Genomic DNA, 57,671 nt, shown 5'->3' on the forward strand with positions numbered 1-57,671 from the left:
ATCACATGTTGCTTTAATTGATTCGTGGATATACTCACAATCTTCCTCATTTTTATAAGTTGGAGTAAAGTCCATTCCTCCACCAAACCATTGTTTTGAGGTATATATCAGCCTTGTGTTCATATGTGCTGCAGGGATAAGGGGCGATTGCATGTGAGACACTAAAGATATACCGCTTGCCCAAAACTCTCCATTGCTTTCGTTTGCACCAGGAATTTCATTAATGGCTGAGTCTGCAAGTTTTCCATGTACCCTTGAAACGTTTACTCCAACTTTTTCAAAAATATTACCAAAGATAATTGTAGATTCACCACTTCCACCACCTGGCCGGTCCCACTTTCTCTTTTCGATTTTTGATTCTGTGAATGACTGTGCCTCAATTGATAAGAAAGATTCGGTAATCTTGTTTCTCAGTGCGCAGAACCATTCAAATGCTTGTGTTTTTTGTTTTTCCATCATGTCTTCCTACTGGCTTATTAATGTTGTTGTATCTGATATTTACAAGATTTATTTAGATTTGGATGAAAATTACTTATCAAGGATATTAATAAATCTATAATAATTAAATCAATATAGTAGAATATTTTTATATGTGCAAGATGCTAAGTAATAATAATGAGTAAAAGATACATAGATAATGAAAAAGAGAACAGAGTTGACTTCATACTAAGAAATTATGGGATGTCAATTATTGTGATAGCAGCTATTATGCTCTTACCTCCAATAGCAATATCAGTACTCTATTTTTCTAATGTATATAGTCAGCATGTTAACATAGAGATTAATTTGTTAATTAGCACTCTAATGGCTCTCTTTGTGGTATATAATATAAAACGTTACAAGTATCTACTTAATATCATAGAGTTTCAAAATGCAATATTTGCAAATGCGCTAAATCATAATACAGAGTTTTGTCTTATTTTATATAAAGATGAAGGTATTTTTTATGCTGATGCAAGGTTCTACGAAAGGTTTAAAGATCACGTAGACGATGATGTTACGCTAGATAAAATTCTTGAAGCAGGAGATGTTTCAGAAAAAGACAGAAAATCACTCTATCATGCGTTAAAAAATAACACTTCTGTAAAAGTATGCATTTCCTTAAGCAAGAAGAATAGAATATCTAACTTTCTTTTGCTCTCTGAGCCGATACCGGATAATCCACAAATTGCTATAAATAGTAATAAGATTTTAAATTTATCATTATCACCAATAGCAAGACCGGATGGGTATTTTGTATTGAAGGCAACGCAGGTAAACAAGGAACAGGTATATGAAGAGTTAATAGAGAAACACAATATAGCAACTTACGTTGCGAATACAAAAGGAGTGATCTTATCTGTAAATAAAAGATTTTTAGACGTGTTTGAACTAAAAAAATTGGAAAAAGGCAGCTCAATCAATGATTTTATATCTCAATCTAAGTATGACGATACAATAACCGAAAATGAGATTATGTTTTTTACTATAAGTGGTGCTCCATTCAAGGCTTATATGAGTACTACTATATTTTGTGATAAATATAATCATAGCTATATACATGGATTTATAACACCAACTGAATCAAATATTGTTGATTATCAACTACATCCTTGTTTTGCAAATTCATCAATTGCTATTGCACAATGCGACGTAAACGGCAACTTTATAAAGAAAAATATAGCATTAGTAAAACTTGCAGGGCCAAATAATGATTCGATCTTTGCATTGATATTGGATAATTATCATACGAAAGTGCGTGAATATTTTTCGAGCAATAGGGTAAATAATGCGTCCTTTGATGTTCAGCTTAATGCTGGTAATAATATGAAAATATATTTCAATAAGTTTCTTCATAATAAAGTGATGTTCATACTTTGTTATTTTATTGATAATACTGAACGTAAAAAACTAGAGATAAAACTTGAGCATTATCAAAAGGTGCAAGCTATAGGGCAGTTAGCGGGTAGCATTGCACATGATTTTAACAATATATTAACCGGGATAATAGGATTTTGTGATTTACTTTTACTCCAACACTCAGCTAGTGATCCATCTTTTGGAGATATAATACAGATACAACAAAATGCAAAGCGTGGATCAAATTTAGTAAGACAATTGCTTGCTTTTTCAAGAAGACAGACCTTGCAGCCAAAAATTATTGATGTAAATAGTACTATAGCTAATCTTTATGAAATGATAAAAAGATTAATAGGTGAAAATATAAAATTTAATATTTATTATGGTAGAGACTTGGGTGCTGTTAGGGCTGATCAAGGGCAATTAGAGCAAGTTATACTTAACTTAGCAGTCAATGCCAGTGCTGCTATGGAAAAGGGCGGAGAATTAACTATACTAACCTTTAATAAAAAGATTGACTCATTGAATTCTACATCTCAAGATATGTTTTCTCCAGACAAGGAAACGATCGAACATGGAAATTATGTTGTGATTGAAGTAATTGATACTGGATGTGGAATAACAAGTGATACAATTGGAAAGGTATTTGACCCATTTTTTTCTACCAAAGATATTACCTCTGGTACAGGTCTTGGCCTCTCTACTGTATATGGCATTATTAAACAAACTGAAGGATACATCTATGTTGCTAGCAAAGTAAATCATGGAACTAAATTTAGCATATTTTTGCCCATGATTTATATATCAGATGAAAATCTGAGAGAGTCAGATAGTGAAGAAATAGAAAGACCGGTAATAAGTGAAATTAAAGGTAATGGTATAATTTTATTGATTGAAGATGAAGGTTCAGTAAGGGAACCCATTGCTAGAGCACTCAAAAGAAAAGGATTTGATGTAATAGAAGCAAGCATGGGCAGCAAGGCACTAGAAATAATCAGTAAAAAAAGTCAACACATAGATCTTATAATCACTGATGTAATCATGCCAGAGGTGAGCGGACCAGAAATAGTTAAAGAAGCATTGATCCATAGGCCAAATATCAACGTTATTTTTATTTCTGGGTATGCAGAAGATGCTTTTTTAAAGAGTGATGACATCAATATAGAAGATTTTCACTTTTTGCCAAAACCATTCACTCTGAATGAATTAGGAAACAAGGTTCAAAATGTGTTACACAAGATAAAAAAAGGCAGTTTACTTTGAGCATAATTGGCAACAAAAAAAATTTTCTAATGCAAAAGTTTCTCGCATATATACAATAGAATTATTTTATATTAAGATAAAAGGTGTGAGCAAGATCATTGCAATAGTAAATCAAAAGGGTGGAGTTGGCAAAACCACAACTAGTATAAATTTATCGACAGCCTTTGCCGCTGTAGGAAAAAATACTTTATTGGTAGATCTTGATCCTCAAGGGAATGCTAGTACAGGACTCGGGATTTCTTATCGTAGTAGGGAAGAAAAAAATATATACAAAATACTACTGAGCAGCAAAAGTGAATTGGTAAGGTCGGCAATTTTTAATATAAAGGAAATTCCAAATTTATCGCTGATTTCATCAGTGGTTGACTTATCAGCTGCAGAAATTGAGCTATCACAACTTGAGCAGGGAAAATTCGTACTAAAAGACACGCTAGAGAAAGTACGTGATAATTATGAGTACATAATCATCGACTGTCCTCCATCACTTGGACTTCTAACCATAAATGCCTTGGCTGCTGCTAATTCTATTATTGTTCCTCTTCAGTGTGAATTTTTTGCTCTGGAAGGATTAAGCCATTTAGTTAAAACTGTAGAACTGATAAAAAGGAATAACCTAAACCCTTTTTTGGCAATAGAAGGGATAGTGTTAACAATGTATGACAGGCGCAACAAACTCAGTGAACAGATTAAAAACGATATTTGCCAGTATTTAAATGATAAAGTATACAAAACTATCATCCCATTGTATGAGACTGTTATTCCACGTAACGTACGGTTATCAGAAGCGCCTTCTCATGGAAAACCCGCTATTGTGTATGATCTTAAGTGTCCTGGTGCACAAGCATATATAAGTTTGGCAAGGGAAATTTTAAAAAAGCACGCGAGCAGTTGTAAGGAGAAGAAACTAGTGAGTGAGGGCGTGGTATGAAGGATGATAGACGCCTCGGCAGAGGTCTTGCCGGCCTCATAGGCGATAATTATAATAAGGAAGATCGGTTACCTGTTTCATTACTGCACCCGAGCAAATTTCAGCCAAGAAAATATTTTGATGAGGAGTCATTAAAAGAACTTGCAAGTTCGATAGAGAAAAATGGCATTATACAGCCTATTGTGGTGCGCAAAGATCCAAATGATGATGGTTACGAAATAATAGCTGGGGAACGTCGTTGGCGAGCAAGCAAGATCGCAAATCTTGATAGTGCACCCGTTACCATAAAAGATCTGAGCGACAAGGAATGCTTGGAAGTATCCATTATTGAAAACATACAAAGGCAAGATATTAATCCAATAGAAGAAGGTGAAGCGTATAAGAAACTGATAGATGAGTTTTCCTATACACATGAAGAATTAGCCTCAACTATAGGCAAAAGCCGCAGTCACATAACCAATATGATTCGGATGTTGTCACTTTCTGGTGGAGTAAAAACAATGATCAACGAAAAAAAGCTATCTATGGGTCATGCAAGAGCGCTGATTAATATTGAAAATGCAGAAAGTATTGCAAAAAGAATAGTTTCTCAAGGCCTGAGCGTTAGACAAACTGAAAAATTGATAAAAGACTTACAACAAAATAACGATCAAAAAGAGTATAAGTGTACTAAAAATCAAGATATGGCAGCGCTAGAAGGAGCTATATCTTCTCAACTTGGTTTAAAGATCAAAATTAATGATAACAATTCCAAGGGTAAAGTCATGATACGGTATAACAATCCAGATGAATTGGATTTTATATTAAAAATTTTGAATAGAAAACTTGAACCAGCTATTGATGTCGAAAGTAGTTCATAAAAACCCCTTTACAAATCTCGCCAATTCCCTTATCATAATATTGAAGCTGTATTATCTAACTTCCCAATCTGTGCAGATTAAAACGACAAGAAGACTTGTATTTGGCGTACTATTTTTGCACTATGTGCACCTTATGTCTTCACAATATTTCTAGGTTTTTACCTATATAAGCCGAAACGCGCTTACAAAGCGTTTAAGACAGCAAAAAACGCCAAATTGACAAGGGAGAATTTGGATACTAGCCACCCTAGGGTTTCTTTGCCTTTTTTTCCACTTAGTAAATTTCTTAACGTTTATAATTTGAGTTAGTCGCATTTAAAAGCGGCTGAATCGTAGCGTTTAGAATAAAAAACGCCAATATTTTGAAGTACATACAAATAACTAGTTAACCACGGGGATTCTTTTACCTTTTTTCTATTTGGTAAATTTCTTAATATTTGTAGCTAAAGTAATTTTAGCGAGCCAGTGCTTGACACTGATCATCAGAAACGTTGTATTTTAACATTACTTTTATACTCGTAAATTTAACTGGATTCCAGTGGGCTTTGTTGCATCGCTTATCGGATAGTGGGTAAAGCATAATAAATTCATGAAACTACCTCAAACTTAGCCATGCCAATATCAGTAAATTTATTGAGTAAGTAACATTTTATTAGCAACTCTTTTTCTCGATTTACTTCAGATCTATTTCTAAACAAATATTTGCTTGAGAAAAATCCTTCAATATATGACCTTTTTCCATAAACCGCTTCCACTCTTTCACACCGTCTTTACCACATAATCTAATGGCAGCATTCCTTTCAGCCATATAGTCCAATTTTGTATGCTCCGCTGCACGATTTTTCGGTAAAATTTTTGTCTTTATATCATATACAATTTATAAAGCTTGCGCCTATCATAGGCTCTGTCTGCATATAATGCTTTTATAGCGTGCTGAAATCAAGTCAGCAAGTACCGTAATGGTTGACCATTGCTATATTGTGCAGCTATAGCTTTTTTACTATTTATACTCAATATTACGTGTAGCTTTCTTACCTGTTTATAACTGCGATACTTTCTATCTTCGCTATTTTCCTTACTGTGACCAGGGGTATTATTATAAATTTGTGCTGTCTATTGCAATTTCAATATCTTCCATATTGTTTTTATCAACTCTGCAATCATTGATCTTAATATTGAGCTTTTTGTGTGCCGTAGAGACACAAGGAATGTTCAGGAAAGTATAGTGCACCCATTTGTCTAGACCATTTTTTTCAAAGTGATCCGATTTTTAAAATGAATATGTTGATAAATACGTCGACACACATTTAAAGTATTTATCAACATATTCATTTACTGTTTATGATAATAAAGATCAGCAGGAACTTTATAATGTAGAGTCTGATGTCGCCTTCTATAGTTATACCAAGCAACAAAATCATTTATTATAAGATTCAAATCTCTGATACTATTTGGTCTATAATAATATATAGCTTCTTGCTTTAAAGTTCTCCATAAGCGCTCAACAAATATATTGTCGAAGCAACGTCCTTTATGGTCCATACTGATTTTAATATTAGCACGCTCTAATTCCATAATAAAGTTGTAGCTAGTAAACTGCATCCCTTGATCACTATTAAAAATCTCAGGTTTACCTTGTTTTAGAGCTTCTTTGAGAGTATAAAGGCAAAATCCAGCATCGAGATATGGTGATAATGAATGAGCAATAATATAGCGACTATACAAGTCCATTATTGCCACAAAATAGACAAACTTACCTTCTACCATAATATATGTTATATCAGTAGCCCATACCTGATTAACTCTGCAAATAATCAAATCTTTGAGTAAATAAGGATATATTTTATGCTTTTTTTCTTTAATACTTGTATTACATCTTTTTCTACAATACAGCCCACTAATCTTCATTTTTTTCATAATTCTTAAGATTTTTTTGTGATTGACTACTACTCCACTCGCTATGATTTCAGCAGTAATTTTACGATATCCATAACGGCAATCAGAAGCCAATTGAATCAAATTTGCTACTTCACTTTCGTTATTAATTATAGGCCTATAATATAGGCTAGATCTGCAAATCCCCAATAAATCAGCCTGTTTCCTAATTGACAGATCAGAATCTTTTTCTATAAACCTTACTCTATCTTTTTTGCTTATTTCAGTAATTTTTTTTTCAAATAACTATTTTCCACTGTCAATTCTCCTATTACTTTATGTAAACTTTCTATTTCTTGCGCTAAGATTCTTTGTTTTCTCGCACTTTCACTTTCTTCAACAAATAGGTCTTTTAACCTTGCCAATACTCTATCACGCCAATCATATAGATTTGTTGATGGTATTTTATATTCACTACATATCTCAGATGTGCTTTTTTGATTTTTTATTGCTTCCAAAGCTATCTTTGCTTTTAACTCTGGTTCATATTTTTTTGTTGCCATACTTTTACCCCTTTACCTTCCTACTCGGATTAACCATTTTTTTTTGGTCTAGTTTATGGGGTGCATTATTAAAGCCCAGATCAGACTCGCGCTACCTTTATGCCGAACACCACCTACACAGTAATCAGGTTTCTTGTAAGCTCATTAAGAGGAGAACGACTCACTCCCCCTTTCGATGTTCACTTCCCATTTCGACACGTTCATCAGTGGTTCACTTACGTTCGCCTTTCTGATCCTCACCTTCCAGCTCTTACGCTGATTTTTCCTTAACGCTTATGACCCTATCTCTTAAATAGAGCCACTTAAGGTGGTTTGAAACCTGCTCCTGAAAACCGATTTCGAAGGACCTTCCTTCATCTTCAATAAAGCTTCTCACAAACATTATTCTGCTTGTTGCTGCAGCACACGATCGCTTTTGAGATCTAAAAAAAAATTTACTACCTCCGCGTTGTTTACTAATTCAAAAGGTACAAGATCATCATTGTTTTCAGCATACATATTAGCCCCTCTTTTTAAAAGCTCTCTTACTATATTTAAATGACCATGTCTTGCAGCAACATGCAGAGGAGTATCGCCTATACTGTTTTTAGCATTGATCTTAGCCCATTTGTTTAAAAGCTCTTTTATTACATCTAAATAATCATGCCTTGCAGCGACATGCAGAGGAGTATCGCTTTTTTTGTTTTCAGCATTAGTCTTAGCCCCTCTTTTTAAAAACTCTCTTACTATATTCAAATGACCATATCTTGCAGCAACATGCAGAGGAGTATTGCCTACAGTGTTTTTAGCATAAATCTTAGCCTTTTTGTCTAGAAGCTCTCTTACTATATTTAAATGACCATATCTTGCAGCAACATGCAGAGCAGTAGAATTATTATTATTCTTAGCATTAATATCAGCTACATACAGAGGAGTATTGCCTTTTTTGTTTTCAGCATCAATATTAGCCCTTCTGGTTAAAAGCTCTTTTACTACATCTAGCTGACCATACCTTGCAGCGACATGCAGAGCAGTATTGCCTTTTTTGTTTTCAGCATTAGTCTTAGCCTCTCTGGTTAAAAGCTCTTTTACTATATCTAACTGACCATACCTTGCAGCAACATGCAGAGGAGTACTGCCTATACCGTTTTCAGTATTGATCTTAACCTTTTTGTCTAAAAGCTCTTTTACTACATCTAACTGACCATACCTTGCAGCAACATGCAGAGGAGCATTGCCTGCTTTGTTTCCAGTATAAATCTTAGCCTTTTTGTCTAAAAGCTCTTTTACTACATCTAACTGACCATACCTTGCAGCAATATGCAGAGGAGTATTGTTTACATTGTTTCTAGCATCAATATTAGCCCTTCTGCTTAAAAGCCCTTTTACTGCATCTAACCGACCATACCTCGCAGCAACATGCAGAGGAGTATTGCCTTCTTCGTTTATAATATTAATATTAAACTTTAATTCATTTAATAAAAATTTTATCAATTTTGGGTCATTATCAAAAGCAGCATGATGCAGTAACGTACTACCAGAATTGTCTTGGTAATTAAAAAAAACATCTCCAAGTCACTTCCTCTTTTTACTAATCCTAAAGGTGTGAAACCACCTTTATTTCTAGTATAAATCTTAGCCCCTTTATCTAAAAGCTTTCTTACCATATCCAAAAAATCAGACATTTCATCAGTAAACAAATTACTAGTCATTACAGCAACATGCAGGGGAGTATCCCCTTTTTTGTCTTTAACATTAACATCAGCCCTTTTCCCTAATAAAAGATCTATCAATTTTTGGTTTCTATTATTAATAGCATAATGCAGTAACGCTTGCCATAATTGTCTTGGCGATTTAAAAGAAAATTTACTACTTCCAACTTACCTTCGTTGTTTGCTAATTCAAAAGGTGTGAAATAATCTTTATTTTCAGTATAAATCACAGCCCCTCTGCTTAAAAGCTCTTTTACTACATTTAAATGACCATTCATAGCAGCCACATGCAGAGCAGTATTGCTTCTCTCGTCTCTAGCATAAATATTAGCTCCATTTCCAAGAAGTTCTTTAACTTTACTAAGATCACCTATACTTGAAGCATTAATTAATAAATTATTATTACCGAAAATCATTTGTACTCCTAAATGAGGATCAACCTTTTGAGATACTTAATGAAGATAAAACATAATATTTGCAATATTTTTTTATATATGAAAAATCAATAACTTAATAAGATGATTAAAGATAATGCTTTGTTTTGAAAGCCTGCCAATCTCTAGTTTCAATTTTTTTTAAAGTAACTCTATAGTTTTATTAACTTAATACTACTGTGAATTATCTCTATTGTTCTGGCACACAGACTTTTTCTTTGATGGCATTTTTTCTCATATTTTATTATACTTTGGCACTAAATCCTCTCTCATCAAATGAGGGGCTTTGAGTTAAAGTAGAATGATTAGAGACAGAAACATTACAAAGATCTCTCTTAGACTGAGAGTTTTCTTTAGCATGTTTTAGTTTTTTAAATATTTCAGTGTCTGTACCTATATTCTTCTCCGCATAATCATATAAGAGCTGCAATACCTTTCCACTAGCTTTAATAGCAATTTTAATAGTCGTATTTTCATCATTACCATCTGGAGAGTAGTTTAAGCTTGGTTTGAAACTATGTTTGTTTTTTGATTCCAGTAATTTCTCTATCTTTTTGAGTAATTCATCTACCTTATTTTCATCTATTTCTGCTGCTTGTTTTATCAGATTAAACAACTCATTATCTTGAGATAATTTTTGGAGAAATTTTTCTTTGTCTTCTTTCTTTTTAGCAGACGAAGCTTTTGAATAACCAACATTAATATTTGGGTTAGCAAGCAGAAGGTCAACTATCTCGGAATGGCCTTCTTTTAGTGCGTTCAACAAAGGAGTACAATTAAAATTATTCCTAGCATCAATATTAGCTTTATTCCTCAGAAGAATTTCAACTACATTCTTATAACCATTTTCTGCTGCCAAATGTAAAGGAGTACAATTCAAAATATCCCTATCATCAACCTTAGCTCCATTCTCTAGAAAAAGTTTAACTATATCAAAGTAACCATTTTTTGCTGCCATACGTAAAGGAGTACAATTCAAAATATCCCTAGCATCAACCTTAGCTCCATTCTCTAGAAGAAGTTTAACTATTTCATAGTGACCATTCTGTGCTGCAAAATGTAAACAAGTAACACCTTTCTTATTCTTAGCATTGACATCCGCACCATTATCTAGGAGAAGTTTAACTACTTCATAGTGACCATTCTGTGCTGCCAAATATAAAGGAGTATGACTTGAAGTATCTTTGGTATTAACTTCAGCTTTATACTGCAAAAGAAGTTGAGCTGTATCAAAGTAACCATTTTCTGCTGCCACACGTAAAGGAGTACAATTCAAAATATCCCTATCATCAACCTTAGCTCCATTCTCTAGAAAAAGTTTAACTATATCAAAGTAACCATTTTCTGCTGCCAAATGTAAAGGAGTACGATTCAAAATATCCCTATCATCAACCTTAGCTCCATTCTCTAGAAAAAGTTTAACTATATCAAAGTAACCATTTTCTGCTGCCAAATGTAAAGGAGTACTACCTTCCTCATTACTAGCATTAACATTAACTCCTTGCTTAATTAACCGTTTAGCCTTTTGCAAATTACCATTTTTTAAAGCTAAAAATAATTCCTTTTTATTTTTCTCTAATCTTTTTGATTCCTTTTTGTCATTTAGATCCTGTTTATGCTCTTCATTCTGAGGGTTTGTACTCTTATTAGTACTATCCTTCTCATTTAAAGAAAGCTGTGGCTTCACCTCTTGAACTTTATTACATTTCTTAGCTTTCTTCTTTTTGTTTTGATTATGTTTACTCTTTTTATTCTGAGATTTGCTAATATCATCTTCTTTTCCTTCATGTTCTGAGCTTTGTGAGGAAGATTTAGAACTCTCTAACACTGAATTTGTATGCTTGCTCTTATCTGAGTTCTGATCCTGTTTATGACATCCTTTAGCTTTCAACGAATTCATAACCTCTTTAGCATATTCTTTTTCCCCTTTACGTGACAATTTTTCTGCTATATCTTTAGCTTGCTCTATGTTTCCTTTCTCTATTAACTCCAGTGCCATATCTCTCCATTTTTCAAAACTGGATTCTTCTTTCTTAATATTCACATTACCTTCTTCCCCTGGTTCTACTATTTTCAATAAATTACTTTTATCATCTACAATATAGATATTACTAACAGCACGAGTAACTCCAACATACAGAGCGTTCATATAAAATTTATATTTCTCCAAGGACTTATCTTCCTTATCCTTATTTCTTGAAGTATTAACATCCTTTTTGTTATATGAATCACGAATCCTATTAATAGTATTATCTATTTCACCCTCACTTTTATCCGGACATACTATATTCCATATTTCATTATAAGCTTTACACGATGTAAACTTGTAAAGAATCACATTTTCAAACTCCAAGCCTTTGGCTTCATGTATATTAAACACAAGTGGAGTATCAAATAACTGACGTGCACTTTCTTTACTTTCATCATCCAGAGCTAAAACAGCACAATTCATAGATTCATTTACTTTTTTTGCTATTTCTTCTTTTTTATCATCAGTAACAAAGCCAACGTTCCCTTTGTTCTTAGTATCACTCTTCATGAAAAAAGCGTTATCTACTATCATTTTATCTTCTGAAGCAAAACAATAATTTTTAAGATGTAGTATACGATTGGCAAGTTCAATAGCTTGCTCGCTATTACGATAATTTTTCTCAAGGGTATAAAAAACTTCTGACCCTTGGTCCCTTATACATTTATTTTGATAGAGAAAAGATTTTAACTTAAATAAAGAGAAAAAACTAGGATGTATTACTTGATCAACATCACCACATAATAAAAAATTACCCTTTCTTTCATCTTTTAAACTTTTCAAGATTAAACTCAGTGTACTTTCAGTTAAATCTTGAACTTCATCTACAACAATCGCATTATACATTTCTTCTGCAATGCACTCATAAGCAACAAGATTAGGATCATAATACTTTTGATCTCCTTCTATAAATTTCCTATATTCTTCAAAAAAATCATAAACACTGTTCCTTTTATCTATAGGAAATATAGATTGTCTATTTCCTAATTTAGCATATCTATCTTTTCCATCTTCTCCTAATAAACTTCCTCCACCTATCACAGCTGTAAATTCTTCGAATATTTTATCTCCGTCTTTTTTATACCCTTTAAATTTATCTTTCTTGCATATTTCCTTGAACCATGAAAAAAACTTACTTCTATTGATTGGTTTCTTTCCTTCTACTTTTATTATCTTTTTTAAAAATTCATGAAGAGATAAGAAATCAATTTCTTCTGGAGTATGAGTCCTTAGTTCATCAGTAGTCTGATTGTAATTTTCACATTCAAATATTTTTTTTGATTCTTTTATAAGATTTTCGGATTTGGTAATATATAGAATTTTTCCTCCCTCAAACTTCTCTTTTATCCTTTTTAGGCTCTCCAAAGCCACTGATGTCTTTCCACTGCCAGCAGATCCACTAATAACTAAAGGTAATTCAAACTTTTCAACTCTTTCAACTATATCTTCCTGCTTTGCACTAAAAGTAATAAAATTACCTAACCAACGAATTTGTGGAGCATCTTCAATCTCTACTGTATCAGGAACTTTTTCATCTATTATTTTTATGTTTCTTATTTTTTCTCTATTTGTTAAAAATTTAGACTTATGATAATCATGATTCAGAATTACTTCTAAAATAACAAAAGCATCTTTGTCATTATGCTTTCTCCTCGTAAATAGTAATCTGTCACTATCACTTAATTTAGCTCGAAAATATTCAATATTCCCACAACCTTTTATTAACTTTATATTTCCTTGGCTTGTACTGTTGTTTTCCTCTAAATCTTTAATTATTTCATTGAACTTTTTCCTTAAAGGAGTTTTACCATTGTCTAAATCACAGTCATTAAACTCTTCACAATAAAATACAATACTCATAACTTTTCTTAATTATTTAATTATATTAAGAATATAATAATATTATTAATGCGTCAATATCTTTATTACTATATTAACCTTTATTAATACGTAATTCTCATCCCGTGACTAGATAAGCAACGCTGTAGGGTCGTGTAATGAAAGGTGTATGCTTTTAAGTATATATTTGTGGAGTTTGTAAGGAAAATATTATTGAATGTAGACTGACAAAAATGAGCCAACCGTGGAAAAATTGTAAGTTGAAAATGTGATATAAAAGAGATAAGAGGGAAAGATAACCCTACTCACTATAGGAATAGGGCTATTACGGGCGTGTGCGACCGAAGGAAAATTGGTATTACAACCGTATCCATTAAGGTACACTAGCCCTTTTATATTAATTCTAATATTTTACTTTTCGGTTTGACACAGTTTATTTTACCATACGCGTCAAGTTAAGGAAAAGTGGCATAAGAAAGATACCGTCTTGCTAGTCAACAAAAAAATTACTCAAGCTGTATCATAAAATCAAAAAATACTTCTGATTGTGTAACAGTACACAGATTACAGTTAGTGAATATGTTGAATGGATTGGAAGCATTTTTTGATTTTAAACTACAGTCAACATCCTAGTTCTGTAATTCTTGATATGATTTGGATCAAAAGCACTTTTGGATGTCAGGATACCGAAAATGATATGGAGTAGCTTACGCTCCCACAATTGCCATATTATGCTTACCCTTCTTCTTTAGTCTTTGGCAAAAACTCACAATGATAGGATTGTGATTCTTGGCTACTATGGCAGGAAAGAAAAGGGCCTTACGTAATGTTTGTGAACCTGATTTACTTAATCTTGGTTTAGAATGTACAGATGAACCTGATGTTATATTTTTCGGTATAACTCCTGTATATGCTGCCAATTGCCTGGCATCTCTAAAAGCTTTTATGTCAGGGATTTCAGCTAAAATAGCTATTGCTGATTCCTCTCCTATTCCTGGAATAGTCAATAGAAGCTGAAAATTTTCCAACAATTCTTTGTGCTGCTTTAATAGTTTGCGTATGGAGTTTTTTATTATTTCTATTTTTTTAACTATATTCGTTGCAAGATCCTCCCAAGCATTTGCAACTTCTTTAGGCAGTCTCTCTTTTTTTTCTAGGTGGTTATTTACTAATTCTTTTAACGCAACTGAGCAACGATAAAGATGTTTTAATTTTTTCATTTCAGAAGAAGGTGGTGTCCAACGAGTTGGTTCCTGTCTTTGGCAATAATCAGCAATAATTTCTGCATCAGTCTGATCATTCTTTTGTCTTACGAGCTTACTCCTTGTATAAGATTTAATACAATAAGGATTTACAACACTAACAAAATGTCCAGCATTGTGCAGAAATTCAGCCAAAGCTTCGCTATAACAACCACATGCATGCCTTTACTTCTTCCACATTATGCTTTTGTAGAAAACTCAGCAGACCTTGAAACCCAAGATCATCGTTCTTAAAGCTCCTTTTCCTAGTTTCACGCTTTTCTTTTTTACTTATGAATGAAAGAAAAACATCAAAGCGATCTTTTGATACATCAATTCCAAGAAAGTTGTTGATCATATATAACCCCTTATGTTACCATTTAAAAAGAAAAGTAAGGCTAACCTTGTGGATACAGAATTAGAGCCATTTAGGTCTTTCTACGATACCGTCCAGCCTATACTTTTGAGGAGGGAACTCTTATCTTTCTTACAGATTTTATATCTAAGAGGAGAAACAGAGTTCTTCCCTCCTCCACCTAATGCTTAAGCTTAAAACATTAGATGCTTTTTACAAGATACAAGAAGAGAAGCAGTAAAAATTATTTTAGACATTAAACAATAAAATTAGTAATTTATAGACTCTTTAAAAAAAATTATCTTATTTTAGATCAAGATTTCTTAAAAAATAAATATAACAAATAAACCTTAAATGGTTGCTATATTGGGCGTATTCTCTTAACTTGACGCCTATGGTTTATTTTACACTCCCGAGAAATTAGAAGATTGTGCAAATACTCTCCATGATTGCACAAATTTATTGTCTCTATAATGTAGAAAACAGTAAAATATACGCAAACCAAGATTTAGTGTATTTTTAATCACAATAGATGTTTTTATATGCTAAGTGTAAGGCTATATCTTTAAGAAGTGTAGCTAATTGTTTACTAACCTTCATTTTGATTGGAATTTTTCAGTTAAATGTTTGTTTATAATGAGTCCTGTTAAGCTTTTTTCTCGCTAATTATTTCAATCCTTAAGCAGAGCTACTTTCATATTTATCAATTTGGCTGGACATCAGTGTCAAGCACCGGGATAGAAAGCACAGGTTTCAATATTTGCCATAAGATACAAGGAACTTTTTATTCAATAAAACAAGACTTAAAATTTTGCGCAATGCTGCTGATTATAGCCAAGTATGCATCTTTTCCAGATTCTATGTCTGATCCAATAGGGTCAAGAACTACCATTTTTACGTCATTAGAAAAGGTATTAGGTTTTATGCCATCCTCTCGTGAATGAGAAAAAATGCATTTAACACTTTCCTCTTTCATTACTTTTTTTAGTTTCATTAAACTCTTCATACCTATGTAAGAATCCTCTTCTATAGAAAGAATGGCACTTGGGTAACTTAAACCAAAATATTTTTCAAAATATTGATAAGCATCATGAGTAACTATGTATTTTTGATTTTTGAACTCATTTAATTCTTTCATGATTTCTTTTACCTTTTGGTCTATTTTTCTTATAGCCTTCATTGCATTGGTATTGTATTGATAGGCATTTTCTTTATCTATATTAGACAACGTCGCACTGATAGAAAGTATCATACTTTTTGCATTTTCAGGACTCAGCCAAATATGTAAATCTTTTTCATCTTGAGTGTGACTAGAAAATGAATGCGTTCGAGCAGGAAGTAGATCGATTGTACTCGATAGCGGTATTAACTTCTTATTTTCTTTAGCGAAAGTTTTAATGAATGTTTCCAATGAATCATCAATATAAAATATAATATTGCTAGATTCTAATTTACTTGCGTCTGAAGGCCTGAGCATGTAGTTATGTTCAGACACTACTTCGTACATTAGTAATTCTGGCTTTGAAATCCCATCTGTAACAGAAGTTACAAGTGAGTGTATAGGTTTGATTGTAGCTACAATTTTTAAATTGGATGAAAAGGCACTATTGTAGTATAATGTAAATGAAAGTAATAGAAAAAAAATCAGTAAATGTCTCATATAAATGTTGAGAAGAAGTCAATTTTTGCCAAAAAATTAAGTAGTGTCAATAACTGCATTCTAAAAATAGAAAACCTTACTCTTGCATATGGTAGTAAAAAAGTTCTTGATAATATCAATATATCATTAGAAAGAGGAGATATAGTTACAATACTTGGTCCAAATGGTGGAGGTAAAACCTCCTTAGTGAAAGCAGTTGCTGGTATAAATAAAGGTTTTATTGGCAGTATTGTATTCGCTGACAATATAAAAATTAGCTATATGCCACAAAATTTTAGTATTGGTAATTTGATGCCAATAACAGTTGAGTCTTTCCTTTTAAATAGCTCCTCGAAGAAACTGAAGAAAAACCAACCTATTGTTACAGAAGCGATAGAATTGGTTGGCATCGGTAACATTTTGAAGAACCAAGTATTAGAAATTTCTGCAGGACAAACACAACTACTACTACTTGCACGTTGTTTAATTTCAGAATCTGATTTGATCATTTTGGACGAACCAGTTAGTGCAATGGATATTAACGCACGGGCTAAATTTTATGATATTATAAATAAAATAGCAAAGGAAAGGTTAGTATCGATTCTTATGACTTCTCATGACCTTAACTCTGCTCTACCATCCTCAGATTACATAATTTGCATAAATAATACTGTCTATTATCAAGGTAAATCTAATGAAATTATGGAGCTAAATGAAATATTTAGCAGTTACGCAGCGAAATGATTCAAAATATTTTACGTCTTCTGCACATAACTACAGTGCTGACACGTTATAATGTGTTACCTTATTTACTTCCACCATCAAAAAAATCAATAAATAAAATACAAGGTCATAAACTAAAGCGTGCTCTTGAAAGATTCTGTCCGGTGTTCATTAAGTTTGGGCAATCCATTTCATCACGTACTGATGTTTTAAATGAGGATATAACAAATAACTTGTTATTGATATGTGATAGATTGCCATCGTTTTTACATAAAATAGCAGTTAAAACTATAGAAAGTGAGTTTAATTGTAAATTAAGTGACATTTTTTCAAGTTTTTCTGAAAAGCCAATTGCAGCAGCATCAATTTCTCAGGTGCATAGAGCAGTTACAACTGAGGGTAAGGAAGTTGCTGTAAAGGTTTTAAGGCCAAATATTGAGAAAACATTCTCAAGGGACATAAAGATGCTTTCTTGGCTTGCGGACATTGCAGAAAAATTTAGTGAACAATCAAAAAGGCTGAGGCCAATTGAATTAGTCAAAACTTTTGCTGAAATTTGCCGATTAGAGTTAGATCTACGTTTTGAAGCTGCTCACTCTTCGGAACTGAAGGAAAATACTAAACATGACAGAGGTTTCTATGTACCTGAAGTAGATTGGAGCAGAACTTCAAAAAAGGTTTTAACATTAGAATGGATGGAAGCTACACCAATATACGAAGTTGAAAAGCTGAATAATCGTAAGCAAATAGCTATCAATCTTATAGAATCGTTTTGTAATCAGGTATATAGGGATTGTTTTTTTCATGCTGATATGCATCCTGGAAATCTAATGGTTGATAGTAATAACAATATTATTGCCCTGGATTGTGGAATCATGGGTAGAATAGATCGTGAGACATGCTATTACGTTATAGAGATACTCAAAGGCTTTTTAAATCGGGATTACGATCACGTTGCAAAAATGCACTTTAGAGCTGGTTATGTTCCATCACAGCATAGAAATTTTGTTACAGCTTGCAGAGCAATAGGTGAACCCATTATTGGACAGCCTATACAGAAGATTTCATTTGCTAGCTTACTTACTCAGCTATTAAAAATAACTGGTGATTTTGATATGAAAGTTCAAACACAATTATTATTGCTACAGAAAACTATGATTTTACTGGAGGGGACATGTAGAAAGGTCTATCCAGAAATCAATATGTGGAAAGTAGTTGAAACGTGGATAAGCAGTCAACATGAAAGTAAAATAGGGTATAAGGAAAAAATTAAAAGCTCTTATCCCATAAAAGCAATCCAAGGAATACTTAGCCTTGTAGAAAAATTAAACCTAATAGCCGATAAAAAATTACAAGTTAAAAGTAGATCAAATGGAAAAGCCTACTTCTTACTTTGGTCTGTAATTATAATTCTAATCGTTAAATTTTTAATTTCTTGAACTAAAAGATAATAAAAGCAAGTTTACAACAACTATTTAAGTCTTGAAACCACTCAGGTTTACACTCATCTAAATTATCAAGATACTTTCAGTATGTATAAAAACTTTCAGCAGAGTTTCCTTAACTTCGTCTTAAATCATTGACAACATTACCAAACTGAGTGCTTGTCACATCACTCAGTACTGTATTTGCTTTATATGAACAGTAGCATCCAATTATAAGGAAGACAAATGCAGCTACAGCAAGTAGGATACATATTGCTAAACTAAATATTGTTAAACATGTGCCAATAGCAAATGCTCCAAATAACACAAAAGAGGCAGAAGCATAGTTACTTTGCCTTCTATTATAAATGTTTGCTTCTGAAAGTTTTCTGTTTTTGTTCTTTAAGTCTTGATTTTGAGTTTGAAGTTTTAATCTCTCCTGCCTTAAATCCCTTTCTAACTGTGAAATTTTGTCAGTGTCTCTTGTTCTTTCATCTACGGTCCTATTCAACTCTTGCTCTTTTTCTCTAAGTCGAATTTTTGTTCTTTTAAGCTCGCCTTTCAGATCTTCAAACTGCTGCAATTCTTGAGCAATTAACGCATCGTCTATTTTCAGGGCAACATTATGCGCATTTGCTGAAGTTAGATAATTTTCAATAGATTCGATTGGATTATTAACATTCCTCAACGCAGCAGTAACAACTGCACGATTCATGAAGCAGTTATCTTTTACTAATTTTTTTACATCATCCAAATCTTTTCTATTAATAGCATTAGTTAATCGCTCTTTCATAGCTTGCTCAATTATTTGCTTTACCCATGGATTTCGCTCTATAGCTGGTATTGGTTTTATTTGACTAAAATCTAGGTCTTTATGTTTTAAAAATTTAGTCAATACTTCTTCATTTTCTTGTGTTATTCCTTGTAAACATGATCGAATAATCAAGCTAAGCGGCGTTTCTATTTCTCCATTTGAATTTCTTTTCCAACAATTAGGATTGAGATCTTGATTTAATAGTACTTTTGGCTTCATGAAAATCTCCACTAGTAAGAGGCGTTTCTATTTCTCCATTAAAATCACTTTCCCAGCAATTAGGGTTGAGATCTTGTTTTGCTTCATAGAAATTTTCACTAGAAAGAGCATTCAATAAATCTTTCCCTTTTTGTGCTTTCTGTATTTCTATCGTAAGATGTGAAAAGTTTTTATTCTGTACTTGTCCAATTTTTCTAATATATTCTTCAGGAGTATGAAAGAAATTACCTTGACGATCTATATGGTGATTATTTTTAATATTCACATTCAAACCAGTATGCCTAAATAAAATCTCTACAAAACTTCTATTTTCCATACGAAAAGCTAGATGTAGTAGACCTAACATTCAAAAAAATCTTTGGTACAGAAAAAAACAAAAAGATTCTCATCCATCAACTATGTTTTTTAAAATTTTTTGAATTTAGTCTCATTACAACTCTTGTTCATAATTTTGTATTTTTATTCAATTGAAAAATGTATTTTGGCAACAAAGACCATAAGTGTTGAAAGTATCAAAAATGGCGTGATATAAGGTGATCAACGGCATGTAAGTTACCTCCTGATAGTAAAACAAATTGAACGTAAAAAAGAGTCATTAAGATCTAATGTAAACTGTAATAGTGCTATCTTAAATCCGTCTAAGTTGTTTCTTATTTTATAAACAAGAAATAATAAAGCTGTAATAATAATCATATAAATATACACTTTCATTCCATTCATGTCATGGCTTAAAAAATGCTTATATCCGAGGTTTTAAATGGGAGTGTTAAATAAACTGTGTCAAACTGCATTTTTAATTCAACTCAATTTTCAATCTGTTGGGAAAGAAAATGTCGAGCTGAGATATAGTCAATGCCCAATCATGTACAGGCATAGTCCATTTCTCCTCCACTTTCTTTATAGCACAATATACCTGTTTATACAAGGCATTTATGCTAGTAAATGAGCCCTTGGTTTTGGTGAATTTCCTAATTTGCCTATGTAGCCCCTCTATGGGATTAGTAGTATAGATTATCCTCCTAACTGGGTCGGAATACTTAAAATAACCAGATAGGTTTTCCCAATTATTCTGCCAAGATTATAGGGTACTTTGTGCCCCATTTTTCATCTAATTCCAACAGATAATTCTCGGCAATTTCCTTACTTGAAGCTTTTCTTTAAATCACTCAAAAAACTCTTTACTAGCTACATACTTCAGTGAGTTACGTATCTGATGCACTATACACATTCTGCATTAGGGAACACACCGTTTATTGCTGCAGGAAAGCTTTTTAGCCCATCTACACATGCAATTAGAATATCTTCCACTCCTCTCTCTTTGAGATCATTTAGTACTCCCAACCAGAACTTCACTTTCAGCTAAATAAAACTTCTTTTCTGCCATTTTGCTAATATATTATACATACATTTACTTACACAACTCCTTAAAAAACCATGAAAACTATCGGATATACAGACTGCAGCGGACGACTACGCCATTCGTTGATTACTGTTTGTCAGTAATACTTGATATCTCTGCCGCCGATATTTTGTGATCGTAAATTTCCTCAATATGTGACGCTATATCTCCATGCCACTGGCAAATGTGCTTAAGACCTTTGCTTCAAGTTCTGTTGTTTGTCTTTTTCTAACTATTTGGGGTTCAAAGCTTCCTTCCCTGTCTCTAGGTGTTAACAACTCAAATGAGTTGTACGTAAAGTTTTTCCCATTTCTTCGATTATTTTCTTCGCTTTCACCAGACAAGTGGTGTTCTATTTCACCTTCCAGACTTGCCTCAAGCAGCTTTTTTATAAACGGTGTCATCTCTTCCTGTTAGCGGTCTTCCTTCTCGTATAGACGACAGGTTTCTAATTCTTTATAATCTACCAAACCGGTAGTTTTATTTACTTGACTCATGTCAAACCTCCGTTTTTTTATATCAACTATATTTTTATTTCTTGGTTTGACACAGTTTATTTAACACTCCCTAAAAAATGCTTATATCCGAGGTTTTAAATTTGAAAAATACTTCTATATCCCACCTGCGTCTGTATATTTGTGTTACTTCATAAGCCGGTATTTCAAATAAGTTGGTCAAAAACCATTTCTGTTCTATTTTTAATTTTTATTAGTCGTACTTGCTATTGCTCTGCTTCCGCTGTAAAGATTCACTATATTATCTTCCAAAATTTCCGATCCATCTGGTTGTTGTTTTTGCGTAATTTCATTCTCTCTTATAACGCAGTACCTTCTTTTTAAGTATGTTCTTGTGATAAATTTGTACTCCTTTTTGTCAAACTCAGTGAAAGTTGCAACTTTTGCAATCCCTCTATCAAACAATAAAATATCCTCTTTTTTAACTTTAGCTTCATTAATTGCTCTAACCAGCGCTAGCTACTTTCTTCTTGCTCTTGACAAAACTCGTCGGTAATTGGCCTTTTAATCCAACGCTTACTTTGACTTGACTGTCATCACCTATTTTTAACCCATCTTTTATAAGGTACCCTGATAAATTTATAATTGTTGAATCGAATCTATGTAAGTTATGTGACGTTTTTCTGGGCAATAATTTTTCCACTTTGCTTATTAAATCGATATATACACCTTTAAAATAATCAGAACTTTTAACCTTTTCGATAAGCCACTGTATGTAACTGTACTTTTATCATCATTTTTATCTATCACACACCTATTTATTACCATTTCTAGTGCTCTTAAGCTTGTTTTCTGACCCATTAATATTAAGCCTTTAAATATTATTTACCAACTAACTTAGTATTACATTTATCTACCTCTGTTGATTTTCCTAGTCTTTCCAAATCCTCGTCTTTTATTAAGTTTAGTATTCTTTCTATTTGATCCATTATTGCCTCCATTTTTCTTTAATAATAGCTCTTTTATCTTCTTCTTATGACACTTTCAACACTTATGCGGCACACCCCGTCCGCCACCCTTTCATCTTCGGTTCATTTCCTCTGTTCAGTTATAGAACCTACCGCTCCAAGGTATTTCTCCCTGGGATGAGGAGGGCTTCTCCAGTTGTTTAATATGTCCTTATCACCATGCTATCACTACCGCCCCGCCAAAGTAGATCAGTTGTATCATTCGGGTTTCAACTGTCTATGTTGCCTTCACCATTCCACCGATGGTTCGGCCTTTGGGTTCACGTTACTTTCGAGGTCACCTATGTGTTCGCTTTCGCTACAGCCTGGTAATTCATCATTATTCTTACAACAATGTTGTCGGTAGGCTTCAGCATCTTGGTTTCCCGCAATACTGCTACCCTAGTTACAGGATTCCGACTTTTGTCCTGGTAGGTTTAACTCCTACTAAACATATTCACCTTCTCTGGACACACGATGGAATTCAACCATTACGACTTTCGGATCGCACGAGAATCTTTCGTTTTGGGATGGATTGGTCATGCGTAGCATTTGAACTCTTTAATTTTAATATAAATCAATTTAAACTATATCAGTACTGATTTCTTAAGTATGGCTAAATATCAGGTTATAACACCTGGAGAAAATAAAGAATCTATCGATATTTTATATGGTTACCACTCTACTATTTTTGGAAAAGCACTTATTGGAGTTACAACACAAAGCATCTGTCACCTTTCTTTTTGTGATTTTGAAACTTCAGCTATTAAGATACTTGAAAAAGAGTGGCCACAAGCCTGCCTGAAAGAAGATAGGCTAACAACGGCAAAAATTGTACGCAATATTTTTGACACACAAATACCTGAGAGATCATTTTCTTTGCTTGTTAGGGGAACAGACTTTCAAATTAAAGTCTGGCAAGCATTGATTTCAATTCCCACAGGTACGACAACAAGCTATGCCAATATTGCTCATATAATTGGTAAGCCAAAGGCCATACGTGCTGCTGCAAATGCAATTGCTAATAATCCAATTTCCTACTTAATACCATGCCATCGTGTTATTCGTAAATCTGGAAAAATTCATAAGTACCGCTGGGGAGTAGAACGCAAGAATTGTTTATGAAGCACTACTATACCTATCTATTAGTAAGAGCCTTGAATGAATAATATCACGCAACGTTCCATCCTTAATTTTCCTGTATTCCCTCACTAGCCTTGATATTTCTTTACTACTTGTATCGCTGTAGCTCATGGTCAAGTAAAGACCTACCTCTACTTGATAGAATACGAATTTCTAATTTTTTTCTTCTCTTATCCTTACTATTATTCATAAAAACCTCCAAGATCAACATTATATACAAATTCAGCGCCAGCTTTCTGATGCAATAGTTCTCGAGGAATAACCCTTTTGAACTCTAAATTTGCAATGTTGTCCTTGTTGCTTGGGCACTGGAATGACAAGAAAACAGGAGCGTGAGATGACAACGAAGGGCTACTTGAATGACACCATCATAAGGTGAACCAATGTCTGAGCACTGCCGTCGTAAAGGAACCAGCGTCAGCTATTTGGATGATAAAAGGAAGGAATATCGGAGTGGTGTGCTAGGACTTTATACCTTTTGCGTTCAAACTCACATAAATCATGAATTATGCACGTTTCACACGAAGGTTTTTGTGCTTTGCAAACATATCTACCGTGTAAAACTAGCCAATGATGAGCATAAAGTAGGTATTTTTTTGGAACCACATTCAAAAGAGATTGTTCTGTTTTAAATACATCTTTTTCTTTCACAAGCCCAACTCTATTGCTTACTCTAAAAACATGAGTATCAATTGCCAATGTTGGAATACCAAGCCCTGAATTTAAGAACACATTAGCGCTCTTTCTCCCAACCCCTGGTAAAGATACTAAATCATCAAAATCGCTAGGAACTTTGCTTTCGTATCGTTCCACCAGTATTTTACTAAGTCCGATTATATTTTTTGCTTTGGAATTATATAAACCAATACTACTTATACGTTTTTTCAGCTCATTTTGCCCAAGATTCAGCATTTTTTCTGGTGTATTAGCAATGTTGAATAGTTCTTTTGTAATTTTGTTAACGCTTACATCAGTTGTCCGCGCTGACAAAACTATTGCAACCAGCAGCGTGAAATGATTGGTATAATTTAGCTCTATTTTTGGCGTAGGGTTTGATTGTTGAAGCTTTTCAAATATCAATTTGACTTTTTTTGAGTCCATCCATAAAGCTAAAAGCTTATACTATACTGTTTGCTGTGCAAATTCAATTGCTTGAGGATTAGATAGTCCTTCAGTATTAACATCAGACATATCAGTTTTTACCTCATCAAGATTCCTTTCAGCAAATTCGCTTGCCACTTCTGCAAAACATTTTCTAACAAGAGGCATGATAATTGGCATCAATAATTTCCGCAAATCATACCATTTTAATAGGTCAGTTTCCTTTTGTACTCTATCTCTTGGATCCTCTTCTAGTAAATCTTTTGTGTGCTGTTCAGCATATATTTCACAGCCTTTTGAAAAAATAGGAGCTAATGCTTCAATTAATACTGCCAATAACAATAGTGGACCAAGTATAGCTCCACCAACAGTTAATCCATTAGCAATGAAATTTGTTGTAACTAAATAAACAGAAAAAGCAGCTAAAGGATAGTTGATAAGAAGTTTACTACTTAGCTCGATATAGCTCATTTTACTCATGAATTCATCAGTAGAAATTTCTGAGTTTTTATACTTCTCCATATAATAATTTACTAATGAATTACAGAGCTTATTGATAATGATATTAAATGCTATGATCCACCATGAAAAATAGCAACCTATAGTAATTATAGTTAATAGAGCTAAAGGCAGAAGACTTATTTTTGGTACTAACATTAGAGCATTTTTGCGCTCTATAAATTTCAATGCTAATGTCTTTTTATCTTCTTCAATTAGGCTTCTCTTTTCTTTTAGAGGAGTAATATAATTGAATAATTGTATGCTTGGCTTTGCTATATATTGATATAACTCTTGCATTAACTTTGCACTTTGTACACTCTTCTGAAAATTATCTAAATTTGGATTTAGCAAAATCCTCTCTATTTGAGCCTGAAGTTCATTATAGCTTTTTAGGTCTTCTCCAAACGAACAATCATTTCTTTTTAGTATAGCAATCAACCCATCAAAATCTTTACCTACAGCTTCTTCCTCACTGATTTTTAGCTCGTTAAACAACTTTCTCCTATAGTGAAACTCTCTTGCCGTTAAACGCCCATCACTTTCAGCATCAACACTGACTTTAACACAAGGATTTCCTGACTCCAAAGGTTCAATGTACTTTTTTACCTCTTGATAAGCTTTATAAATCTGATCAAATCTATTTTTGTCTCCACCTTTGTCAGGATGGTTTACAAGTATCAATTTATTATATTGTTTTTTCAGAAACTTGCTAAGAGCTTGATAATCCTTACCTACAATTTGTTCAGCTTTTATCTCTAGTACGTTAAACAGATCATTATTATCATAAAACTCCTGACCAGTTAACTTAAAATGTTGACTCATTACTACACCTCACATAAATACACGATACTATTAGTATAATATATTTAATGTTTCACACAAGCATAAAAATATCAAGCAACCACTAAGAGAAGAAACCCTCTTTCCCATCATACAAATACAACTTATCCATTCTCACCACATCAAAATTGTGTTCCTCAAATTTGATTAGCAAGTTATTCACATCACTATTTGTAATTTCATTATTTGCAATAAACCTGCAGGTTATTTGGTCACTTGAAGATTTTGAGCCTCCTGGCCAAATTGCAAGTCCTTTTGAGTATATTGCTATCATTTTCAGATTACTCGATTCAAATAATCCTACTATTTGATCAAAATTGTTGGATTTGTCCCAGGCAAGCGTTATATCACTACCCACTAGCTTTTTAACTTTGTAATCTTGTTTATAATTGTCTTGTACTTTATTTATTTTACTATCCGAATCACTGCTAATTATAAGCTCAGCAGATTTCTTTCCTAGATTATCTATAACAGCTTCTGCAAATTCTTTTGTTCCAACCTTTTGTTTGCTCTTTTTCTCTTTATATAAATCGGCAGTGTGTATTCCATTCGCTAAAGTCTTCAGCCATGCATCGTAAATTAGTTTTGCAGTACTCACTTGACCGATATAGACCAACATATGCACTGCAGCATTTAAAAGACCAGAAGGATTAGCTATGTTTTTTCCTGCAATATCAGGAGCAGAACCATGAACCGCTTCAAACATTGCATATTCATTACCTATATTGCTACTTCCAGCGAGTCCCACAGATCCAGAGGTTTGTGCCACTATATCTGATAATATATCGCCATATAAGTTCTCAGTTACTATAACATCGAAATTCTCCGGTTCTGTTGCAACACGTGCCATTCCAATATCAACTATATAATGTTCTGCCTTGATATCTGGGTATTCCTTTGCAATGCAATCAAAATGCTGCATGGAAAGTGCCATCAGTCATTTTCATTATGTTATCTTTAGTCAGGCAAGTTACTTTCTTTCTGCTATGTTTTTTTGCGTATTCAAAAGCGTACCTGCATATTTTTTCTGAGCCAGATCTAGTAATAATTTTAGTGCATTGGTACGAGTCACCAGTAAGCCTATGCTCTATTCCCGTGTAAACGTCCTCTTCATTTTCACGTATTATCACAATGTCAAACTTACCAAATTTATTTTCTATAACAGGATGATATGAAATACACGGTCTGATATTTGCATATAATCCTAAATTCTTTCTGAGTGCCACATTTAGGCTTTTGTGTCCTTTGCCTTGAGGAGTTGTTGTCGGAGATTTGAGTAATATCTTTGTTCTTTCAATAGACTCCCAACCACTTAGAGAGATTCCGCGAGACCATTCCTTATTATAAACATGCTCTCCTATTTCAATAATATCTATTGAGATCTTCGCTTCTGCTTCGCACAATATCGACAGCACCGCTTCCATAATTTCTGGTCCGATACCGTCACCATATGCAACTGTGATTGGTGTTGACATAACTTTCCTAACTACAAATAGTTTAATGTTAATTCAAATAATAGAGCAGTACAAGTAGCTAATATTACCCAAATTAGTATATTTACGGTTATTTAATAACGTACTTTTATATTAGTTGGTAATACTATGAACTATAGGTGGGGCGCATATGAATACTGAAACGAGTGTTAAAGTAAATTATGTAGGATTTACAAGGCGTACTGTAGCAGCAATACTTGATCAAATCATATTCCTCTTCCCTTTACTTATTGTTATGCTTATATCTTTAGGTAAAGATGATTTTCTTCGAGCATTTAAACAACCAGAAACAGTAACATTATTAGAAGAATTTTTTGTAACAGTCATAATATTGGTGCCATTCACAGTATTACAAATATTAATGATAACAAGACTCGGCGGCACTCCAGGAAAGCTGTTGTGTGGCATATGTATTAAAGACGCAAATACATTTAAAAACGTCACTCTAATGCAAGCAACAATAAGATGTATTTTTCAGGAAGGCATTTGGATTATTCATGATTTTCTGTTTTATCTGCTGCCTGATTATGTTTCTACATGTTTTTTTATTATACTAATTTTAGCTTTAATGTTTGCAATATTTGATCAACGTAAACAAACATTCTATGATAAATTTGCAAGAACAGTGGTAATAGACTATAAATCTAGTTGATATTTTTCTTTAGTTGTCTGTATTACTACCTGCAAAGTAACTTTTTTCGTTTCTATATGGGCTACCTGCTAGCTAACGTTAACTACCAATATCATACCTGAAGAACCCCCCTGGCCATTCTAGAAAATTTAACGCTGAGTACACTTTACTTTTAGCTTCTTCCACAGTGTTTCCTTCTCCTACTATATTTAGCACCCTTCCGCCATCGGAAATCCAATTGCCACTTTCATCCAACTTAGTACCAGCATGAAACACTAATATACCAGGTATGTTTTCAATTTTATCCAATCCTTTAATTACCTCTCCCTTTCGATAATCACCAGGATAGCCTTTACTTGCAACAACTACACAAACTGTAGCTTTATCATTAAATTTCACCATTTTTGTGCTTAACTTGCCTTCTGCAACTGACAACATCAATTTTAACAAATCACAGTTTGGGTCAAGCCTAGGTAACATGGATTGTATTTCCGGGTCACCAAATCTAACATTATACTCAAGAAGCTTTGGGTTATCTTTGCAAATCATTAAACCAGCAAAGAGCACTCCCTTATAAGATGTTCCCATGTTAGTCAGTGCTTGAATTGTAGGGTATATTATTTTTTGTATAATCTTTTGCTCCATATCCTTACTTATAATTGAAGGTAATGAGTACGACCCCATGCCTCCAGTATTTTGGCCCTTGTTATTTTCACCAACTCTCTTATAATCTCTTGCACATCCAAGAGTTACTACTTTCAACCCATCAACAAGAGCAAAAAAACTTACTTCTTCTCCAATTAAAAATTCTTCTATGATTATTTCTTCACCTGATTCACCAAGATTTTTCTCCACTAGCATTGAATCTATTGCTGAAAAAGCTTCATTTTCTGTGTGGCATATTATGACGCCTTTCCCTGCTGCAATTCCATTTGCTTTAATTACAAGCGGCAATTTTATTCTATTACTACGCACAAAATTTTTAGCTAACCTTTCATCAATAAAACGCTCATACTTGGCGGTTGGTATACCATATTGTTTACATAGTTCCTTCGTAAAAGACTTTGATGCCTCAAGTTTTGCAGCTGCCTGACTTGGAGCAAAAATATTTATTCCCTCTGCAGTTAAATCATCAGCAAGCCCATTAATTATTGGTTGCTCTGGACCAATAATCACTAACTCTATATTTTTTCTCTTGCAAAATTGTGTAACATCTACTGAATCTTGAATATTTATATTCACAAGAACTCCAAAATTTTCCATGGCCGAGCGACCAGGAGTAACATATAACTTAGTCAAGCTAGGAGACTTCTTTAGAGCCCAAAGTAAAGCATGTTCACGCCCACCAGAACCTATAACCAAAACCTTCATCTTTATTTCCTCGCTTTTCTATATGTCAAAATTATTATTTGCTTATAACAGTATCATTACTCATATATTTTTGCAACACGTTTGGTATTGTAACCGACTCATCGGAATTTTGATAATTCTCCATTATGGCAATAATAGTTCTACCTATAGCTAAAGCTGTGCCATTTAAAGTGTGCAGGTATTTTTTTGTTTTTCTATCAGTTTCCGAGAAGTATTTAGTGTTCATCCTCCTTGCCTGAAATGCACCACAATTTGAGCAGCTTGATATTTCTCTGTATTTATTTTGCTCAGGTAACCACACCTCTATGTCATAAGTCTTTTGTGCAGCAAAGCCCATATCGCCACTGCAAAGCAGCATTACTCTGTATGGCAATTCTAATTTTTTTAATATCTCTTCAGCAACACTCGTCATACGCTCAAACTCATCATTTGATTGGTCTTCAGTTGTGATGCTTACTAACTCCACTTTACCAAATTGGTGTTGCCTTATCATGCCCCTGGTATCGCGACCTGCACTACCTGCTTCTTTACGAAAGCACTCCGAATAGGCAGTAAAACGAATAGGCAGTTCTTTTTCCTCTACTATTTTATCAATAACCAAATTTGTTAAAAACACTTCACTTGTGGGAATCAATCTCAATTCGTCGGTAGTTAAATACGAATCGTCAGAAAATTTCGGTAGCTGACCAACATTATACATAGCTTCGTTTTTCACCAAAGCTGGGTGATACACCTCAGTATAGCCAAATTCATTAACATGCATTTCAAGCATAAAATTTATTAGCGCTCGTCCAAGCTTAGCTAACTGTCCTTTTAATATCGCAAATCTTGATCCGGAAATTTTCGCCGCTTGTTCGAAGTCCATTAAACCTAATTTTTCTCCAAGTTCATAGTGAGATTTTGGTGTAAAATCAAATTGCCTTTTTTCTCCACACCTTCTAATTTCTATGTTAGAGTTTTCATCCGCACCTATTGGTACATCTTGCGAAGGGACATTCGGTAAATTAGATAAGGTATTCATTAACTTATCTTTTTCTACCTGCTCTTTTAAACTAGCTGCCTCTATCTCATTTGTGATGCTTTTTGATAACTCTATTTGCTTTTCACAGGGGCTTTTGTTCATTTTAAGCTTCTTTATTTCTTCTGTGACTTCGTTGCGTTGCTTATTTAAAGCTTGTAGTCTAGTAGTCAGTGATCTTTTTTCATGATCAATACCCAATATTTCTTCTGTAGTAAATTCTTCCATCCCTCTGCTTTTCATTGCTTTTTCAAATCCTTCAGGGTTTTTGCGTATATGTTCTATATCATGCATATATTGTGCTATTACTAACATCATTACTGTACTTCAAAAGTTTCTAACATTCAATATTTTTGCATACAATGCAGATAAATGCTAATATTGATTTTACCTCCAGAATTTGCTAGAATTAATTAACGTAAAATATAATATGTTAGGCATCATAGAAGAATACAATGAATTTAAAGAGAGTACTCACTTCACCAAACTTAAGGATGATGGAAGATTTGCTATCTACGCTTTTGGTATATATCTAGCAGCTACATTTACTGTTGGCTGTTTGGGGTTGATAATAGGGTCTACCCTCTTAACTTTACCACTTGCTATGCTAATTTTTCATCCTGTAGCTTGGATCTTAATGGGAATAGTGCTCACAGTGATATACAAAATGGTTGTTGAGCCCTTATTTCACTGGGTAAAGGGTTATGTTGATGGAAAAGGAGCTTCAAAGGAAAAAGAGAGCAATACTAAAACTGATGAGCTGTCAAAATCACCAGAGCAAGAGCAGGCTGTAAATAATCAAGGAAATCCAAAAACTCCAGATACAGATAGTGGTATTATACCAGGCAGTGAACCCGATTCAAGGAACAGCAGTCGTAGAAGCTCTTTGGATAGTGGTTTGGGTGGTAAAGAGTTTCATGAAAATTTGGACACTCTTGTGCATCAGACAAACAGAAAAAACTATAGTTACTGGTTAGATGATAATGACATTACACATATTGCAAGAGTTGTGTATAAGTACTCAAAAAATGGACATAGCAACAATAACGTCTATTTTCTTGCCCCTGGCTATTCTGATGGCTGGGATGAAATCACAAGACAGTTCCTTCAGAATTACAGAGGTGAATTGGAACAAAACCCTAGATTGATATTTACTTCGGTTTTTCATATTAACAATAATCATTGGGTAACTTTGGTCATTAAACCTGATGCAGGTAATAAGAAATTTAGAGCTTATTACTGCAACTCATTTGGTGATCAATTGCCAAATAATTTGCTGGATATTGTTAAGGGAGGATTGCAAAAAGGGGAATGGATATTAGACATAAAAAGCTCCAAAACCCCACAACAAAGCGATGGGCATAACTGTGGAATATTCGCGTTAGAAAATGCTCGTATGATTACGCAAATGCTTAAAGAAGATAAATTATTTGATCAGATTGATGTAAAGCTATCGAAGTACACACCTGATTCAAAGCAATTGGAGGAGAAAAGAAGAGAGTTTGCAGAAGCACTCATGAATGATGAAAAATGGAAGGAAGATTTAAGGGGAGGACTTTTATGTAATCTTCCGAGAACGGCAACATCTCTGTCTTCCACTTCAGAGGTGCAGCATGCGGGCTCGTTTTGTAACATTACGTAGTTCACAATGAAGAATTATCATTAACCTCATGCCCCTCCAAATAGGAAGTTTGACGATTGATTCTCCGGTAATTTTAGCGCCAATGTCTGGGGTGACTGATTATCCGTTTAGAAGTATTGTGAAGAAACTTGGTGCAAGTTTGTTAGTCTCAGAAATGATTGCAAGCAGAGCCATGATTATACAAACTCGCCAGAGTCTGCAAAAAGCAAAAGTCGATGAATTAACTGCTGTGCAGCTTGCTGGGTGTGAGCCAGATGTTATGGCAGAAGCTGCAAAACTAAATGAGGATATGGGTGCAAAAATAATAGATATAAATTTCGGTTGTCCTGTTAAGAAAGTTGTAAACGGTTATGCAGGATCAGCGCTAATGCGTGATGAGAAAAAAGCAGCTGAGATAATTGAGGCCGTGGTCAAAGCAGTGAATGTGCCAGTTACGGTGAAAATGCGCACTGGATGGAACGATGAAAATCGCAATGCCCCGAGACTTGCGAAAATTGCCGAGGATTTAGGAGCAAAAATGATTACTGTGCATGGAAGAACAAGGGCACAGCTTTATAACGGTCAAGCAGATTGGAAATTCGTTAGAAATGTTAAAGAGCAAGTAAAAATTCCGGTTATAGTGAATGGTGATATTAAAAGCTTGGATGATATTCAAAACGCGCTCAAAGAATCAGGGGCAGACGGAGTAATGATAGGTCGTGGTGCTTACGGCAAACCTTGGTTGATTAATCAAGTAATGAATTTTTTAAGTAGAGGTGAAATTTCTGAACCGACAGCCTCAGAGAGGTTAAGCATAATACTCAAGCATTACGACAGTATTCTTGAATACTATGGAAACGACATAGGAATAAAGATAGCCCGCAAACATATAGGCTGGTACAGTAGTGGACTTAAAAATTCATCTGAATTTCGTGTAAGAGTAAATAGCATGACAGATAGCACAGAAGTAAAAGAAAATATAATCAATTTTTTTAATTAAAAAAAGTTGATTCAACATACTGTCTCGTTAGCTATATTCAATTCGACTGATCATAATGTGATGCCACCATACTCTCTTCTTCACCAGAACTTAAATGACAACCATTATCCCCCAAACATTTCTCGTCATAAGTTTCAATATCAAAATATTTTTCATACTTATCTATATTCTCACAAAGTGAAAGTGCCCTCACCTTATTCATAATCAAACCCGTACCAGCAGGAATTAATCTTCCTACTATAACATTTTCTTTTAATCCACTTAAAGGATCACTCTTTCCGCAGAATGCTGCTTCCGTCAGTACTTTTGTTGTCTCTTGGAAAGAGGCAGCAGAAATAAAAGAATTAGTTTCAAGACTTGCCCTAGTAATCCCCTGTAGAATAGGGAGATAATGAGCAGGCCGTTTGCCAGAGTTATTCATAGCACCGTTTTCTCTATCAACTTCCAGCTTGCCGACACTTTCGCCAACTAAGTACATAGTATCACCAGGGTCAGTAATTTCCACTTTTTGTAGCATTTGTCTTAAGATCACTTCTAAATGTTTGTTGTCTATGCGCACACCTTGTAACCTATAAACTTGTTGTATTTCAGAAATCATATAGTGTGCTAAAGCTTCTAACCCAAGCACACGTAGAATATCATGAAGATCAGGGTCACCATCCATTAATAAATCACCTTTACGCACAAAATCACCCTCATTGACTATCACATGCTTACTTCTTGATATCAGATACTCAACTGGAGAAATCTGTTCATCTACAGGTTTAATTAATATACTGCGTTTTCCTCTACGATCTTTCTCAGAAAACATTACACAACCATCTATTTCACTAACGATAGCATGCTCTTTAGAACGACGTGCTTCAAATAATTCTATAACCCTCGGCAAACCACCAGTAATATCACGAGTTTTAACTGACTCTCTTGGTGTTCTTGTAATAACATCACCTGCATGAACCTTCTGACCATCCTGTACATTAAGCACTGCACCAACCGGTATAAAGTAACATGCTTCAACACCACTTGCGAGCGTTATTACTTCGCCATTATCATCAAGGAGCGCAATACGAGGACGTAAATTAGCTCCACCAGAATACAATTTCCAATCTTTTACTACTCTATTTGATATTCCTGTAGATTCATCCATCACTTCAGTGATCGAAATTCCATCTTTTAAGTCCTTATAAGATATTGTACCAGTCTTTTCCGTAATAACAGGTAATGTATAAGGATCCCATTCCGCAATTTTATCACCAATTTTTACTAACTCACCCTCATTTATATAAAGTTTAGCACCATAAGGCACACTGTGCTTCAATTTTTCACTACCAAGGCTATCAATTAAGACGACTTCACAGGAACGGCTTATCACAATTTTATTTCCGTTTCTATCTATAATTATATTACTATTATTTAATTTTATTCTAGCATTAATAGAAGCTATAACATTTGAGGATTCAACACCTCTAGTCATTACTCCACCTATATGGAAAGTACGCATCGTTAACTGAGTACCTGGCTCCCCAACAGATTGAGCAGCTATTACACCAACTGCTTCGCCTATTGAAACAATTTTACCAGTTGCAAGATCTCTTCCATAACATAAAGAACATATACTGGAACTCACCTCGCAAGTCAAAGGTGACCTAATTTTTACAGCATCAAGACCCGCAATGTTGATTTGCTTTACCTTATCTTCATCAACTAATTCCCCTGCTTTTACTAATAACTGTTTTGTTACTGGGTTATATATATCATTTGCAGCTGTTCTACCTAGCACAACACTCTCTAGAGATGCAACTATAGTACTTCCCTCAACTATAGCCTTTACAATAAGACCATTTTTTGTTTTGCAGTCATATTTTGTAACTATGCAATTTTGAGATACATCAACTAAACGACGAGTTAAATACCCAGAGTTTGCAGTTTTAAGTGCAGTATCGGCTAAACCTTTACGTGCACCGTGAGTAGAATTAAAGTATTCAAAGACATTCAACCCTTCACGAAAATTAGAAATTATAGGCGTTTCTATAATCTCACCAGAAGGTTTAGTCATAAGCCCTCGCATTCCTGCTAGCTGCTTCATCTGGGAAGTAGAACCTCTTGCACCGGAGCTAACCATCATGTATATTGAATTGTACTTACTATTTTCATCATATACAGATATCGCTTTTAACATATCATTCGCTATCATATCTGTGCACTTAGACCACTCATCTATAACCTTATTATACCTCTCACTTCTAGTGATTAGCCCATCTTGATATTGTGCAGAGAATTTCTTAATTTCACCCCTTGTATAATCAACATGTGTAGCTTTAGTCCCAGGTATAACCATATCGCAACGACTAAAAGAAGTACCGGAAAATGTAGCATACTCAAAGCCAAGTGTCATCAATTTATCAGAAAATGCCACTGTAGCACTTTGACCACAATTACGATATACCAAATCAACTATGCTAGCTATTTCCTTCACTGTTAATACCTGATTTATTAGATCGAAGCTTAGATTCTCATGTTTAGGAAAAATCTGCCATAATATTAAACGTCCAGGAGTTGTACAAACAATTTTATAGTGAATGTTTCCATCGTTATTAATATACTCCATTTTGCACTTTATATTAGAATGAATATGTAGAGTACCATTGTTTAAGGAATGCTCAACTTCACAAAAAGCACTAAAAAGTGATAAGCTATCTTCCTTAAGTTGCTGTAGAGTCAGATAGTATATACCAAGTACTATATCTTTACTAGGAACTATAATTGGTCTTCCATTAGAAGGACTCAAAACGTTATTTATTGACATCATCAATACTCTAGCTTCAAGTTGAGCTTCTAATGAAATTGGCACATGCACTGCCATTTGATCACCATCAAAGTCAGCGTTAAATGCTGTACAAACAAGTGGATGAAGCTGTATTGCTTTACCTTCAATAAGGACTGGCTCAAAAGCCTGAATACCAAGCCTATGTAGCGTAGGCGCTCTATTTAGCAAAACAGGATGCTCTTTTATTACTTCTTCAAGCATATCCCAAACTTCTGGCTTTTCTGCTCTTATTAATTTACTAGCAAATTTAATAGTTGGAGCTATGCCATATATCTTAAGCTTTGAGTAAATAAAAGGTTTAAATAACTCAAGAGCCATTCTTTTTGGTAATCCACACTGATTTAGTTTTAAAGTTGGACCAACAACTATTACAGAACGTCCAGAGTAATCTACCCTTTTTCCTAAAAGATTCTGACGGAAACGACCTTGCTTTCCTTTCAGCATATCACTAAGAGACTTTTTATATCCAGTAGCGCCAGCTTTATTTATCAGAGTATTACGACGACTATTATCAAAAAGAGAATCAACTGCCTCTTGTAGCATTCTTTTCTCATTACGAATCATAATCTCAGGAGGATTTAAACTTAACAATTTTTCCAATCTTCTACTTCTATTATTAATACATCTATAATGATGATTCAGATCAGAAACTGCAGGGCGACCACTTTCAAGCGATACCAAAGGACGCAAATCAGGTGGTAAAATAGGTATAGTTGTAAGTATCATCCACTCAGGCCTGTTTCCAGACTTGATAAAATTTTCAACAATACGCAATCTCTTTATAATTTTCTTTCTTCTCATTTCAGAAGCAACAGACTCTAACTCCTGTCTTAAATTCTTTCTAATTTCATGTAAATCAAGGTGCGTTAGCAGTTCTCTTATAGCTTCAACACCTTGCATAGCTACAAAGCTATCGACCCCATAGCTATCTTTAGCTTCATTATAAGCTTTCTCACTAATAATTTCACCTTTTTCGAAAGAGGAAACAAGAGAATCTATCACAACATAATTATTACTATATAAAATACTCTCAATATCTCTCAGAGACATATCTAATAATGCTCCAATTCTTGAAGGAAGTGACTTCAAAAACCATATATGAGTAACAGGAGATGCAAGCTCTATATGACCCATTCTCTCTCTCCTTACTTTGGAAGATGTAACTTCTACTCCACATTTTTCGCATATACGGCCCCTATATCTCCTTTTTTTGTACCTTCCACATAAACATTCATCATCATTGACAGGACCAAAAACTTTAGGACAAAATAACCCACCTTTCTCAACTTTGAATGTACGATAGTTTACGGTTGAAATATCCGTTATCTCTCCACAAGACATACGCCTAATACTTTCAGGGCTAGCAATAGAAATGCTAACCTCATTAAAAGATTGTGCAATGTTAGTATGGGATATATCTTCAATTACTATGCCATTTTGCTTCAAATCCACATTTAAACACAAGGAACGCAGCTCTTTTATCATCACATTAAAGGATTCAGGAATTCCACATTCAAAATTACTATCACCTTTTATTATCGACTCATAAATCTTAACCCTACCATTAATATCATCAGACTTCACAGTTAACATTTCCTGCAAAGTATAAGCAGCACCATAGGCTTGCAATGCCCAACATTCCATTTCACCAAAACGCTGACCACCAAAATGAGACTTTCCTCCAAGAGGCTGTTGAGTAACCAAACTATAAGGTCCTACTGAACGCGCATGAATTTTACCATCTACTAAGTGGTGCAACTTAAGCATGTACATGTAACCAACTGTAACTTTGCGGTCGAACTTCTTACCTGAACAACCATCATATAATACAACTTGCCCAGAGTTATCCAACCCAGCAAGTTCAAATAGCTTTACTATTTGTTCATCTTTTGGACCTTCAAATACAGGTGCAGCAACAGGAATGCCATTACGTAATTTATGCGCAAATTCAATGAGATTATTATCGCTAATATCATGAATATTATTACAAACAGATACATTACTGCCACAACTATAAACCTCAGTAAGGAAGTTACGTAAACTGCTGTGTGCACCCTTACAAGAGTTAAAATAATTCTCTACTAATGTAGTCAATTCATTATTTAGTTCATCCTTATTAGGCATATCTAAAATAGAAGCTGTTATTTCATCATCATTAATATCCTCAATTTTTTTATTATCAAGATATGCTGCTGCAAATTTTACAAAATCATCATCATTAAGAGATTTAATTCCCTCACAAAAAGCACGTTTGATTTTATTGATCTCGTCAAGAATATTGCCTACTTTTTCTCCTAATTTTTTACAAGCCCAACCTACATGCGCTTCCAATATTTGCCCTACATTCATTCGTGAAGGAACGCCAAGAGGGTTAAGAATAATATCAATAGGAGTACCATCTTCCAAATAAGGCATATCTTCCACTGGAACAACTCGAGAAATCACACCTTTATTTCCATGTCTACCAGCCATTTTATCTCCTGGTTGCAGACTATGTTTCACAGCAATGAAAATTTTTACTGACATTGACACACCCTGAGGTAAATCATAACCTTCATGTAATTTTTCTACTTTTTTCTTAAATTGTGCTATTGCATTTGATATCTTTTGATTAAAATCCTCTTTTAAGCTCTCAACTTGCTTAGAAATAGATTGGTTTTTTAATCCTATACCCCACCATACCTCACGTTCAATAAAATTAATACTTTCTCGATCTTGAGAGCCAGAACTAATAAGAAGTTTTTTCAATTCATCATAGAAATATTGACTAATAACATTGATTATATGATCTCGCTCTTTCTCAAAGTCATTTACCTCTTTTTGCTTAATGAGAAATGCCCTTTCATTTTCTTCTCCCCCCCTGCGTGTAAAGACTTGCACGTCAATCACTGTCCCTTCAATATCCGGAGATGTATATAAAGAGGAATCCGCACAATCAAATGACTTTTCACCAAAAATTGTCATTAACAGTTTTGTCTCAGGAGGCAATGAAAGAGAATGCTTAGGTGTAACTTTCCCCACCAAAATATAGCCCGGACCAACTCTTGTACCAATTTTCACTATACCACTATCATCCAAGTGATAAAGATTTTCTTCATTAACACCGGGTATGGCACGAGTTATTTTTTCTGACCCTAAAGGAGTATCATGCACAACACATTCAAATTCTTCTATATGAATAGAAGTAAAGAGATCTTTTTTAACAACTTCACTAGAAATAATAATTGAGTCTTCAAAATTATAACCTTGCCAAGACATAAAAGCAACTAGCAAGTTTTGACCAAGTGCCAATTCACCATTATTAATAGCAGGACCATCAGCTATCACATCACCTTTCTTAACACAATCACCTACATGCACCAGTGGTCTCTGATTAATACAAGTATTATGATTAGAACGCTGAAATTTCCTTAGATGATAAATATCTACATCCAAGTAGTTAACCCCTTCTTTATCAAAAACACGTATAACTATAGAGTTACTATCAGAGCTATCAACTATGCCATCACGTTTTGCTAAAACTACAGCACCAGAGCCAGAAGCTACGAAAGACTCCATACCAGTAGCAACCAAAGGAGCAGTAGGCTTCAATAAAGGTACAGCTTGACGTTGCATATTTGAACCCATTAGTGCTCTATTAGCATCATCATTTTCTAAAAATGGAATTAAAGAAGCAGCAACTGATATTACCTGCTTAGGAGATAAATCAATGTAACTCACTTGGTTACTACTTACCATGACAAAAGTACCAGCATATCTACAATACAGCATATCATCAACAAAGCAATTGTTTTCATCAAGCTTTGCACTGGTATCAGCTATATAATATAAACCTTCATCTATAGCAGACAGATTCTCAATTTGATCAGTAACAACCTTATTCACTACTTTCCTATAAGGACTTTCAATAAACCCATATTTATTAATACGAGCGTATATAGCCAAGCTGTTAATTAAGCCTATATTTTGCCCCTCAGGAGTTTCAATAGGGCAAATTCTTCCGTAATGAGTTGGATGAACATCACGCACTTCAAATCCCGCCCTTTCTCTTGTTAAACCACCAGGACCTAACGCCGACAACCTTCTTTTATGTGTTATTTCAGATAATGGATTAGTCTGATCCATAAATTGAGATAATTGAGAAGAATTGAAAAAATCTCTTAAGACATTGGTTAACACTTTTGGGTTTATAAAATCGGATGGAGAGACTTTATCTAAACTAGAAGTAGACATAGAATCAACTACTGCCCGCTCCAATTTTAATAATCCAGTTCTAAATTGATTTTCTATAAATTCCCCAACTGAACGTACTCTTCTATTTGCTAAATGATCAATATCATCTACAGATCCTTGACCATCACGTAACAATACTATTTTTCTTATAATTCCAATAATGTCTCCATGTGTTAAAGTAGTTAAATTTTCGTCATAATTTAACCCAAAGCAAGAGTTAAGTTTTAATCTACCAATATCAGACAGATCATAATATTCTTGATTGAAGAAAAGATTATGGAAAAATTCCTCTACTATCTCTAAAACAGGAACTTCACCGGGACGTAAAACTTTATATATTTCGTATAGCGCATTCTGATAAGACATATTTTCATCTAAGAAAAGTGTATTTAATATATAAGGTCCAACAGAAACATTATCTATGTTCAATACTGATATTTTATCTATAGATAACAACTCAAGCTTTTTTACATCCTCTAATTTTATAGGTTCACCAGCAGATAAAACTTTTGCAGAACTAGCACTATCTATTAAATCTTCTGCAAGAAATAAATCACATATAGAATCAGAAGGCACCAGATACTCTTTCAATCCATCTTCATGCATCTTTTTGGCTAGCCTTGCGGTAATACGAACATTAGCTTTAAGCAGGATATTACCTGTAACATCCCTTAAGTCAAAAGGCAATCTAACTCCCTTAAATTTATCAGGAGTGAAAGGTACTTTCCAACCACTTTTATGTTTTACATACTCTACTTTTTCATAAAATTTATTAAGTATATCATTATTTGATAGGCCAAAAGCCTTTAATAAAACTGATATTGGCAATTTTCTCTTTCTATCAACACGAAAATACAAATGATCTTTAACATCAAACTCAATATCAAGCCAAGAACCTCTATAAGGAATAACTCTGGCAGAATAGATCAATTTACCAGAATTGTAAGTTTTCCCCTTATCACTATCAAAAAACACTCCAGGAGATCTATGCATTTGTGAAACGATAACTTTTTCTACGCCATTAATGATGAAAGTGCCATTATCAGTCATCATAGGCAGTTCACAAAAGCGAACTTCTTGCTCTTCAACAGATTTTATAACAGTTGCAAATTTAGAATGATCGCCACTCTCTTTAATTGATTTATATTCATCAAGAGAAACACCATCCTGCATAATAACAAGACGTATAGAAGCAATAACCTGAGCAGAAAAAGTTATACCACGTTTTATACATTCAGATTCATTATACTTAAGATCATCTACCCTACAACTCATAAACTCGATAGTAGCCCTATGCAAAGGATCATTTATTGGAAAGATTGTATGAAAGATAGCTTCAAGCCTTTTATTATCCTTACTATTAGAACTAAAGGAACTATATGATTCCTTTTGAACTTTAACCAAATCTAACAAAGAATCTTTTAAATCAATCGACCTGGAATAAGAAACTCTAGGAACAAAAGCACTAGAAGCACACATATAAGAAGAATCAATCATTAAAATACCTTCAACTAATTAAAAGAGCTATATCAACATAAAATTAATATACTAACACTTTATTCAAACTCAACTTTAGTTGCTCCTGCTTCAATAAGTTTTTGCTTTATTTTTTCTGCTTCGTCTTTAGAAACATTAGCAATCAAATCTTTAGGCAAAGATTCAACCAACTCTTTTGCTTCTTTTAAACCCAATGTAGAATTAACCTCTCTAGTAGCTTTAATAACTCCTATTTTTTTGCTCGCATCAATTTCTTTAATTACAACTTTATACTCAGCTTTTTCTTGAGCAGCAGGAGCGGCATTATCACTAATAGGCGCCCCAGCACCAACAGCTCCACCAAGAAAAGAATTAGCAGGCAACCCTATTTTCTCTTCTAGAACTTTTACAAGTTCAGAAGCCTCTATTAGTTTTAAATCTAATATTTTATTAGCTAAATCACTTATTACATTACTCATAATTACCACCTTACTTAACAACAAATTTATTTTTTAGAACTATAATAATCCAAAACTCTCATAAGCCTCATAGAAGATGAATTAATAGACAACGCCAATCGAGCAGGAATATCATAAGATATTAAACGCATAATTTTAACACGTAATTCATCCAGAGAAGGCAATTTAGCCAATTTATTAACATCTTCCACTGTCAACAATTCATTTATATGAGCTGCACAAATTACAGACATTTTTTCTTTATTAGTATTAACAAAATCAACTATTAATTTTGCAGCTTCTACTATGCCACTAGAGTATATAATAGCAACAGGACCAGAAAATTTGCCTGATAAATAAGAAAATCTGCCAGTCCTTTCCAAAGCTAAGCAGGCTAGAGTGTTTTTAACTACCAACATCCCACTCATTACAGACTTTAGGCTATTCCTAAGAATTAATGAATCATTAACATTCATAGACTTAAAATTTACCAATATTAAGAAATCATTATTTACAAATATATTCATTATGCTCTGTATAAATTCATCCTTATCTTTACGCTTCACGGTACCACTCCCCTAAATTATATCTTCTATTTTGTTTATTTTATAAGCTTTACCCATAGTTGAATTTAAAAAAACACCTTTAAAGTAAACTCCTTTTACAGAAGTAGGTTTATTATCTTTAATTACTTTAAGAAAGGCTTTTAAATTTTCCAATAAATTATCAACATCGAACTTAACACTCCCTAACTTACCATGAATAATACCACTCTTATCTGTCCTAAATCTTATTTGACCAGACTTAATAGTTTTAATAGCCTCCTCAACATTAGAAGTCACAGTACCAAATTTAGGATTAGGCATCAGCCCTTTAGCACCCAATATTTTTGCAATAGGAGTAATTTTTACAATAAAATCAGGAGTAGTGATGCACCAATCAACATCCAACTTTTTACCTTTTTTTATTTCTTCAACTAAATCCTCTCCCCCTGCAATATCAGCATCAGCTTTTTTAGCTTCTAATAAATGCTTACCCTGAGCAAAAACAGCCACTTTAATATCCTTTCCAATACCTTTAGGTAAAACTACTGTACCACGCACCTGCTCTTCAGATTTACGAGAATCTATTCCTAAATTGACTGCAATATCAATTGATTCATTAAATTTTGCTGAAGCAAACTCAATAATCTTCTTCAAACACTGCTTAGGATTATCATTATATGTATTCATTTACCTAACCTTCCACAACTTCTATACCCATAGATTTTGCAGTGCCTACAACCATTTTCACTGCTGAATCTTCATTACCCACTTTCATATCAACCATCTTGCACTTTGCCACTTTAATTATAGCAGACATAGGTAATTTAGTCACTAATTCTTTACCAGGATTACCAGAACCTTTAGTTAATTTAGCCTCCTGCTTAAGTAAATAAGCCACAGGCGGACCGCTAACAGTAAAATCATGAGAGCGATCATCCTTTATGGAAATTCGCACTGTTACTAAATCGCCTACTTTATAATTAGCGTTAGCAGCGCTAGTAACTTTATTAAAAGCTTCACAAAACTTAGGAACAGGTATACCACGCGGACCAAGTACTGAAGCAATTTTCGGTCCTGGAACTGCTTTTCCAGCTTCCATAAGTAAGTTAATCTTAGCAATTATAACACTCATAACTACTCCTCTATTTTTTCAACTTGAGCAAAATCAAGCCCTATTATTGTTGGCTTACCTAAAATCGATACTTCCACATTAATAATTTTTTTCTCATCATTTACCATATCTACCTTACCAGTAAAATTTTGAAAAAGACCATCATTGATTTTTACTTTTTCACCTTTCTCATAACCATAACTTAACTTTTTCGTTTCTTGAGCATTGTAAAGCGCACTACACATTGAGCGAATCTCATCATCCGTAATTACCTTTGGAACATTACCATTTTTCAAAAATCCATAAACCTTAAGAGATTTTGGTATATTATTGATAAAATTCAATACCTCATCACATAAATTCACGTATAAAAAAACATAACCAGGAAAGCATTTCCTCCGTGCAGCAATTTTTTTAGATTTTAAGTCCACCTCACTTAATTCTTCACAAGGAATAAAAACCCCATTAAAATAATTGTTAATACCCAATCTCATAGAATTTTCTAATATATGTTGGCGCACTTTCTCTTCATAATTAGAGGCAACTCTTAAAATATACCACTTATATCTATTAAATTCCTTGCGTTTTGAATTTATCTCATCATCTAAAATCTCCTCAAAATTACCAGACTCGTCACTACAAAATCCAATCATTTGATTCAAAATATTTTTGCTTTCATCACACAGATGCATACATATATATACTTCACATAACTCTTTTATATTAGACTTTGAGTTATATACTATCTGATAAGGAATAAATACCTCCTTAAAATAGACAGTATTGCTTACCAATTCACGTATATCTGATTCATACCCATAATCAACTTTAATGATATACCATTTATATTCACATCCCATAAATAATTCCAAACAAAGTCTTAATTATGTAAAGAGACATAAAATCCACGAAACAGAAGAAAATCGAAAAACATAATATAACAACTATTACAACAAACAGAGATGACAATACCTGCTGTTTTTTTATCCAAGCAATCCTCCTTATTTCTTGCTTTATATCACAAAAAAAACCACACAAATTTTTTAACATTTTTACCATAACATTAATGCAGGAGCGATAGGAATTGAACCTACAACCTCTGGTTTTGGAGACCAGTGCTCTACCAATTGAGCTACACTCCTATAATTCAAATCTTACTCCAAAATTTCCGAAACCACACCAGAACCAACAGTTCTACCACCTTCTCTTATCGCAAAACGCAACCCCTTATCCATTGCTATTGGTGCTTGCAATTCTACTTCTACACTCACATTATCTCCTGGCATTACCATCTCCTTCCCATCTAGCAATTTTATGCTCCCAGTTACATCCGTTGTCCTTAAATAAAACTGTGGCTGGTAATTCGCAAAAAATGGTGTATGCCTTCCTCCTTCTTCTTTCTTCAATATATATACCTCCGCATTAAATTTCTTATGCGGCGTTATTGTCCCCGATTTTGCTAATACTTGCCCTCTTTCCACCTCCTCTCTCTTTGTCCCCCTTAGTAATATCCCTACATTCAGCCCCGCACTCCCCTTATTCAGCAACTTCTTAAACATTTCTACACCAGTACATATCGTCTTTTGCGTCGCTTTTAGACCTATTATCTCTATCTCATCACCTGTTTTTATCTCTCCCTTTTCTATCCTTCCCGTTACTACCGTCCCACGCCCCGATATCGAAAATACATCTTCGATTGGCAATAAAAATGGTAAATCTACAGGCCTTGGTGGAATCTCCACATATTCATCTAATTTTCCCATCAATTTGTCTATTGATTTCTTTCCATATTTACTGCTATCATCCTCCAGCGCCTTGAGTGCTGAACCAACTATCACAGGTACTTCATCCCCCGGAAATCCGTACTTGCTCAGCAACTCTCTCACTTCCATTTCCACTAAATCTATCATATCAGCATCAGCAACATCAGCTTTATTTATGTATACCACGATATATCCAACACCCACCTGCTTTGCCAGCAATATATGCTCTCTCGTTTGTGGCATTGGCCCATCAACCCCCGACACCACCAATATTGCTGCATCCATCTGTGCTGCACCTACTATCATATTCTTTACATAATCAGCGTGCCCAGGACAATCAACGTGTGCATAATGCCTTTTTTCCGTCTGATATTCAACATGCGCTGTTGCTATTGTTATTCCCCTCTTTCTTTCTTCTGGCGCTTTATCTATTTGATCATATGCTATAAAGTTCCCGTAATGTTTTGTTATTGCCGCTGTTAACGTTGTCTTTCCATGATCCACATGTCCTATCGTTCCCACATTTACATGCGGCTTGTCAAATGCTTCTACTACTGCTGTCATAATTACTACCCTTTAATTATACTTTAACTCATCAACTACATATTGTGGCACTTGTTCATAACAAGAAAAATGCATACTATATTGAGCTCTTCCTTGAGAGATAGAACGCAAAATATTTATATAACCAAACATATTTGCAAGAGGTACAAAAGCAAGAATTATAGTACTACTATTATGCGTTTCCATACTCAAAACTTGCCCCCTTCTGCTATTTACATCACCCATTATATCACCCATATACTCTTCAGGTGTAATGATTTCAACCTTCATTATAGGCTCTAACATTTTTGGACCAGCTTTATTCGCCATCTCTTTAAAAGCACCTTTAGCAGCAAGTTCAAAAGCTAAAGGACTAGAATCAACCTCATGAAAAGCACCATCAAGAAGAATAGCCTTAAAATCAATCAATGGAAAGCCAGAAATGATACCACCTTCTTTTATCAATTCCAAACCATTTTGTACACCAGGAATATATTCCTTTGGAATTGCACCGCCTACAATTTTACTTTCAAATTGAAACCCAGAACCAGGCTCAAGAGGTTCAAATTTTATTTTAACCTTAGCAAACTGACCAGCACCACCTGATTGTTTTTTATGAGTGTAATCAATTTCAACAGATTTAGTGATAGTTTCACGATATGCAACTTGAGGTGCACCAACATTAACACCAATATTGAATTCACGCCTTAGCCTATCTATAATAATTTCAAGATGTAATTCACCCATACCTTTCAGTATAGTCTGACCGCTTTCCGCATTCACTAATATCCTTAAAGAAGGATCTTCCGCAACTAATCTATTCAAAGCAACACCTAATTTTTCCTGATCTGAAGTAGTTTTAGGTTCTATAGCAATTTCAATAACAGGCTCAGGAAATTCCATACGCTCCAATAATATAGGAAAATCAACAGAACATAAAGTATCCCCGGTGGTTGTTTTCTTTAATCCAACCAAGGCAACTATATCACCAACTTTAGCTTCGTTTATATCTTCTCTGTTATTTGCATGCATAAGCAGCATTCTACCAATCCCTTCAGTCTCATTTTTCCCTGCATTTAACACGATAGATTTAGATCTCAATTTACCAGAATAAATACGAATAAATGTCAAACTGCCTACAAATTTATCTGTCATCACTTTAAATGCAAGAGCAACGAATTTCTCCTTTTCTAAAGGTTTGATCTCAATTTTCTTTTCTGAATCTTTAGGATCAGTTCCAACAATTACATCAACATCAATAGGAGAAGGTAAAAAATCAACCACACCATCTAAAAGTGGTTGCACGCCTTTATTTTTAAAAGCTGATCCACATAATACAGGGACAAATTTTCCTTTAATGGCCCCACTTCTCACACATTTTTTCAATAAATCAACTGGTAAATCATTAGATTCAAAGTAAGTATTCATCGCCTCGTCATCCATCTCAGCTGCAGCATCTAATAAAAAATTTCGATATTCTTGAGCCTTATCAAACAAATCAGAAGGAACATCTTCATAAGAAAATTTAGCGCCTAACGTTTCTTCTTGCCATATAATGGCTTTCATAGAAATGAGATCGATTATACCTTTAAAATCTTTCTCACTTCCTATTGGTAACTGAATAACTAAAGGTGCTGCACCAAGCTTCGTTTTTATCATATTGACACATCGATAAAAATTTGCCCCTATTCTATCCATTTTATTAACAAAGCAGATACGAGGAACATTATATTTATCAGCTTGACGCCAAACTGTCTCAGATTGGGGCTCAACTCCAGCAACTCCATCAAATACAGCAACCGCACCATCTAAAACCCTTAAAGATCTCTCAACTTCAATAGTAAAATCAACATGACCAGGAGTATCTATTATATTAATCCTATGATCATTCCAAAAACATGTTGTTGCAGCAGAGGTAATTGTAATACCACGCTCTTTCTCCTGCTCCATCCAATCCATAGAAGCTGCACCATCGTGCACTTCACCAATTCTATTTTGTTTACCAGTATAAAATAAAATACGCTCTGTTGTGGTAGTCTTACCAGCATCTATATGAGCCATTATCCCTATATTTCTATACCTAGATATTAAAATTTCCATATTACAATCAATCAGCTAAAATTAAAAACGAAGATAAGAAAATGCCTTATTAGCTTCAGCCATTTTATATTTTTCTTCGCACATCTTAAACGCACCACCGCATTTATTATAAGCATCTAGTATTTCAGATTGCAGACAATCAACAGTAGTTTTGCCACTCTTTTGTCGAGTATCAGAAGCTGCTCTAGCAATCCACCTCAATGTTAAAGAAATCGCCCTCTCTTGCCGAACTTCAACAGGCACTTGATAAGTTGCACCACCAATACGTCGAGAACGCACTTCTATAGAAGGGGTAACATTTTCTACTGCTGTTTCAAAAATTGACAAAGCACCTTTGCCTATTTTCTTTTCAACTAAAGATAAAGCACTATAAGCAATCTTTTCTGCAATAGATTTTTTACCACATTTCATAATTGTGTTAATAAAACGCATAAGCAAGACACTGCCATAACGAGAATCAGGACTTGTTCTTTTTTTTGCTTTATTACGACGAGCCATAAATTTTAACCAGATTTCTTTACACCATATTTTGAACGAGCTTTCTTTCGATTTTGCACACCACGCAGATCAAGAGCACCTCTTATTATGTGATAACGCACACCTGGCAAATCTTTAACCCGCCCACCACGTATTAAAACAACAGAATGCTCTTGTAAATTATGACCTTCACCAGGTATATAAGCCGTCACTTCACCATATCCACTAATTTTTACTCTAGCTACCTTGCGTAGCGCTGAATTAGGCTTTCTAGGAGTTGTGGTATATACTTTAGTGCAAACACCCCTCCTTTGAGGATTGCATTCTCCTAAAGCTGGTACCTTTTTCTTGCAGATCAATCTTGATCTACCTTTAGACATCAATTGATTTATCGTAGGCATATGTTATAAACTCAAAGCTCTCAAAATAACTAAGTCTCTAGTTATAAAATAATAAACCTCAATAGTCAATATAAAAATAAACATTATCACTCTAATAATCTCAGCCTAACTGCTTTGAAAGCTACTGATAGTCATATGCCAAAGCGCAGATTAGCTTAAATATCAAAAAATTATCGCTTCACTTGCTATAGCTAAATTAGTATGGATATAGTGTGAAGGCTACCACAGAATATGCAAAGAATATTGCTTATAACAGAACCAAGAGCTTCTCACATTAACACCAATTGAATTAACCAGGTTACTTAGTAAATCCAGACGATTTTTACAATCCTACGCTTGACACTGGGATTGAGTGCAGCTATCCTAAGTTCAAAGTTTTACACTTAATTTTGCTGTCCTTAGCTAAAAGGAACACATTTTTAGAATAATGAAAACAATCACGCTTTAATTCAGGAAGGATCGAAGCTACTATCGTCACATAGAATTGAATCATCACATTTGGATTGTGAAATCATCATGCAGCATGTACTTGGAGTAGAAAGATCATTCATAATCATGAATCACACCAATCATGTACCAAGAAACAAAGAACTTTTATTCTGGGAATTAACAAAAAAAAGAGTAGAAAAATATCCAATATCGCAAATAGTAGGTAATCGTGAATTCTGGAGTAAAAATTTTATAGTTAACCAACATGTTCTAGATCCAAGGCCAGATAGTGAAACAGTAATCTCGACAGTATTAAAATATTACCCGAATAAGAAGCAAAAAATAAAAATTGCAGATTTTGGCACAGGCACAGGTTGTTTGTTGATCTCCGTGCTTAGTGAGTATGAATATGCTATTGGAGTTGGTTTTGAAAAAAGCCTGGAAGCATACAAAATTGCCTACCAGAACACAAAGAAACATAATCTTCTCAGCAGAGCTAAAATATTTCCAAATTCGTGGACAGAATGTAGAGGCTTATTTGATCTCATAATAAGCAATCCCCCATACATTAAAAGAAGTAAATTAAAAGATCTGCAAGCTGAAGTACAAAAGGAGCCAAGAATTGCTCTTGATGGAGGTATTGACGGATTGAACTGTTACTTGAGTATTTTTCCAATATTGAGAAAGTGCCTTAAAAAAGATGGGTTTGCAATACTGGAAATAGGCGAAGATCAAAGCAATATTGACAAAATAATACCCTCGTATGGACTAGCTTTTCAAGAATACATATATGATTTGGCTGGAATGAAAAGATGCATTGTTGTAAAGCAAGGTAAAGAATATGACTAGCAGAATGCTAACTTTCTAATCCGTAGGAACAAAAACTCCTTTACAAATTTCGTTAGTTCACTTATCATGACAATAAGGGTATTTATGACTCAAAACTTGTTTTTGACCTGCAGGCTCAATGACAAAAATTCAGTAAAAAACTTAGGGTACTTATTGGCGGATTACATAAAATTATAGCGGCTGCATGTCTTTTTTATTTTTTCTACATTCAGCCAAAACGCGCTTATTTTAAGCGTTAGCACATTATTACAGCGCCAGTTTAAATTATTATAGGGTCAAACTCACTACGTGGGGGTTCTTTTGCCTTTTTTGCAATTAGTAAATTTATTAATATTTATAGTTAGAGTAATTTAAGAGAGCCAGCGCATGAGGCACAGCTGCACGAACATTATCTGCAGGATGCCAGTGCCCAGACACTGGCATCCAGGAATTTTATTACGTTGGTAAGCACAAAAGTAGCTGCTTTATGTTAGAATACAGCGTTTCCAATGATTACGAAAAAGCTAGATTCCAGTACTGGAATGACATCCTACTTGGCATGACACCCTACTTTAGTAAATTTGTAAAGAAAACTGGATTCCAGTGTTACGCACTAGAATAACAGGAAAAGTTCTCTAATTGCATAAAAGTCAACAATAATTTTTTGTATCATGAAAAATATTTTTTGATGTAAAATTCAGCTCTAATACAACCTTTTATTTATTATTGTATTATCTTATTCAATCAAAAGAGGTTTTATTGGCAATAAAAACATCAACACTAATTTCCAATTAATCTCTTTTAAACTATGTAGCCAATGAATATGTGCGTCCACACAAACTTAAACCACATATTCATTAAGCTTATAAAAACTAAGGTATCATTCTTTTCCTCTATAGTCTTAATATAAGTTAAAAGTAGCATGCTTCCATTGTTCTCTCCGCGGTCTAATATGGCTAATTTATATTGTAGCACTATACTTGTTAGGCGGAAGTGGACGGCCACGAAGTCTATGCTTCAACTTATCCTCTTGCTTATCCCTTCCATCGGCATTTACTTTCAGTAAAATTATTGTTTTATACTTCTTTAGTGTTTATTGATAGCAAAACTCTTTTCTATCGATTAGCATCTTGTGCATAATCACGGCTAATTTTCTTGCTACTGCAACAATTGCTTTTTTCATGCCCTTTTTCTTTTTAAGCTTCAATCCCCAGCTTCTTAATTTAAATGTCCTTTTACATTTTACCAGTAAGACCTGCGCGGCTTCATATAACATATTCCTACAGTCCCATTTTTGATATACTTCCGTGTCGATCAATCTCACCAGAAGCGTACTGTCTTGGACTTAATCCCATATAGGCTCCAACTGTATAAGATGTTTCAAACCTATGCAGATCATCTATTGCAGCTTTATATGTCATTGCTACTATAATACCAACTCCTGGAACAGTAGTTAATAATTTACAATCCTCATCTTTTTTGCTTTGTTCTGAGAGCATTTTATCAAGTTTTCTTGTTGATTCTTCTATTATTTCTAAACTATGTACTAATGATTCAATTGAGGTTTGGCTAATTTCATCTAGATTATTAACCATTTCTTGCACTTTTAAAGCAAAGTTTGCAGAACTAAGACGTTGATTAACTTTTATCCCGTATATTTTCCCTTATTGTTCCCGCAATTTGCTCTCTGCAACGTATTAATTGTCTTCTGCTTCCAAGTATTATTTTAACCTGACAAGCTTCGTCTGATTTTACTAATACCTCCTTAAATAGCCCAACTCTCATCATTTGTGCTATGCCTCTTGCATCATTTTTATCATTCTTATTGATTCTCGCAGATAATGCTGCTGCCATATGCCTTGCATCTACACAAGTTACTGGTAATCCAAAACTCTTTGCACATCGATATTGATAATTGCCCGCTTTCTATTCCTATGGACTCGTATTTTTTGTTTTGACCAATCAGCTATTGCACTGCTTTCACTTGCAACAACCCCTTCTTTAACAATTTTTCCTTTCTCATCAATGATACTAATAAAAGTTTCTTTGAGTGAGACATCTAACCCGCTATAATGTTTCATGAGACTACTCCTACTGTAAAAGTTTAAATTATTCTTGAAGAACTAATTCATTGAATTTGTTACTTCGTGCTAAAATAATGGAGTATGTCTCTCCATCATTCAATAGCAATTACAGTATGTATAGCCTTTCTTATAATAGTCCGAACAGGGTAAGATATGTGTTTATACCTATAGTAGGCTAGTAGCATATTATGATCTGTTCGGATTATTGTGAAAAGAGCTATAGCTACTTGCATGACAAGAAAAGGAGCACTACCTTTTTACAAAGATCTTATCAGCAACACGCATATCAATTATGCTCCAATTGCTAAAAGTAAAGTCAGTTGTATTTTGCAAGTGGTTTAAATAATCCCATGCGCTATAAGGATTATCTTCAGGCAATTTTACTGTAGAATTGTCATCAAGTACGATATTCCACCTTCTATTTCCTACATAAATACAAGAAGAAATATGATCTCTTAATTGAGTTTTTCTCTCTAGCATATCTTTAATGAATCTTAGGTTTGATAACGAATTTTGTCCTTTGATTACAACGAGGTCATCTATCGGGTAGTCATTTACGATCACTTTACCTTCAGAATCAATTACTGAAGTTCTGTTATCATCTTTCCAGAGAGCGAAAGGTGTATGTTCATCTACATCAATGTGTAAGATATTAGGCAAAATTCTATAAATTCTTACATATTTTATCCATTCGCTTACAGATTGTATATTATCTATAAGTTTTGAGAGTGATATATACATGATAGGTTGCGTTCTATCTACCAAACTTATAATGTCCTTTTCATTTGTAAATTTGTTGCCGGTGACAACTACTTTATCGATTAAAAATCCATTGCTGAGTAATAAGTTGGATAAGTGATCATTATACCAGGTAAAGTAGCAATTAAATCGATTTATTATTTTATCAAGTGAGCTGTAGAGTATTAGCGTAAGAAAAAGTGCTATGATAACAACCAAGGCACACTTACGCAAAAAACTCCTTTGGCTTCTAGTAACATTGCTCAACATTTACTTAATCTCTAACATTTTTGTGCTGCTTCAATAATAATTTTAACTAATTCATTAAAATTGATTCCTTTTGTCAATTTTGCAATTTCTGGCACTAACGATAATTCAGTAAAGCCAGGATGTGTATTAATCTCAAGCATTTTTAAAGTGTTGTTTTTTGGATTATAACGGAAGTCTGAGCGGGAAATAGTTTTGCATCCTAAAAATTGGTGAACTTTCAGTGCGTGTTTCAAGGTCATTTTATATATATTGCCAGGAATTTCAGCAGGAAATATATGTTCTGCAAATCCATCTGTATACTTTGCTTCATAATCATAGAATTTATTTTTTGGTCGTATTTCCATAGTGCCAATGGCTTCATCTAGCAACACAGCAGTATGTAACTCTATACCCGGTATGTATTCTTCTATGATCATCAAGTCTCTTGAGTAGTCTTTTGTCATCCAAGTATCTCCTTCCTTGTCATTCGAGTAGCTTGACACTGGTTCTTCTTTCTGGTCACGCGCTGCAAACATATTTTTTAATTTTAAGTAATCCTCATGCGAGCAAATCATGTGTACTCCAATGCTTGAGCCTTCGTTAATCGGCTTTAAGACGTACGGATAATCAATTTTAATATTATTTTTTAGCACATCTTCTCGACTAATTACATAACCTTTTGGAGTGTCGATACTAAGAGACCGAAATATATGTTTTGACATTGCCTTGTTCATCGCAACAGCCGAAGCCATAACTCCGGAGTGTGTATATTTTATACCTAAGATTTCCAATAAACCTTGAATACAACCATCTTCACCATAAGGTCCATGCAGAGCGATAAAAGCAAGGCCCGGATTAATTTTTCTAAGCTTTTCAGCAATGTTGCTATCAACATCTATTTCTATTGCATTATATGAAAGACTATCAAGCGCCTTCTTTATTGCTTTTCCGCTTATAAGCGATATTTCTCTTTCGCAAGAAAATCCACCACTTAAAATTGCTATAGTTGGAACCATAAGCATTCTGTATTTTGCTATATAGCATATATAAAAGATACTTTTATCTTCAATAGAAAAAACGTTTTGAAAAATTCTATACTACGTACAGCTGTACAGATATTGCAATTTGCAGGCAGCAAGTGGTGTCATGCAAACTGGCTCCTTTATGATGGCAGTGCCCAGACACTGTGCTCCAGAAGACTTAATTTCAACCAAATAATAAAGGCTGGATTTCAGTGTCACGCACTGGAATGACATCTTTCTTGGTGGACTCAAATTACAATGTTCGTACGATCATACGCGTCAAGTTAAGGAAAAGTGGCATAAGAAAGAAGAGAAGCGGTAAAAATTATTTTAGACATTAAACGATAAAATTAGTAATTTATAGACTCTTTAAAAAAAATTATCTTATTTTAGATCAAGATTTCTTAAAAAATAAATATAACAAATAAGATATCTACCTAAATGGTTGCTATATTGGGCGTATTCTCTTAACTTGACGCCTATGGTTCGTACGATTGTGCGTTATGCGCCGGAATGAAAAAGAAGAACGAGCTGCTAGTTTTTCATATGGCTATGCAAGGAGTTTAATCTTTTTTTTTGTTAATATTATTCTAAATTTTCATCAAAATAAGCTGTTTTATCCTTTTTTTCTTTATACTCTTCTGCTGTATCTAGGGGTTGCTTTTTAGCTGTGATATTTGGCCATTTTTGCGAATATTCTACGTTTATGTTATAAAATAATTTAAAGATTTTTTGTTCATTATTCAGTAAGCTTTCATCTAGCTCTAGAATATCTTTTATGGAATCATCAGTTACAATTGCATCTACTGGACACTCAGGTATACACACTCCACAATCAATACACTCATCTGGGTTAATCACAAGCATGTTTTTACCTTCATAAAAGCAGTCAACGGGACATACTTCTACACAGTCCGTATATTTACATTTTATGCATTTATCTGTAACAAAATGCGTCATAAAACACTGTATATTTACATTATCTTGGGTACACTAAATTGATAAGAAATTCAAGCCTTTTATGAAGATAAATAAATTAAATAACGAAGAACTAGAAATATGGCTAAGCTTGGCTAGAGCTGTGGGACCAGTAAAGTTTTTTAGTATACTAAGAGCATGTGGGTCGCTAGATGAAGTGCTTAAATATCTTAATGAGTTAGCTAATAAGGATTATGGAATTCAAAGTGCAAAAGAAGAAATTAAGAGTGCAGAAAAAATTGGAGCCAAAATAATACCAGCATGTGACCCAAGTTACCCCGATATTTTAAGGAATATAACGAATTGTCCAGCTGTAATAACCGTGCTTGGTGATGTATCATTATTAAGCCGTGAGATAATTGCAATAATTGGTGGTCGTAACTCTTCGATGAATGGAAGAAATTTTGCCAGTAAACTAGCACTTGATTTAAGCAAAGCTGGTTTTGTTATCGTTTCTGGACTTGCAAAAGGAATCGATACCGCAGCAAACAGTGTAATATACAAAAATCATCCCACTATTGCTGTTACAGCAAGCGGAATTGATGTGGTGTATCCAAAAGAGAATTTTGATCTATACAAAAGAATCACTGAAAATGGCGGATTAGTAATTACTGAGCTTCCATTTACTACTAAACCAAAGCCTCAGTATTTTCCTCAAAGGAATCGTATTATATCTGGCCTGTCACTCGGTGTTGTGGTAATTGAAGCATCAAAAAAGTCTGGTTCTCTCATCACAGCAGATTTTGCTTTGAATCAAGGAAGAGAGGTGTTTGCAGTTTCTGGTTTCCCTCTAGATTCACGCTGTAGTGGTAGTAATTATTTAATTAAAAACGGCGCTAAACTTGTTGAATCCGCTGATGACATAATAGAGAGTATTAGGTTTAGTTTACCTCCTCAGCAAAAAAGTCTATTTGATATCGTTGCTGACCAAAAACAAGGAAAATTACAACAGGCAAAATCTGTTATAGTTGATCATATTAACTCTGTACCTGTTGATATAGATGAACTTATATTAGCAAGCGGACTTTCTACCAACATAGCTCTAATGGCTCTTTTGGAACTGGAGTTGGAAAACAAAATAGAGCGTTCACCGGGGAATAAAATATCGTTAATTTTCTAAGCTATAACCCCACAATCGTACGAAAATTGCAATTTGCAGGTAATTTGAGTAGTAGATGGTGTCATTCCAGTGCTTGACACTGGGATGGCTTTGTTGCATCGCTTATCGGATAGTGGGTAAAGCATAATAAATTCATGAAACTACCTCAAACTTAGCCATGCCAATATCAGTAAATTTATTGAGTAAGTAACATTTTATTAGCAACTCTTTTTCTCGATTTACTTCAGATCTATTTCTAAACAAATATTTGCTTGAGAAAAATCCTTCAATATATGACCTTTTCCCATAAATTGCTTCCTTTTTCCACTCTTTCACACCTTCTTTACCACATAATCTAATGGCAGCATTCCTTTCAGCCATATAGTCCAATTTTGTATGCTCCGCTGCACGATTTTTCGGTAAAATTTTTGTCTTTATATCATATACAATTTATAAAGCTTGCGCCTATCATAGGCTCTGTCTGCATATAATGCTTTTTAGCATGCTGAAATCAAGTCAGCAAGTACCGTAATGGTTGACCATTGCTATATTGTGCAGCTATAGCTTTTTTACTATTTATACTCAATATTACATCTTACCTGTTTATAACTGCGATACTTTCCTATTTTCCTTACTGTAGCCAGGGGTGTTATTATAAATTTGTGCTGTCTATGGCAATTGCAATATCTTCCATATTGTTTTTATCAACTCTGCAATCATTGATCTTAATATTGAGCTTTTTAAACCTTCTTGAAGCCTGCGAATAGCTAATGACTGCTAAGCCCTTTCCTACTTGCTGCAAATATCCTTTTATAAACCCTACCGTTTGTCTTAAGCCAATTCTAAAGAGACTAGCGACTATATGCACTAAAATCACAACTTTATTACTATAAATATAATTTCCACCTCGCATTTTGGGGCTATTTTCGTACCAATTTTCCATTAATAAAATGAAAAATATTTCCTCTTTCTTGCAGAAATCTGTTATATTCAT

43 protein-coding genes, 1 tRNA gene and 7 pseudogenes (2 of these 51 only partly in view) are annotated in these 57,671 nt (G+C 34.0%); 11 read left to right on the forward strand and 40 right to left on the reverse strand.

From position 1 onward, the window contains the following. A protein-coding gene (hemF, locus tag wVul_RS02325; protein ID WP_047758987.1) for an oxygen-dependent coproporphyrinogen oxidase crosses the window boundary here: on the reverse strand, positions 1-456 show its 5' portion. Its footprint begins 369 nt before the window's first position; only the first 456 of its 825 coding nucleotides appear in the window; the start codon lies at positions 454-456; its stop codon lies off the left edge, out of view. 159 nt (positions 457-615) lie between these two features. Here hemF and wVul_RS02330 point away from each other — a divergent pair, with 159 nt between their 5' ends. From wVul_RS02330 to wVul_RS02340, 3 genes are all read left to right on the forward strand, one after another. Next, positions 616-3,102 (forward strand): ATP-binding protein, encoded by a 2,487-nt coding sequence (locus wVul_RS02330; protein WP_047758988.1) that lies wholly within the window; start codon positions 616-618, stop codon positions 3,100-3,102. A gap of 85 nt (positions 3,103-3,187) precedes the next feature. Further along, positions 3,188-4,030: a ParA family protein gene (locus wVul_RS02335; protein ID WP_047758989.1), complete on the forward strand. Its 843-nt coding sequence runs from the start codon at positions 3,188-3,190 to the stop codon at positions 4,028-4,030. Further along, entirely contained in the window at positions 4,027-4,890 is an 864-nt protein-coding gene (locus tag wVul_RS02340) for a ParB/RepB/Spo0J family partition protein (protein ID WP_047758990.1), read from the forward strand. Before wVul_RS02335 ends, wVul_RS02340 begins: the two co-directional genes overlap by 4 nt. A gap of 587 nt (positions 4,891-5,477) precedes the next feature. Here the strand turns inward: wVul_RS02340 and wVul_RS10440 are convergent. From wVul_RS10440 to wVul_RS02390, 9 genes and pseudogenes are all read right to left on the reverse strand, one after another. After that, positions 5,478-6,088 (reverse strand): annotated as a pseudogene (locus tag wVul_RS10440) (transposase); the annotation flags it as partial. A 134-nt stretch (positions 6,089-6,222) separates the two neighbouring features. Continuing rightward, positions 6,223-7,328, reverse strand: a protein-coding gene (locus tag wVul_RS08390) for an IS3-like element ISWpi17 family transposase (protein WP_153295427.1) whose coding sequence is annotated in 2 segments (ribosomal slippage) — positions 6,223-7,055 and positions 7,055-7,328 — 1,107 coding nt in all. Because the reading frame shifts where the segments join, the coding sequence is not laid out codon by codon here. A gap of 250 nt (positions 7,329-7,578) precedes the next feature. Then, positions 7,579-7,710, reverse strand: coding sequence for a hypothetical protein (locus wVul_RS10030; RefSeq protein WP_255351219.1), 132 nt, complete (start codon positions 7,708-7,710; stop codon positions 7,579-7,581). After that, on the reverse strand, positions 7,710-8,834 hold the full coding sequence (locus wVul_RS02360) for an ankyrin repeat domain-containing protein (protein WP_153295457.1): 1,125 nt from the start codon (positions 8,832-8,834) through the stop codon (positions 7,710-7,712). Before wVul_RS02360 ends, wVul_RS10030 begins: the two co-directional genes overlap by 1 nt. Further along, the gene (locus wVul_RS02365) at positions 8,798-9,100 is read right to left on the reverse strand and encodes an ankyrin repeat domain-containing protein (protein ID WP_047758992.1); all 303 of its coding nucleotides are present in this window, start codon (positions 9,098-9,100) and stop codon (positions 8,798-8,800) included. The genes wVul_RS02360 and wVul_RS02365 overlap by 37 nt, the downstream gene beginning before the upstream one ends. Further along, positions 9,097-9,435: an ankyrin repeat domain-containing protein gene (locus wVul_RS02370; protein ID WP_153295461.1), complete on the reverse strand. Its 339-nt coding sequence runs from the start codon at positions 9,433-9,435 to the stop codon at positions 9,097-9,099. Before wVul_RS02370 ends, wVul_RS02365 begins: the two co-directional genes overlap by 4 nt. A 262-nt stretch (positions 9,436-9,697) precedes the next feature. Continuing rightward, complete coding sequence (locus tag wVul_RS02375) at positions 9,698-13,342, reverse strand: ankyrin repeat domain-containing protein (RefSeq protein WP_047758993.1); 3,645 nt, start codon at positions 13,340-13,342, stop codon at positions 9,698-9,700. A gap of 589 nt (positions 13,343-13,931) precedes the next feature. Beyond that, positions 13,932-14,920 (reverse strand): annotated as a pseudogene (locus wVul_RS02385) (IS110 family RNA-guided transposase). 781 nt (positions 14,921-15,701) lie between these two features. Then, positions 15,702-16,577: a zinc ABC transporter substrate-binding protein gene (locus tag wVul_RS02390; protein WP_047758995.1), complete on the reverse strand. Its 876-nt coding sequence runs from the start codon at positions 16,575-16,577 to the stop codon at positions 15,702-15,704. Here wVul_RS02390 and wVul_RS02395 point away from each other — a divergent pair. Together wVul_RS02395 and ubiB are read left to right on the forward strand one after the other, a co-directional pair. Further along, complete coding sequence (locus wVul_RS02395; protein ID WP_047758996.1) at positions 16,569-17,300, forward strand: metal ABC transporter ATP-binding protein; 732 nt, start codon at positions 16,569-16,571, stop codon at positions 17,298-17,300. The genes wVul_RS02390 and wVul_RS02395 overlap by 9 nt on opposite strands. Then, entirely contained in the window at positions 17,297-18,718 is a 1,422-nt protein-coding gene (ubiB, locus tag wVul_RS02400; protein ID WP_047758997.1) for a 2-polyprenylphenol 6-hydroxylase, read from the forward strand. Before wVul_RS02395 ends, ubiB begins: the two co-directional genes overlap by 4 nt. Before the next feature lie 121 nt (positions 18,719-18,839). On the opposite strand, the gene wVul_RS02405 is transcribed toward ubiB, so the two are convergent. The 5 genes and pseudogenes from wVul_RS02405 to wVul_RS08400 form a co-directional block, all read right to left on the reverse strand. Next, positions 18,840-19,736, reverse strand: coding sequence for an Atg14 domain-containing protein (locus wVul_RS02405; RefSeq protein WP_238580368.1), 897 nt, complete (start codon positions 19,734-19,736; stop codon positions 18,840-18,842). Beyond that, on the reverse strand, positions 19,696-20,082 hold the full coding sequence (locus wVul_RS09755) for a hypothetical protein (RefSeq protein WP_238580369.1): 387 nt from the start codon (positions 20,080-20,082) through the stop codon (positions 19,696-19,698). Before wVul_RS09755 ends, wVul_RS02405 begins: the two co-directional genes overlap by 41 nt. Positions 20,083-20,529: 447 nt before the next feature. Beyond that, positions 20,530-21,632, reverse strand: a pseudogene (locus tag wVul_RS08395) (IS256 family transposase). A 201-nt stretch (positions 21,633-21,833) separates the two neighbouring features. Next, positions 21,834-22,055, reverse strand: coding sequence for a hypothetical protein (locus tag wVul_RS02420; protein WP_047758834.1), 222 nt, complete (start codon positions 22,053-22,055; stop codon positions 21,834-21,836). Between the two features lie 246 nt (positions 22,056-22,301). Beyond that, positions 22,302-22,451 (reverse strand): hypothetical protein, encoded by a 150-nt coding sequence (locus wVul_RS08400; RefSeq protein ID WP_153295416.1) that lies wholly within the window; start codon positions 22,449-22,451, stop codon positions 22,302-22,304. Between the two features lie 758 nt (positions 22,452-23,209). Between wVul_RS08400 and wVul_RS02430 the strand changes: the two genes are divergently transcribed. Then, on the forward strand, positions 23,210-23,722 hold the full coding sequence (locus wVul_RS02430; protein WP_047758999.1) for a methylated-DNA--[protein]-cysteine S-methyltransferase: 513 nt from the start codon (positions 23,210-23,212) through the stop codon (positions 23,720-23,722). 435 nt (positions 23,723-24,157) lie between these two features. Here the strand turns inward: wVul_RS02430 and nth are convergent, their stop codons facing one another. The 3 genes and pseudogenes from nth to icd all read right to left on the reverse strand — a co-directional run bounded on the left by nth (position 24,158) and on the right by icd (position 27,657). After that, positions 24,158-24,841, reverse strand: a complete 684-nt coding sequence (nth, locus tag wVul_RS02435) for an endonuclease III (protein WP_047759000.1) — start codon at positions 24,839-24,841, stop codon at positions 24,158-24,160. A gap of 21 nt (positions 24,842-24,862) precedes the next feature. Beyond that, a complete protein-coding gene (locus wVul_RS02440) occupies positions 24,863-26,164 on the reverse strand; it encodes a molecular chaperone DnaJ (protein ID WP_047759001.1) in 1,302 nt (433 codons plus the stop codon). A gap of 82 nt (positions 26,165-26,246) precedes the next feature. Continuing rightward, positions 26,247-27,657, reverse strand: a pseudogene (icd, locus tag wVul_RS02445) (isocitrate dehydrogenase). Between the two features lie 148 nt (positions 27,658-27,805). Here icd and wVul_RS02450 point away from each other — a divergent pair. Then, a complete protein-coding gene (locus tag wVul_RS02450) occupies positions 27,806-28,327 on the forward strand; it encodes an RDD family protein (protein WP_047759002.1) in 522 nt (173 codons plus the stop codon). Positions 28,328-28,405: 78 nt separating this feature from the next. Here the strand turns inward: wVul_RS02450 and purD are convergent, their stop codons facing one another. Next, positions 28,406-29,677 (reverse strand): phosphoribosylamine--glycine ligase, encoded by a 1,272-nt coding sequence (gene purD / locus wVul_RS02455; protein ID WP_047759003.1) that lies wholly within the window; start codon positions 29,675-29,677, stop codon positions 28,406-28,408. Positions 29,678-29,711: 34 nt separating this feature from the next. Continuing rightward, positions 29,712-30,989 carry a serine--tRNA ligase gene (serS, locus tag wVul_RS02460; RefSeq protein ID WP_047759100.1) on the reverse strand — a complete coding sequence of 426 codons (1,278 nt, stop codon included), beginning with the start codon at positions 30,987-30,989 and terminating at the stop codon, positions 29,712-29,714. A gap of 136 nt (positions 30,990-31,125) precedes the next feature. Here serS and wVul_RS02465 point away from each other — a divergent pair, with 136 nt between their 5' ends. Together wVul_RS02465 and dusB are read left to right on the forward strand one after the other, a co-directional pair. Then, positions 31,126-32,337, forward strand: coding sequence for a Ulp1 family isopeptidase (locus tag wVul_RS02465; RefSeq protein ID WP_153295465.1), 1,212 nt, complete (start codon positions 31,126-31,128; stop codon positions 32,335-32,337). Between the two features lie 28 nt (positions 32,338-32,365). After that, positions 32,366-33,316 carry a tRNA dihydrouridine synthase DusB gene (gene dusB / locus wVul_RS02470; protein WP_047759004.1) on the forward strand — a complete coding sequence of 317 codons (951 nt, stop codon included), beginning with the start codon at positions 32,366-32,368 and terminating at the stop codon, positions 33,314-33,316. A gap of 37 nt (positions 33,317-33,353) precedes the next feature. Here the strand turns inward: dusB and wVul_RS08410 are convergent, their stop codons facing one another. From wVul_RS08410 to rpsL, 12 genes are all read right to left on the reverse strand, one after another. Beyond that, on the reverse strand, positions 33,354-41,873 hold the full coding sequence (locus wVul_RS08410) for a DNA-directed RNA polymerase subunit beta/beta' (RefSeq protein WP_153295467.1): 8,520 nt from the start codon (positions 41,871-41,873) through the stop codon (positions 33,354-33,356). Positions 41,874-41,932: 59 nt separating this feature from the next. Continuing rightward, entirely contained in the window at positions 41,933-42,331 is a 399-nt protein-coding gene (rplL, locus tag wVul_RS02485; protein WP_047759005.1) for a 50S ribosomal protein L7/L12, read from the reverse strand. Between the two features lie 26 nt (positions 42,332-42,357). After that, complete coding sequence (gene rplJ, locus wVul_RS02490; RefSeq protein ID WP_047759006.1) at positions 42,358-42,876, reverse strand: 50S ribosomal protein L10; 519 nt, start codon at positions 42,874-42,876, stop codon at positions 42,358-42,360. 12 nt (positions 42,877-42,888) lie between these two features. Beyond that, positions 42,889-43,542: a 50S ribosomal protein L1 gene (gene rplA / locus wVul_RS02495; protein ID WP_047759007.1), complete on the reverse strand. Its 654-nt coding sequence runs from the start codon at positions 43,540-43,542 to the stop codon at positions 42,889-42,891. A 4-nt stretch (positions 43,543-43,546) separates the two neighbouring features. Beyond that, positions 43,547-43,987, reverse strand: coding sequence for a 50S ribosomal protein L11 (locus tag wVul_RS02500; protein WP_047759008.1), 441 nt, complete (start codon positions 43,985-43,987; stop codon positions 43,547-43,549). 2 nt (positions 43,988-43,989) lie between these two features. Further along, on the reverse strand, positions 43,990-44,826 hold the full coding sequence (gene nusG / locus wVul_RS02505; RefSeq protein ID WP_047759009.1) for a transcription termination/antitermination protein NusG: 837 nt from the start codon (positions 44,824-44,826) through the stop codon (positions 43,990-43,992). After that, positions 44,816-45,025, reverse strand: a complete 210-nt coding sequence (secE, locus tag wVul_RS08415; protein WP_153295469.1) for a preprotein translocase subunit SecE — start codon at positions 45,023-45,025, stop codon at positions 44,816-44,818. The genes nusG and secE overlap by 11 nt, the downstream gene beginning before the upstream one ends. Positions 45,026-45,035: 10 nt before the next feature. Further along, a tRNA-Trp gene (locus wVul_RS02510) sits at positions 45,036-45,108 on the reverse strand. A 12-nt stretch (positions 45,109-45,120) separates the two neighbouring features. After that, entirely contained in the window at positions 45,121-46,293 is a 1,173-nt protein-coding gene (gene tuf / locus wVul_RS02515) for an elongation factor Tu (protein WP_047758937.1), read from the reverse strand. Between the two features lie 12 nt (positions 46,294-46,305). Then, complete coding sequence (fusA, locus tag wVul_RS02520; RefSeq protein ID WP_047759010.1) at positions 46,306-48,372, reverse strand: elongation factor G; 2,067 nt, start codon at positions 48,370-48,372, stop codon at positions 46,306-46,308. Between the two features lie 21 nt (positions 48,373-48,393). Then, positions 48,394-48,870 (reverse strand): 30S ribosomal protein S7, encoded by a 477-nt coding sequence (gene rpsG, locus wVul_RS02525; RefSeq protein WP_047759011.1) that lies wholly within the window; start codon positions 48,868-48,870, stop codon positions 48,394-48,396. 5 nt (positions 48,871-48,875) lie between these two features. Next, the gene (rpsL, locus tag wVul_RS02530) at positions 48,876-49,250 is read right to left on the reverse strand and encodes a 30S ribosomal protein S12 (RefSeq protein WP_047759012.1); all 375 of its coding nucleotides are present in this window, start codon (positions 49,248-49,250) and stop codon (positions 48,876-48,878) included. A 427-nt stretch (positions 49,251-49,677) separates the two neighbouring features. Here rpsL and prmC point away from each other — a divergent pair. Then, positions 49,678-50,528 (forward strand): annotated as a pseudogene (gene prmC / locus wVul_RS02535) (peptide chain release factor N(5)-glutamine methyltransferase). 1,072 nt (positions 50,529-51,600) lie between these two features. Here the strand turns inward: prmC and wVul_RS08420 are convergent. The 7 genes and pseudogenes from wVul_RS08420 to wVul_RS02560 all read right to left on the reverse strand — a co-directional run bounded on the left by wVul_RS08420 (position 51,601) and on the right by wVul_RS02560 (position 55,560). Continuing rightward, complete coding sequence (locus tag wVul_RS08420) at positions 51,601-51,783, reverse strand: hypothetical protein (protein ID WP_153295453.1); 183 nt, start codon at positions 51,781-51,783, stop codon at positions 51,601-51,603. Between the two features lie 4 nt (positions 51,784-51,787). Then, positions 51,788-52,102 carry a transposase gene (locus tag wVul_RS08425; protein ID WP_153295451.1) on the reverse strand — a complete coding sequence of 105 codons (315 nt, stop codon included), beginning with the start codon at positions 52,100-52,102 and terminating at the stop codon, positions 51,788-51,790. A gap of 43 nt (positions 52,103-52,145) precedes the next feature. Next, entirely contained in the window at positions 52,146-52,361 is a 216-nt protein-coding gene (locus wVul_RS08430) for an IS110 family transposase (protein ID WP_153295449.1), read from the reverse strand. Between the two features lie 20 nt (positions 52,362-52,381). Further along, positions 52,382-52,588: a hypothetical protein gene (locus wVul_RS02545; RefSeq protein ID WP_047758971.1), complete on the reverse strand. Its 207-nt coding sequence runs from the start codon at positions 52,586-52,588 to the stop codon at positions 52,382-52,384. Positions 52,589-52,840: 252 nt separating this feature from the next. Further along, the gene (locus tag wVul_RS02550) at positions 52,841-53,599 is read right to left on the reverse strand and encodes a cell division protein FtsQ/DivIB (protein WP_047759014.1); all 759 of its coding nucleotides are present in this window, start codon (positions 53,597-53,599) and stop codon (positions 52,841-52,843) included. A gap of 4 nt (positions 53,600-53,603) precedes the next feature. Next, a pseudogene (locus tag wVul_RS02555) lies at positions 53,604-54,600 on the reverse strand (D-alanine--D-alanine ligase). A gap of 585 nt (positions 54,601-55,185) precedes the next feature. Next, a complete protein-coding gene (locus wVul_RS02560; RefSeq protein ID WP_047759015.1) occupies positions 55,186-55,560 on the reverse strand; it encodes a ferredoxin family protein in 375 nt (124 codons plus the stop codon). 61 nt (positions 55,561-55,621) lie between these two features. On the opposite strand from wVul_RS02560, the gene dprA reads away from it, so the two are divergent. Further along, positions 55,622-56,698 carry a DNA-processing protein DprA gene (dprA, locus tag wVul_RS02565; protein WP_047759016.1) on the forward strand — a complete coding sequence of 359 codons (1,077 nt, stop codon included), beginning with the start codon at positions 55,622-55,624 and terminating at the stop codon, positions 56,696-56,698. 132 nt (positions 56,699-56,830) lie between these two features. Here the strand turns inward: dprA and wVul_RS10445 are convergent. Next, a pseudogene (locus tag wVul_RS10445) lies at positions 56,831-57,671 on the reverse strand (transposase); it runs 31 nt beyond the window's last position.

Origin of the sequence: Wolbachia endosymbiont of Armadillidium vulgare str. wVulC, from assembly GCF_001027565.1 — a bacterium.
Classification (GTDB): domain Bacteria; phylum Pseudomonadota; class Alphaproteobacteria; order Rickettsiales; family Anaplasmataceae; genus Wolbachia.

Excerpts from the sequence above, each read along its gene's own strand:
- nusG (WP_047759009.1), bottom strand. The coding sequence starts at position 44,826 with ATGGGATGTGAATATAAATGGTATATCATTAAAGTTGATTATGGGTAT.
- wVul_RS09755 (WP_238580369.1), bottom strand. The coding sequence starts at position 20,082 with ATGTTAGGTCTACTACATCTAGCTTTTCGTATGGAAAATAGAAGTTTT.
- wVul_RS02560 (WP_047759015.1), bottom strand. The coding sequence starts at position 55,560 with ATGACGCATTTTGTTACAGATAAATGCATAAAATGTAAATATACGGAC.
- wVul_RS02450 (WP_047759002.1), top strand. The coding sequence starts at position 27,806 with ATGAATACTGAAACGAGTGTTAAAGTAAATTATGTAGGATTTACAAGG.
- dusB (WP_047759004.1), top strand. The coding sequence starts at position 32,366 with ATGCCCCTCCAAATAGGAAGTTTGACGATTGATTCTCCGGTAATTTTA.
- wVul_RS02405 (WP_238580368.1), bottom strand. The coding sequence starts at position 19,736 with ATGAAGCCAAAAGTACTATTAAATCAAGATCTCAATCCTAATTGTTGG.
- wVul_RS02390 (WP_047758995.1), bottom strand. The coding sequence starts at position 16,577 with ATGAGACATTTACTGATTTTTTTTCTATTACTTTCATTTACATTATAC.
- wVul_RS08410 (WP_153295467.1), bottom strand. The coding sequence starts at position 41,873 with ATGATTGATTCTTCTTATATGTGTGCTTCTAGTGCTTTTGTTCCTAGA.
- secE (WP_153295469.1), bottom strand. The coding sequence starts at position 45,025 with ATGGTAAAAATGTTAAAAAATTTGTGTGGTTTTTTTTGTGATATAAAG.
- ubiB (WP_047758997.1), top strand. The coding sequence starts at position 17,297 with ATGATTCAAAATATTTTACGTCTTCTGCACATAACTACAGTGCTGACA.
- wVul_RS02440 (WP_047759001.1), bottom strand. The coding sequence starts at position 26,164 with ATGAGTCAACATTTTAAGTTAACTGGTCAGGAGTTTTATGATAATAAT.
- wVul_RS02545 (WP_047758971.1), bottom strand. The coding sequence starts at position 52,588 with ATGAAACATTATAGCGGGTTAGATGTCTCACTCAAAGAAACTTTTATT.
- serS (WP_047759100.1), bottom strand. The coding sequence starts at position 30,989 with ATGCATGATATAGAACATATACGCAAAAACCCTGAAGGATTTGAAAAA.
- wVul_RS02330 (WP_047758988.1), top strand. The coding sequence starts at position 616 with ATGAGTAAAAGATACATAGATAATGAAAAAGAGAACAGAGTTGACTTC.
- fusA (WP_047759010.1), bottom strand. The coding sequence starts at position 48,372 with ATGGAAATTTTAATATCTAGGTATAGAAATATAGGGATAATGGCTCAT.
- rpsL (WP_047759012.1), bottom strand. The coding sequence starts at position 49,250 with ATGCCTACGATAAATCAATTGATGTCTAAAGGTAGATCAAGATTGATC.
- wVul_RS02340 (WP_047758990.1), top strand. The coding sequence starts at position 4,027 with ATGAAGGATGATAGACGCCTCGGCAGAGGTCTTGCCGGCCTCATAGGC.
- wVul_RS02370 (WP_153295461.1), bottom strand. The coding sequence starts at position 9,435 with ATGATTTTCGGTAATAATAATTTATTAATTAATGCTTCAAGTATAGGT.
- nth (WP_047759000.1), bottom strand. The coding sequence starts at position 24,841 with ATGGACTCAAAAAAAGTCAAATTGATATTTGAAAAGCTTCAACAATCA.
- wVul_RS10030 (WP_255351219.1), bottom strand. The coding sequence starts at position 7,710 with ATGTTTGTGAGAAGCTTTATTGAAGATGAAGGAAGGTCCTTCGAAATC.
- wVul_RS08420 (WP_153295453.1), bottom strand. The coding sequence starts at position 51,783 with ATGTTATATGAAGCCGCGCAGGTCTTACTGGTAAAATGTAAAAGGACA.
- wVul_RS08400 (WP_153295416.1), bottom strand. The coding sequence starts at position 22,451 with ATGGGTCAGAAAACAAGCTTAAGAGCACTAGAAATGGTAATAAATAGG.
- wVul_RS02430 (WP_047758999.1), top strand. The coding sequence starts at position 23,210 with ATGGCTAAATATCAGGTTATAACACCTGGAGAAAATAAAGAATCTATC.
- rpsG (WP_047759011.1), bottom strand. The coding sequence starts at position 48,870 with ATGGCTCGTCGTAATAAAGCAAAAAAAAGAACAAGTCCTGATTCTCGT.
- purD (WP_047759003.1), bottom strand. The coding sequence starts at position 29,677 with ATGAAGGTTTTGGTTATAGGTTCTGGTGGGCGTGAACATGCTTTACTT.
- wVul_RS08425 (WP_153295451.1), bottom strand. The coding sequence starts at position 52,102 with ATGGTTAATAATCTAGATGAAATTAGCCAAACCTCAATTGAATCATTA.
- rplA (WP_047759007.1), bottom strand. The coding sequence starts at position 43,542 with ATGAATACATATAATGATAATCCTAAGCAGTGTTTGAAGAAGATTATT.
- wVul_RS08430 (WP_153295449.1), bottom strand. The coding sequence starts at position 52,361 with ATGGCAGCAGCATTATCTGCGAGAATCAATAAGAATGATAAAAATGAT.
- rplL (WP_047759005.1), bottom strand. The coding sequence starts at position 42,331 with ATGAGTAATGTAATAAGTGATTTAGCTAATAAAATATTAGATTTAAAA.
- wVul_RS02550 (WP_047759014.1), bottom strand. The coding sequence starts at position 53,599 with ATGTTGAGCAATGTTACTAGAAGCCAAAGGAGTTTTTTGCGTAAGTGT.
- dprA (WP_047759016.1), top strand. The coding sequence starts at position 55,622 with ATGAAGATAAATAAATTAAATAACGAAGAACTAGAAATATGGCTAAGC.
- wVul_RS02375 (WP_047758993.1), bottom strand. The coding sequence starts at position 13,342 with ATGAGTATTGTATTTTATTGTGAAGAGTTTAATGACTGTGATTTAGAC.
- wVul_RS02465 (WP_153295465.1), top strand. The coding sequence starts at position 31,126 with ATGTTAGGCATCATAGAAGAATACAATGAATTTAAAGAGAGTACTCAC.
- tuf (WP_047758937.1), bottom strand. The coding sequence starts at position 46,293 with ATGACAGCAGTAGTAGAAGCATTTGACAAGCCGCATGTAAATGTGGGA.
- wVul_RS02500 (WP_047759008.1), bottom strand. The coding sequence starts at position 43,987 with ATGAGTGTTATAATTGCTAAGATTAACTTACTTATGGAAGCTGGAAAA.
- wVul_RS02395 (WP_047758996.1), top strand. The coding sequence starts at position 16,569 with ATGTCTCATATAAATGTTGAGAAGAAGTCAATTTTTGCCAAAAAATTA.